At 29.7% G+C, this 57,671-nt stretch carries 54 protein-coding genes (1 of these 54 running past the window's edge); 32 read left to right on the top strand and 22 right to left on the bottom strand.

The window, feature by feature from the left end; genetic code table 11:
• The 7 genes from ACSHW5_RS11220 to rpsA all read right to left on the bottom strand — a co-directional run.
• Window positions 1-328 carry the 5' end (the start) of a DUF3570 domain-containing protein gene (locus ACSHW5_RS11220; protein ID WP_435676229.1) on the bottom strand. The gene continues 914 nt to the left of window position 1, outside the view, so the window shows 328 of its 1,242 coding nt (coding positions 1-328); the start codon lies at window positions 326-328; its stop codon lies off the left edge, out of view.
• A 116-nt stretch (window positions 329-444) separates the two neighbouring features.
• On the bottom strand, window positions 445-657 hold the full coding sequence (locus tag ACSHW5_RS11215) for a DUF4266 domain-containing protein (protein WP_435676223.1): 213 nt from the start codon (window positions 655-657) through the stop codon (window positions 445-447).
• Window positions 654-1,607 carry an FAD:protein FMN transferase gene (locus ACSHW5_RS11210; protein WP_435676228.1) on the bottom strand — a complete coding sequence of 318 codons (954 nt, stop codon included), beginning with the start codon at window positions 1,605-1,607 and terminating at the stop codon, window positions 654-656. Before ACSHW5_RS11210 ends, ACSHW5_RS11215 begins: the two co-directional genes overlap by 4 nt.
• 29 nt (window positions 1,608-1,636) lie before the next feature.
• Window positions 1,637-2,077 (bottom strand): thioredoxin family protein, encoded by a 441-nt coding sequence (locus ACSHW5_RS11205; RefSeq protein ID WP_435676222.1) that lies wholly within the window; start codon window positions 2,075-2,077, stop codon window positions 1,637-1,639.
• Window positions 2,078-2,148: 71 nt separating this feature from the next.
• A complete protein-coding gene (locus tag ACSHW5_RS11200; RefSeq protein WP_435676221.1) occupies window positions 2,149-3,021 on the bottom strand; it encodes a hypothetical protein in 873 nt (290 codons plus the stop codon).
• Window positions 2,996-4,387, bottom strand: a complete 1,392-nt coding sequence (gene glmM / locus ACSHW5_RS11195; RefSeq protein ID WP_435676220.1) for a phosphoglucosamine mutase — start codon at window positions 4,385-4,387, stop codon at window positions 2,996-2,998. The genes ACSHW5_RS11200 and glmM overlap by 26 nt, the downstream gene beginning before the upstream one ends.
• A 352-nt stretch (window positions 4,388-4,739) precedes the next feature.
• Window positions 4,740-6,563, bottom strand: coding sequence for a 30S ribosomal protein S1 (rpsA, locus tag ACSHW5_RS11190; protein WP_435676219.1), 1,824 nt, complete (start codon window positions 6,561-6,563; stop codon window positions 4,740-4,742).
• Window positions 6,564-6,808: 245 nt separating this feature from the next.
• On the opposite strand from rpsA, the gene ACSHW5_RS11185 reads away from it, so the two are divergent.
• The 3 genes from ACSHW5_RS11185 to ACSHW5_RS11175 all read left to right on the top strand — a co-directional run bounded on the left by ACSHW5_RS11185 (window position 6,809) and on the right by ACSHW5_RS11175 (window position 12,570).
• Complete coding sequence (locus tag ACSHW5_RS11185) at window positions 6,809-7,438, top strand: 7-carboxy-7-deazaguanine synthase QueE (protein WP_435676218.1); 630 nt, start codon at window positions 6,809-6,811, stop codon at window positions 7,436-7,438.
• A gap of 569 nt (window positions 7,439-8,007) precedes the next feature.
• The gene (locus tag ACSHW5_RS11180; protein WP_435676217.1) at window positions 8,008-12,075 is read left to right on the top strand and encodes a choice-of-anchor L domain-containing protein; all 4,068 of its coding nucleotides are present in this window, start codon (window positions 8,008-8,010) and stop codon (window positions 12,073-12,075) included.
• Window positions 12,076-12,201: 126 nt separating this feature from the next.
• Entirely contained in the window at window positions 12,202-12,570 is a 369-nt protein-coding gene (locus ACSHW5_RS11175; protein WP_435676216.1) for a DUF4258 domain-containing protein, read from the top strand.
• A gap of 100 nt (window positions 12,571-12,670) precedes the next feature.
• Here the strand turns inward: ACSHW5_RS11175 and ACSHW5_RS11170 are convergent, their stop codons facing one another.
• The 3 genes from ACSHW5_RS11170 to ACSHW5_RS11160 are packed head-to-tail and all read right to left on the bottom strand — an operon-like array spanning window position 12,671 to window position 14,381.
• Entirely contained in the window at window positions 12,671-13,264 is a 594-nt protein-coding gene (locus tag ACSHW5_RS11170; protein ID WP_435676215.1) for a YdeI/OmpD-associated family protein, read from the bottom strand.
• Window positions 13,265-13,266: 2 nt separating this feature from the next.
• Window positions 13,267-13,680, bottom strand: a complete 414-nt coding sequence (locus ACSHW5_RS11165) for a VOC family protein (protein ID WP_435676214.1) — start codon at window positions 13,678-13,680, stop codon at window positions 13,267-13,269.
• Window positions 13,681-13,709: 29 nt separating this feature from the next.
• Window positions 13,710-14,381: a TrmH family RNA methyltransferase gene (locus ACSHW5_RS11160; RefSeq protein WP_435676213.1), complete on the bottom strand. Its 672-nt coding sequence runs from the start codon at window positions 14,379-14,381 to the stop codon at window positions 13,710-13,712.
• A gap of 81 nt (window positions 14,382-14,462) precedes the next feature.
• Between ACSHW5_RS11160 and ACSHW5_RS11155 the strand changes: the two genes are divergently transcribed.
• Window positions 14,463-15,143, top strand: a complete 681-nt coding sequence (locus ACSHW5_RS11155) for an SIR2 family NAD-dependent protein deacylase (RefSeq protein ID WP_435676212.1) — start codon at window positions 14,463-14,465, stop codon at window positions 15,141-15,143.
• A gap of 555 nt (window positions 15,144-15,698) precedes the next feature.
• Here ACSHW5_RS11155 and ACSHW5_RS11150 read toward each other — a convergent pair.
• Window positions 15,699-16,898: a THUMP domain-containing class I SAM-dependent RNA methyltransferase gene (locus tag ACSHW5_RS11150; protein ID WP_435676211.1), complete on the bottom strand. Its 1,200-nt coding sequence runs from the start codon at window positions 16,896-16,898 to the stop codon at window positions 15,699-15,701.
• 223 nt (window positions 16,899-17,121) lie between these two features.
• Between ACSHW5_RS11150 and ACSHW5_RS11145 the strand changes: the two genes are divergently transcribed.
• From ACSHW5_RS11145 to ACSHW5_RS11095, 11 genes are all read left to right on the top strand, one after another.
• The gene (locus ACSHW5_RS11145) at window positions 17,122-17,847 is read left to right on the top strand and encodes a class I SAM-dependent DNA methyltransferase (RefSeq protein ID WP_435676210.1); all 726 of its coding nucleotides are present in this window, start codon (window positions 17,122-17,124) and stop codon (window positions 17,845-17,847) included.
• A complete protein-coding gene (locus ACSHW5_RS11140) occupies window positions 17,844-18,521 on the top strand; it encodes a ZIP family metal transporter (RefSeq protein WP_435676209.1) in 678 nt (225 codons plus the stop codon). The genes ACSHW5_RS11145 and ACSHW5_RS11140 overlap by 4 nt, the downstream gene beginning before the upstream one ends.
• A gap of 103 nt (window positions 18,522-18,624) precedes the next feature.
• Entirely contained in the window at window positions 18,625-19,317 is a 693-nt protein-coding gene (locus ACSHW5_RS11135; RefSeq protein WP_435676208.1) for a hypothetical protein, read from the top strand.
• Window positions 19,318-19,326: 9 nt separating this feature from the next.
• Complete coding sequence (locus tag ACSHW5_RS11130) at window positions 19,327-21,024, top strand: ATP-binding protein (RefSeq protein WP_435676207.1); 1,698 nt, start codon at window positions 19,327-19,329, stop codon at window positions 21,022-21,024.
• 380 nt (window positions 21,025-21,404) lie between these two features.
• Window positions 21,405-22,523: a hypothetical protein gene (locus tag ACSHW5_RS11125; protein WP_435676206.1), complete on the top strand. Its 1,119-nt coding sequence runs from the start codon at window positions 21,405-21,407 to the stop codon at window positions 22,521-22,523.
• 2 nt (window positions 22,524-22,525) lie between these two features.
• Window positions 22,526-25,978 carry a T9SS type A sorting domain-containing protein gene (locus ACSHW5_RS11120; protein WP_435676205.1) on the top strand — a complete coding sequence of 1,151 codons (3,453 nt, stop codon included), beginning with the start codon at window positions 22,526-22,528 and terminating at the stop codon, window positions 25,976-25,978.
• A gap of 605 nt (window positions 25,979-26,583) precedes the next feature.
• Entirely contained in the window at window positions 26,584-26,913 is a 330-nt protein-coding gene (locus ACSHW5_RS11115; RefSeq protein ID WP_435676204.1) for a hypothetical protein, read from the top strand.
• Between the two features lie 97 nt (window positions 26,914-27,010).
• Window positions 27,011-27,961 carry a hypothetical protein gene (locus ACSHW5_RS11110; protein ID WP_435676203.1) on the top strand — a complete coding sequence of 317 codons (951 nt, stop codon included), beginning with the start codon at window positions 27,011-27,013 and terminating at the stop codon, window positions 27,959-27,961.
• Between the two features lie 10 nt (window positions 27,962-27,971).
• A complete protein-coding gene (locus ACSHW5_RS11105; RefSeq protein ID WP_435676202.1) occupies window positions 27,972-28,409 on the top strand; it encodes a hypothetical protein in 438 nt (145 codons plus the stop codon).
• A 37-nt stretch (window positions 28,410-28,446) separates the two neighbouring features.
• On the top strand, window positions 28,447-30,210 hold the full coding sequence (locus tag ACSHW5_RS11100) for an ATP-binding protein (RefSeq protein WP_435676201.1): 1,764 nt from the start codon (window positions 28,447-28,449) through the stop codon (window positions 30,208-30,210).
• 64 nt (window positions 30,211-30,274) lie between these two features.
• A complete protein-coding gene (locus tag ACSHW5_RS11095) occupies window positions 30,275-30,916 on the top strand; it encodes a response regulator (protein WP_435676200.1) in 642 nt (213 codons plus the stop codon).
• 165 nt (window positions 30,917-31,081) lie between these two features.
• Here the strand turns inward: ACSHW5_RS11095 and ACSHW5_RS11090 are convergent, their stop codons facing one another.
• Window positions 31,082-33,265 (bottom strand): RecQ family ATP-dependent DNA helicase, encoded by a 2,184-nt coding sequence (locus ACSHW5_RS11090; protein ID WP_435676199.1) that lies wholly within the window; start codon window positions 33,263-33,265, stop codon window positions 31,082-31,084.
• 142 nt (window positions 33,266-33,407) lie between these two features.
• Between ACSHW5_RS11090 and ACSHW5_RS11085 the strand changes: the two genes are divergently transcribed.
• The 3 genes from ACSHW5_RS11085 (at window position 33,408) to lptB (ending at window position 36,142) form a co-directional block, all read left to right on the top strand.
• Window positions 33,408-34,376, top strand: a complete 969-nt coding sequence (locus ACSHW5_RS11085; RefSeq protein WP_435676198.1) for a KpsF/GutQ family sugar-phosphate isomerase — start codon at window positions 33,408-33,410, stop codon at window positions 34,374-34,376.
• Window positions 34,376-35,212: a twin-arginine translocase subunit TatC gene (tatC, locus tag ACSHW5_RS11080; protein ID WP_435676197.1), complete on the top strand. Its 837-nt coding sequence runs from the start codon at window positions 34,376-34,378 to the stop codon at window positions 35,210-35,212. The genes ACSHW5_RS11085 and tatC overlap by 1 nt, the downstream gene beginning before the upstream one ends.
• A gap of 192 nt (window positions 35,213-35,404) precedes the next feature.
• Window positions 35,405-36,142, top strand: a complete 738-nt coding sequence (gene lptB / locus ACSHW5_RS11075) for an LPS export ABC transporter ATP-binding protein (protein ID WP_435676196.1) — start codon at window positions 35,405-35,407, stop codon at window positions 36,140-36,142.
• Here the strand turns inward: lptB and ACSHW5_RS11070 are convergent.
• Window positions 36,139-36,513 (bottom strand): glyoxalase, encoded by a 375-nt coding sequence (locus tag ACSHW5_RS11070; RefSeq protein WP_435676195.1) that lies wholly within the window; start codon window positions 36,511-36,513, stop codon window positions 36,139-36,141. The two genes, lptB and ACSHW5_RS11070, sit on opposite strands and share 4 nt — an antisense overlap.
• 70 nt (window positions 36,514-36,583) lie before the next feature.
• Entirely contained in the window at window positions 36,584-37,348 is a 765-nt protein-coding gene (locus tag ACSHW5_RS11065) for a CDP-alcohol phosphatidyltransferase family protein (RefSeq protein ID WP_435676194.1), read from the bottom strand.
• Window positions 37,349-37,501: 153 nt separating this feature from the next.
• On the opposite strand from ACSHW5_RS11065, the gene ACSHW5_RS11060 reads away from it, so the two are divergent.
• The 4 genes from ACSHW5_RS11060 to ACSHW5_RS11045 all read left to right on the top strand — a co-directional run bounded on the left by ACSHW5_RS11060 (window position 37,502) and on the right by ACSHW5_RS11045 (window position 41,423).
• Window positions 37,502-38,485, top strand: a complete 984-nt coding sequence (locus ACSHW5_RS11060) for a YheT family hydrolase (protein WP_435676193.1) — start codon at window positions 37,502-37,504, stop codon at window positions 38,483-38,485.
• A 70-nt stretch (window positions 38,486-38,555) separates the two neighbouring features.
• A complete protein-coding gene (locus ACSHW5_RS11055) occupies window positions 38,556-39,626 on the top strand; it encodes a PorV/PorQ family protein (protein WP_435676192.1) in 1,071 nt (356 codons plus the stop codon).
• Window positions 39,627-39,632: 6 nt separating this feature from the next.
• Window positions 39,633-40,802 carry a DUF4105 domain-containing protein gene (locus tag ACSHW5_RS11050; RefSeq protein WP_435676191.1) on the top strand — a complete coding sequence of 390 codons (1,170 nt, stop codon included), beginning with the start codon at window positions 39,633-39,635 and terminating at the stop codon, window positions 40,800-40,802.
• A 153-nt stretch (window positions 40,803-40,955) separates the two neighbouring features.
• Complete coding sequence (locus ACSHW5_RS11045) at window positions 40,956-41,423, top strand: GNAT family N-acetyltransferase (RefSeq protein WP_435676190.1); 468 nt, start codon at window positions 40,956-40,958, stop codon at window positions 41,421-41,423.
• A gap of 54 nt (window positions 41,424-41,477) precedes the next feature.
• Here the strand turns inward: ACSHW5_RS11045 and aroQ are convergent, their stop codons facing one another.
• Window positions 41,478-41,891 (bottom strand): type II 3-dehydroquinate dehydratase, encoded by a 414-nt coding sequence (gene aroQ, locus ACSHW5_RS11040; RefSeq protein ID WP_435676189.1) that lies wholly within the window; start codon window positions 41,889-41,891, stop codon window positions 41,478-41,480.
• A 112-nt stretch (window positions 41,892-42,003) separates the two neighbouring features.
• Here aroQ and xerD point away from each other — a divergent pair, with 112 nt between their 5' ends.
• Window positions 42,004-42,900, top strand: coding sequence for a site-specific tyrosine recombinase XerD (gene xerD / locus ACSHW5_RS11035; protein ID WP_435676188.1), 897 nt, complete (start codon window positions 42,004-42,006; stop codon window positions 42,898-42,900).
• A 146-nt stretch (window positions 42,901-43,046) separates the two neighbouring features.
• Here xerD and rny read toward each other — a convergent pair whose 3' ends face one another.
• The 3 genes from rny to ACSHW5_RS11020 all read right to left on the bottom strand — a co-directional run bounded on the left by rny (window position 43,047) and on the right by ACSHW5_RS11020 (window position 45,447).
• Complete coding sequence (rny, locus tag ACSHW5_RS11030) at window positions 43,047-44,606, bottom strand: ribonuclease Y (RefSeq protein WP_435676187.1); 1,560 nt, start codon at window positions 44,604-44,606, stop codon at window positions 43,047-43,049.
• 240 nt (window positions 44,607-44,846) lie between these two features.
• Window positions 44,847-45,137, bottom strand: a complete 291-nt coding sequence (locus ACSHW5_RS11025) for a cell division protein ZapA (protein WP_435676186.1) — start codon at window positions 45,135-45,137, stop codon at window positions 44,847-44,849.
• A gap of 19 nt (window positions 45,138-45,156) precedes the next feature.
• Window positions 45,157-45,447 (bottom strand): hypothetical protein, encoded by a 291-nt coding sequence (locus ACSHW5_RS11020; RefSeq protein WP_435676185.1) that lies wholly within the window; start codon window positions 45,445-45,447, stop codon window positions 45,157-45,159.
• Window positions 45,448-45,595: 148 nt separating this feature from the next.
• Here ACSHW5_RS11020 and ACSHW5_RS11015 point away from each other — a divergent pair, with 148 nt between their 5' ends.
• Genes ACSHW5_RS11015 through ACSHW5_RS11005 form a run of 3 tightly spaced genes read left to right on the top strand, consistent with a single transcriptional unit; the run spans window position 45,596 to window position 49,943 of the window.
• The gene (locus ACSHW5_RS11015) at window positions 45,596-47,299 is read left to right on the top strand and encodes a M23 family metallopeptidase (RefSeq protein ID WP_435676184.1); all 1,704 of its coding nucleotides are present in this window, start codon (window positions 45,596-45,598) and stop codon (window positions 47,297-47,299) included.
• A 4-nt stretch (window positions 47,300-47,303) separates the two neighbouring features.
• Window positions 47,304-49,751, top strand: coding sequence for a TonB-dependent receptor (locus ACSHW5_RS11010; protein WP_435676183.1), 2,448 nt, complete (start codon window positions 47,304-47,306; stop codon window positions 49,749-49,751).
• A 36-nt stretch (window positions 49,752-49,787) separates the two neighbouring features.
• A complete protein-coding gene (locus ACSHW5_RS11005; protein ID WP_435676182.1) occupies window positions 49,788-49,943 on the top strand; it encodes a hypothetical protein in 156 nt (51 codons plus the stop codon).
• On the opposite strand, the gene bcp is transcribed toward ACSHW5_RS11005, so the two are convergent.
• A complete protein-coding gene (gene bcp / locus ACSHW5_RS11000) occupies window positions 49,940-50,392 on the bottom strand; it encodes a thioredoxin-dependent thiol peroxidase (RefSeq protein WP_435676181.1) in 453 nt (150 codons plus the stop codon). The two genes, ACSHW5_RS11005 and bcp, sit on opposite strands and share 4 nt — an antisense overlap.
• A gap of 127 nt (window positions 50,393-50,519) precedes the next feature.
• Here bcp and ACSHW5_RS10995 point away from each other — a divergent pair, with 127 nt between their 5' ends.
• Complete coding sequence (locus ACSHW5_RS10995) at window positions 50,520-51,170, top strand: endonuclease III domain-containing protein (protein WP_435676227.1); 651 nt, start codon at window positions 50,520-50,522, stop codon at window positions 51,168-51,170.
• Between the two features lie 150 nt (window positions 51,171-51,320).
• Here ACSHW5_RS10995 and ACSHW5_RS10990 read toward each other — a convergent pair whose 3' ends face one another.
• On the bottom strand, window positions 51,321-51,818 hold the full coding sequence (locus tag ACSHW5_RS10990) for a GNAT family N-acetyltransferase (protein ID WP_435676180.1): 498 nt from the start codon (window positions 51,816-51,818) through the stop codon (window positions 51,321-51,323).
• 171 nt (window positions 51,819-51,989) lie between these two features.
• Here ACSHW5_RS10990 and ACSHW5_RS10985 point away from each other — a divergent pair, with 171 nt between their 5' ends.
• From ACSHW5_RS10985 to ACSHW5_RS10965, 5 genes are all read left to right on the top strand, one after another.
• Window positions 51,990-53,135: a geranylgeranyl reductase family protein gene (locus tag ACSHW5_RS10985; protein ID WP_435676179.1), complete on the top strand. Its 1,146-nt coding sequence runs from the start codon at window positions 51,990-51,992 to the stop codon at window positions 53,133-53,135.
• 139 nt (window positions 53,136-53,274) lie between these two features.
• Window positions 53,275-54,609, top strand: coding sequence for a tRNA (N(6)-L-threonylcarbamoyladenosine(37)-C(2))-methylthiotransferase MtaB (gene mtaB, locus ACSHW5_RS10980; RefSeq protein ID WP_435676178.1), 1,335 nt, complete (start codon window positions 53,275-53,277; stop codon window positions 54,607-54,609).
• Window positions 54,610-54,620: 11 nt separating this feature from the next.
• Window positions 54,621-55,358, top strand: a complete 738-nt coding sequence (locus ACSHW5_RS10975) for a DUF6438 domain-containing protein (RefSeq protein ID WP_435676177.1) — start codon at window positions 54,621-54,623, stop codon at window positions 55,356-55,358.
• Window positions 55,359-56,018, top strand: coding sequence for an alpha/beta hydrolase (locus ACSHW5_RS10970; RefSeq protein ID WP_435676176.1), 660 nt, complete (start codon window positions 55,359-55,361; stop codon window positions 56,016-56,018).
• A 248-nt stretch (window positions 56,019-56,266) separates the two neighbouring features.
• A complete protein-coding gene (locus tag ACSHW5_RS10965; RefSeq protein WP_435676175.1) occupies window positions 56,267-57,196 on the top strand; it encodes a lytic transglycosylase domain-containing protein in 930 nt (309 codons plus the stop codon).
• Between the two features lie 11 nt (window positions 57,197-57,207).
• Here ACSHW5_RS10965 and ACSHW5_RS10960 read toward each other — a convergent pair whose 3' ends face one another.
• Both ACSHW5_RS10960 and ACSHW5_RS10955 read right to left on the bottom strand, forming a co-directional pair.
• Window positions 57,208-57,405: a YwbE family protein gene (locus tag ACSHW5_RS10960; RefSeq protein WP_435676174.1), complete on the bottom strand. Its 198-nt coding sequence runs from the start codon at window positions 57,403-57,405 to the stop codon at window positions 57,208-57,210.
• Window positions 57,406-57,494: 89 nt separating this feature from the next.
• Window positions 57,495-57,671 (bottom strand): cold-shock protein (locus ACSHW5_RS10955; protein WP_435676226.1); only part of this gene is annotated, 177 nt, incomplete at its 5' end.

Raw genomic sequence — 57,671 nt, 5'->3', positions numbered from 1 at the left:
CCGAACTATGGCTATAATTACCAGTTAAATTCACCCATAAATCACCACTAGAAGCACCTGAAGAAGCCTGAAAAGGATCTGCTACTCCATCATCAAATGGATTTATATTACTAGAAGATGCAGATGTATATGCAGATATTCCTGCGTCTATTGTTAAAACATCATCATCATTTAAAGGCATTGAAACCACAAAAGTACTTGTAATATCTGATAGTTTTTCTGTTCCAACTCCGCCACTTACCGCTGCATTATCCCCATCTTGACTGTAATAACTTGTTAAAAAATCTACTTCTGTTGTTTCTAAAACACGTTTTTTATAAACCTGAATAGTATCTTTCGTTTGTTACGCAAAGCTGGAAAGTGATGCGAATACAAAGCTAAATGTTAGAAAAAATTTTATGTTGTTCATTTTTTAATTCAAAACTTATTTTAATTTATGAATACTTAATTACAACCGCAGCCACCACCGGTTTTTCCTCCATTTGCTCCAACAGCCGCTTCTCTATAAGAATGTGCTGTAGTTAAATTACGATCACAATTCTTTTCTGAAAGTGCCATATCCGGGTCATTAATATTTACTTTTTCGTATTCTTTTACCACCACACAGTTGCTAAAAAAACAGACGAAACTTACTAAAACTATAATTTTTTTTATCATAATTTATCTATTTCAATATTTTTAGATTTTGTAATATTCCCTTGATCATCAATAATTATACACTCAATTTTAGGCAGTTGATTTATACGGTCTACCCCTGTTTCTTTACCCATTACAAAAATGGAAGTTGCCAATGCATCCGCCAGTTCTGCTTTAGGTGCAAAAACAGTTACACTTATAATTCCACTAGAAGGGTAGCCTGTTCTGGGATCTATAATATGCGTGTACCTTTTACCATTAAAATTAACATATTTCTCATAATTTCCAGAAGTAACCACTGCCCCATTTGTTATTGGCAATAAAGCAAAAACTTTATTTTTATTTAACGGATTGGTAATTGCAATTTTCCATTCATTTCCATTCGGCTGTTTTCCCCATGTATTCATGTCACCAGAAGCATTTATAATTCCTGAGGAAACGCCTTTAGAAATTAATAACTCTTTTGCCTTGTCAGCAGCATATCCTTTTCCGATTGCACCAAAACCAATCTTCATTCCTTTTAATTTTAAAAAAACTGTATGTTTGGTTTTATCTAATACAATATTTTTATACCCTACTTTATCTACAGAAGCAGAAATTTCTTTTTCCGATGGCATTTTTTTCATACTGCTATCAAATTTCCAGATTTTATCCATAGATGCATAACTAATATCAAAAGCACCATCTGTTAATTTAGAAATACCAATAGCCCTTTCTATGAAGTTATAAAGTTCTACATCAACTTTTACAGGTTTAATTCCTGCATATTTATTTATTTCCGAAGTCTGAGAATTTACATCCCAAGAAGAAATTAATTTTTCTATTCTTTTTATCTCTGTAGTAGCAGTATTTATATAAGTAGCTGCTGTAATAGAATCTTTAGCAACCACTGTAATTTCAAAACCACTTCCCATTAAAATAAGTGATTTTTTGTAAGACTGTTGGGTAAAACATATTGTTGTAAACAACATAATCCCCACAAAAAGTAACTGTTTCAAATTTATTTGATAAAACTATTTATCTCTTTAATATATGCTTCTGGTGAGATTTTTTTGTAACCTGTTTTCCCTAACACATTTCCATTTTTATCTAAGACAACAACAAAAGGAAATCCGCCACTTTTATTATACATTTCTGCCAATTTAGCATTTGCATTGGTTTGCTTTTCTGATAAAGCATTTTTCTTTCTTCTAGGAAAATCTGCCTGTAACATTACAAAATGTTCTTTGGCAAAAGTTTTAAAAACGTCTGTACTCCAAATTTCTCTATCTAATTTAATACAAGGCGCACACCAATCAGATCCTTGAAATACCAAAACTATGGTCTTATTTTCTTGTGTAGCAATTTCTTTAGCTTTCGTAAAATCCGTTTGCCAATCTTGCGCTAATACCACACTTACATTTAAAAGAAGTACTATAAATAATACTATATTTTTTCTCATTATATGTTTTATTACATTATAACGACAATAATAATTTTATGGTATTATTAGGAACAACTTTTTTCTAAAAATTATTTTTTTCTTTTAGAAAGATAAAACCTTGCACCAATAACAATTGATTTCTGGAAAAAAGTAAAACTTTGTGAAGCCTTATCGGCAGGATTAAAAGTAGTTCTAATATCTGGCATATTTACATAACCATATTTTAGATCTGATTGAATAAAAAAGTGTTTAAAGAAGGTTAAGTTTAAACCTACACCTGCTGAAACACCCCAACCAGACAAATGAAATTCATCCCATCTTTCTTGGTTAAAAAGTGTTGAATTTGTTCTAGGATAAATAATTCCTGCGCCAAAACCTTCTGTAATATTTAATTGAAAATCTTTATGATTCATGCCTATAAGATGGCTAATTTCATCAAATCTATAAAACTCTACGCTAATATAGTTTAGACCGTCTGTGTGTTCAAATTGTAAAAAATCATGTGAAAGTAAAATATCATCATTATTATAAACACCATCAAACTGAGTACCGGCATTTATTTCTCCATCAATTTTTACGGTTTGGTAAGAAGCCATTACATATTTCATGTGGTCTACACCAATAGAAATAGTATAATTATCCGACAGAAAATAACCAAATCTGTAGTTGTTTTGAGGAATGGTAACTCTACCAGGGTTTAAATAATCATTATAACTAAAGGAAGTTACTTTGTCTTTTGCAACTACATTTTTCAAGGTAAAATCGTAATTTTCTCCCGTTAAATGGATATCAGAATCTGAAAAACTTGCTCTGTTCCATCCCCAATAAAAAAACATTTTCCCTTTATTAGATACTTTTTCTACTTTCTTTTCTTGTGAAAAAAGAAAATTACTAAATAGTAATAAAAGGAAAAATAGTTGTTTTGTTTTCAAAATATTAGCCAATAATTTCTTTAATTTCATTGATAAAACGCACAGCTAAATCATCTGCGGCTTGCTGAGATTTTGCTTCTGTATAAATTCTAATAATTGGCTCTGTATTCGATTTTCTTAAATGAATCCATTCATCTGCAAAATCAATTTTTACGCCATCTATAGTATTCACTTCTTCATTGGCATATTTTGTAGCCATGGTTTCTAAAATCTTGTCAACATCAATTTCTGGTGTTAATTGAATTTTATTTTTACTCATAAAGTAACTAGGATATGAATCTCTAAGTTCTTTACAAGACATTTTTTTATGTGCTAAGTGCGATAAAAACAATGCAACACCTACTAGAGAATCTCTACCGTAATGAGAAGCAGGATAAATGATTCCTCCATTTCCTTCTCCACCAATAACCGTATTGGTTTCTTTCATTTTAATAACCACATTCACTTCACCAACTGCAGAAGCTGTATAGGTTCCGCCATGTTTTTGAGTAACATCTCTTAAGGCTCTAGAAGACGATAAATTAGAAACCGTGTTTCCGCCACCTAAACGTCCTAAAACATAATCTGCACAAGCTACTAAAGTATATTCTTCACCAAACATAGAACCGTCTTCAGAAATCAATGCCAATCTATCTACATCAGGATCTACAACAATTCCGAAATCTGCTTTTTCTTTTACCACCAATTCAGAAATATCTGTTAAGTGTTCTTTTAAAGGTTCTGGATTGTGAGGAAATTGCCCATTAGGAGTACAATATAATTCGACACATTTTACGCCTAATTTTTTTAATAAAGCAGGAATAAAAATTCCACCAGTAGAATTTACACCATCTACAACCACTTTAAATTTTGCTTTTTTAATGGCTTTTACATCCACTAAATCTAAATTTAAAACTTCTTTAATGTGCTTTTTTAAATACTTTGTATTTTTTTTATAACTTCCTAAATCATCTACTTCTGCAAATGAGAAATCTTCACTTTCTGCTAAGGTTAAAATTTCTTCTCCTTCTGCTCCGTTTAAAAATTCTCCTTTTTCATTTAACAATTTTAAAGCATTCCATTGTTTTGGATTGTGAGAAGCTGTAAGAATAATTCCACCATCTGCTTTTTCTAAAGGTACTGCAACTTCTACTGTTGGTGTTGTTGATAACCCTAAATCTATAACATCTATGCCTAAACCTACTAAAGTATTGGCTACTAAACTTGATATCATTTTACCAGAAATACGAGCGTCTCTACCAATTACTACTTTTATCTTTTTCTTATCTGCATTTCTTGTTTTGATAAAAGCACCATAAGCTGATGCAAATTTTACGGCATCTATTGGCGTTAAATTGTCAGCAGTTTTTCCACCGATGGTTCCTCTAATTCCTGAAATTGATTTTATTAATGTCATAGTTAATTTTGTTGTTTCTTTAGCTTTGCAAATATAAATTATTCTGATTTAGTTCTTTGTTAAATGCATAAAAAAAAGCAATTATAGCATGGTAACAGCTTGCTTAAAAACTATCAAAAAGTCTGCGTTAGGGATTGCAGTGAAAATCCTTTTTTTGAGGTACGATAAAAAAGATTGTAGCGTAAAGCCCGACCACGCTTTTTTGCGTGGGAACGCCCAAATTAGCATCAAAGTATTTTTGATTTTTATATTCCTACAACATTTTTAAAAAGATATAGAAAATAAAAAACCCGATGCAAATTGCATCGGGTTTTAAGATATTATAAATATCATCTAACTACTGAATAAGAAATTATTTTTTCTTTTTTGCGCTAGATTCCATTTTCTCTTTTAATGCTGCAAGACCTCCAATATCACCAAAAGTAGTTTTTTCTGCTTCTGCAGCTTTCTTATTTGCTACTTTGATATTTTTCTTCTCTTGTGCTTTAAATAATGAAGTATGAGAAACTACAACTCTTCTATATTCTTTAGAAAATTCTAAAACAATAAATTCTGCTGTATCTCCTTTTTCTAATTTAGAACCGTCTTCTTTTTCTAAGAAACGAGTTGGTGCAAATCCTTCTACGCCATCGGCAAAAGTTACAACTGCTCCTTTATCGTTCTTTTCTTTAATAGTTCCTTCATGTTTAGAATCTATAGTATACGTAGCTTCATGTGCATCCCAAGGATTGTCTTGAGTTTGCTTATGACCTAAGTTTAACTTTCTATTCTCTACATCTAATTCTAAAACTTGAACTTCTAATTTATCACCAACAGTTACAAAATCTGATGGATGTTTAATTTTCTTAGTCCAAGATAAATCAGAAATATATACTAAACCATCTATTCCTTCTTCTAACTCAACAAATACACCAAAGTTTGTGTAATTTCTTACTGTACCAGTATGAGTAGAACCTACAGGATATTTAGTTGTAATATCTGTCCAAGGATCTGGATGTAATTGTTTAATACCTAAAGACATTTTACGGTCTTCTCTGTCTAAAGTTAAGATTTGAGCTTCTACCTTATCTCCAACTTTTACAAAATCTTGTGCAGAACGTAAATGTGTAGACCAAGACATTTCAGAAACGTGAATTAACCCTTCTACTCCTTGTTCTACTTCTACGAATGCTCCGTAATCTGCTAAAACAACAACTTCACCTGTTACTTTATCACCAATTTTTAAATCAGTATTTAAAGCTTCCCAAGGATGCGCAGATAATTGTTTTAAACCTAATTGTATTCTAGATTTGTTATCATCAAAATCTAAAATTACAACGTTTAATTTTTGATCTAATTCTACAACTTCATTAGGATGATTGATACGAGACCAAGATAAATCAGTAATATGTACTAATCCGTCTACACCACCTAAATCTACAAAGACACCATAAGAAGTAATGTTTTTAACAACACCTTCTAATACTTGTCCTTTTTCTAATTGACCAATAATTTCTTTTTTCTGTAATTCAATATCAGCTTCAATAAGAGCTTTATGAGATACAACAACGTTTTTAAATTCGTGGTTGATTTTCACAACTTTGAATTCCATTGTTTTCTCTACGTATTGATCGTAATCTCTAATTGGCTTCACGTCAATTTGAGATCCTGGTAAGAATGCTTCGATTCCGAAAACATCTACAATCATACCACCTCTTGTTCTACATTTAACAAAACCGTTAACAACTTCACCAGTTTCATGTGCATTGTTAACACGCTCCCAAGCTTTAATTACTCTTGCTTTTTTGTGAGATAATACTAATTGACCAGAAGAATCTTCTCTTTTATCAACCAATACTTCTACAGTATCTCCTTCTTTTAATCCAGAATTGTAACGGAATTCATTTAAAGAAATAACTCCTTCAGATTTAGAATTGATGTCAATAATAGCATCTCTATCCGTAATTCTGATTACAGTTCCTTCAATTACATCACGCTCATTTACAAAACCTACAGTTCCTTCTAACGCTTTTTCAAACTCAACCAATTTGTCTTCATCAACTGCTTCAATACCTTGTTCGTATTTGTGCCAGTTAAAATCAGCTAAAAATTGTGTTGGATCTACAGCTGGAGTCGCTGTTTCTTGTACTTCTGCAGCAACTACTTGCTCTTCAGTGTTTTTTGTTTCTTCAGACATGTGTCTAAAATAATTTTGTATCTTGTTGTTTTTCAGATTTTTAACGATAAAAACGCCAAGAGTTGTTTTTATAAATTGTTTTATATAGTTCCTTTTATAAATCTGTTCTCGTAAAAAGGAGTGCAAATTTACAAAAATCATTTGATTTTAAACACTTTAGAATTAAATTATTATTCTTTTTATTCTTGGTAGACAAAAAACTACCTTTGCAGCCTTAAAACCTTTTTGGTTAGATTTTAATGAAGATGGATAAAAAAACAAAAGATTTAGTAGATAAAGGAATTATGCTTCCCTTAATGGAAGAATTCTATACAATACAAGGTGAAGGTGCTCACACAGGTACCGCCGCTTATTTTATTAGAGTTGGTGGTTGTGATGTGGGTTGCCATTGGTGCGATGTTAAAGAGAGCTGGAATGCAGATTTACACCCACCTACATTGGCAGACACCATTGTACATAATGTAAAAATGCATGCTAAAACCGTTGTTATTACTGGTGGAGAGCCTCTAATGTGGTCCATGGATTATATTACCAATTTATTGCAAGAAAACAATATTAAAACCCATATAGAAACTTCTGGAGCCTATTCTTTTTCAGGAAAATGGGATTGGTTTTGTTTATCGCCAAAGAAAACAAAATTACCATTAGACGAAGTTTATAGAGAAGCAGATGAGTTAAAAATGATTATTCATAACAAATCTGATTTTGATTTTGCAGAACAAGAAGCCGCTAAAGTAGGTAAGAAATGTCAACTTTATTTACAACCAGAATGGAGTAAAAAAGAAAAAATGACGGCTGAAATTGTAGATTATGTTATGAAAAATCCAAAATGGAAAATTTCTTTGCAAACACATAAATATCTGAATATTCCTTAATATTCAGATAGTTACTTTTTTTATGAAAAGCTATTTCCTGCTTTCAACTACATCTTTTTATAGCTGTTATTACAAAGTTTACTTTTTTATAAACAGTGGCAATCTCTCTATTTTAAATTAGTAGCTACTGTTTTCTCACCAGATTCAAAATTATATATTTTTCTATAATACTACTTTTTACTTTTTTATTCATTGAATATCTCAAAACAAGAAAAGTAAAAATATTGTTCCGTTTGACAAAAAATTGCAAAAAATCTTATTTTTTTAATTCGGTAATAGTTTCAACAGAACTTTATCCAAATCGGATAATTTCATTTTTATAAAATTTATTACGCGGTGATATTTAGTCTTTAAAAACATTTTAGGTTTAAATAATAAATAAGGAGAACCCTTATTTATTTTATGGTAAAATACGGATCAACACCTTATAAAAACCATAATTTTGTTCATTGAACATATATAAATTTTAAAACCAATTAAGTAAAAATAATTTTTTTTAATTAAAATCCCCCAAAAAGATGCCCCCTACATCTACATTACACACCTCAAAGAGGTGTTTGATAAGAATTATGTATATATTAATTTTTTATTCAACACCTCTATTTTCCCAGACTATTAAAATAGACGACAGCTCTAATTCTGCCGAGGAACTTGTTAATATATTAATTAACAATTCATGTATACCTTTGTCTAATTACAATTTATCTAGTAGTAAATCTGTTGCATATTTTAATAACAACAACGGAGCGTTTCCTATTTCTGAAGGAATTATTATTAGAAACGGAATTGCAAAATATTCTGAAGGTGCCTTTACAAACGCTAACTTAAGTAGCGAAATATCTACCAATGGAGATGATCAGCTACAAGCAATTAGTGATGAAAACGGTCAAAATGCTACCATAACAGATGTGGCTTTTTTAGAATTTGATTTCATTCCAATTGGTAACGATTTTAATTTTAATTTCTTATTTGCTTCCAATGAATATGGAGAATGGCAATGTAGTTTTAGTGATGTTTTTGCAATATTATTAACTAATATTGAGACCAATGAAACCACTAATCTTGCTGTACTTCCGGGTACAGATACCAATATTTCTGTTCAAAATATTAGAGACCAACAATACAACAGTAGCTGTAATTCTATCAATGCAGATTTATTTGACACCTATCACGTAGATAACGCTACAAACTCTACTGTTAATATGAGGGGTTATACAAAAGTAATGAACGCTTCATCTACTGTAATCCCAAATAATCGTTATAAAATAAAATTTGTTTTAGGAGATACCAATGATGCTGATTTTGATTCAGCAGTTTTTATTCAAGCAGGTAGTTTTACTTCAAATTTTGATTTAGATGCAATTACAGCCGTTTGTGATGGTGAAGAAGTATTTATTGACTCTGGTTATGATAATACAAATGACTTTGAATACAAATGGGAAAAAGACGGAATTACGATACAAGGAGCTACTAATCCTACTTTAACTACAACAGATAAAGGCGTATTTAAGTTAACAATTACCAGTTTAATAACACACTGTTCATATTCAGATGAAATTGAAATAGAAGACCTTCAAATTGCATCCCCAATTGATTTATTTGAATGTAGTACAGATACTTCTGCCATATTTAATTTAACTCAAAATAACCAAGATGTATTGGCTATAGATGAAAGCATTTATGATATTGTCTATTATGATTCTGTAGAAAATGCTATAAATGATATCGCTATTGAAGAAACTCTTTTAACAAATTATCCATCAGAATCTGGAAAAACCATTTATATTAAAGTAAAAAATAAAACTTCAGAACAACTTTGTACTTCTTATTTAGAATTCCAATTAACAGTTGAAAACATTGTTGCAACTACACCAGATAATCTTCTGGTTTGTGAAGACGAAATATCTGTGGATATTTTAACACCTACAAAGCCTCAAATTTTAAACAGACTTCTAGCCTCAAATTACATACTTTCTTATTATACTTCTGAAGTAGATGCAAATACAGGTACAAATGAAATTGAAGACCCTTTAAATTTTTCTTTACCAAATAGTACAAATAGTATAGCTATTTGGGCAAGATTAGATGGTGTTAACAATACAGCTTGTTTCGATGTCATCAATTTTAACATTAATTACAGTAATTTACCTGAAATAGATGACTTTGAGAATATTTATGTATGTAATTCTTATACATTACCTGCATTAGATAATGGTGAATATTTTACATCTGGCAATGGCACAGGAACACAATTATTTGCAGGAGATGTTATTTTATATTTTACAAAAATTTATATTTATAATGTAAATTCAAACGGTTGTACAAACGAATCTAGTTTTTTAGTGTTTATTGGAGATGATACTTCTATACCACCTGTACATTGTGGTGAATATATAATACCATACACTAAATTTGGAAATTTTTATACGGCACCAGATGGTCCAATGGGAACTGGAACAATAATACCTACAGGAACAAGTATTACAGAAAGTACAAGTATCTACTTTTACTATGATATTAATGGTGAGTTTTGTTCAGAAAAAAAATACTCTTTAACTATTCTTAAATTGCCCCCCGTAGATTCTTTTACAGATGTTATTGTATGTAATTCATACACTTTACCAGAAATAACCAACGGTAATTTTTATACAGAATCTAATGGTAAAGGAACAAAACTACAAACAGGAGACCAAATAACTTCTAGTAAAACCATCTATGTTTTTAATAAAGATACAACTACCGAATGTTCCGATTCAAGTACTTTTAAAATTACCATTATAGACACTGAAGATTTTCAAAATGTTTCTGCTTGTGGTAGCTATGCAATTCCAAGTTTAGACATTGGAAATTATTACACAGACATGAATGGTACAGGAACTATTATCCCTGCTGGAACATTAATTACAAGTTCTAAATCTATATATTATTATGCATCAGAAGTAACTTCTGTACCCAATTGTACTGGTTTCGAAACATTTATAACCATTAATCCGCTGCCACTTGTAGACAGTTTAGAAGATATTACAAAGTGTGAAGATGATTTACCTGTGCTGCCTTCTTTATCAAATGGTTATTATTATACGCAATCTGGTGGAAAAGGAAACAAACTAACTGAAGGAGAAACTATTACAAGTTCACAAACCATTTTCATCTATAATAAAAATGTTTTTTGTGATGCTGAAACCAGTTTTAAAGTTACTTTAAAACCAGTGCCATTAGTAAGTAATTTTACAGATGTATTTAACTGTGAAGCATATACATTACCAGAATTAAAAAATGGAAATTATTTTACAGCACCTAACGGACAAGGAACCCAATTATTTGCAGGTGAAAAAATAGAAACAACACAAGATATTTTCATTTACAATCAAGACAGTGAATTAGCTACTTGTAATAATGAAAATGTATTTAGAGTAAACATTTTAGGTTTAGAAGTAGATGAATTGGAAAATGTTTCTTCTTGTGAAAACTATATATTACAAGAACTAAATGTTGGAAATTATTATACCGAAAAAAATGGAAAGGGTACAAAATTAAATGCTGGAGACATCATAACCGCTTCTCAAGAAATTTATATTTATGCAGAAAATGGAAACAGATTTTTTTGTAAAGATGAAAAAACATTTAGTATCACCATTTTTAAGCAACCTTCTTTAGGCACTATAAATACAATAGCAGCTTGTGGAAGTGTAACATTACCTTCATTTGAATTACCAGGTATAAAGGTAGAACTATATAAAAACTCAAATAGAGAAAATGCCATAAACCCAGTGGACTACGAATTTTCTGAAATCGGAGCAAGAACCATCTATTATAAAGCTTTTCATGAAAAATTTCCAACATGTTTTACGGAAGGCTCCTTTTCTATAATGGTATATCCACTTTTAGATCATGAAATAGAAAGCGGTGTTATTTGTGCCAATCCAGAAACTGGTGAAACTACAAATCCTGTTTTATTAGATTCAAAATTAGATGAAACAAAATTTACCATAAACTGGTATTTTGAAGACAACTTAGTAGGTGCTGGCAGAACTTATAAAGCCTTTAAAGCAGGAACTTACACTGTAAAAACTATAAAAATAGATACTTCTACGGTTGGCGATTGCTCTTACAAACCTATAGAAGTTGTCGTAGAAAGTTCTAGTCCTATATTTGAAGTAGAATATATAACAGAAAATTTTGTAGATTCTTATACACTAGAAATCAATGAAATAAATAATGCTTTGGGTAATTATGTGTATTCAATAGACGGCATTAATTTTCAGAGAGATAATCGTTTTTATAATCTTGCTCCTGGAAATTACAAAATTATTGCAAGAGATCTTTTAGCAATTTGTGATGATACAATCTTAGATTTTGTTGCTTTAAAATACCCAAAATTCTTTACCCCAAATTATGACGGTGTTAAAGATACATGGAACATTTCTGACCTTAAAAATGATCCAAAGGCCACCATACAAATTTTTAATAGATATGGAAATCTAGTATCTGTTATTAAACCTAGCGGTATTGGTTGGAATGGTATAAATAACAATGGAGAAAGAATGCCTTCTACAGATTATTGGTTTCTATTAGAATATACAAAAGGAACAGAAATGATGAGGTTTAAAGCAAATTTCTCTTTAATAAGAAGATAACAAACGGCTATTTTTTTTTGCAAAAGAGCTATAAATACCTCGATAACTATAAAAAAATTATAATAATGTAATTTTACAAAGATTTAGTTTGACTATTTACATAAATTTGCAAGACAAAATTTTAGCATGTTAGTAAAAAGAATTTTTTATTATTTAATTGGTTTATCTATTGGTTCTGTTGGTGTTTATTTCTTTTGGCAAAAGAAAAATGCTACGTTCGATTATGGAATGGATGCAAGAACATTAAAAACCATTAGAATTAGAGATCGTGTTTATTCTGATGAAGCAAAGAATGCGATGAAAAAATTTGATATTGATTCGCTTAAAATAGCCACTATTTTACACAATGGTGATGTTGATTTTGGTGAAAGTAAACCAAGGCAAAAACCTTGTCCTGAATATTTTATTACCGGTAAAAAAGAGTTAGAAAAAATTAGTTTGCTGGTAAAACGTTGCGATTCTACCGCTACTATTGAGAAAATAATTGTAAAGTAGACAGACGTTCTATAGTTCAAAAAAAAAGCATGAAAAATAGGTTTCTATTTTTCATGCTTTTTTTATTGATGCTTATTTTATAAGGTGAAAATAGTACTTTTTAACATTTTTTGTACTGATCATGCAAGCCTATTTTTTCTAAAATCATCGGAATTATTTTCTCCATTCTTCGTAAACGAGTTTCTGCTTTTTTAGCTTCAGCAATATAATTTGCAAATTCTATTTTACGACTGTTAGAAAATGAATCAAAATTTTCTTTAAGTTTTTTATTTTTTGACAATTCACTTGCCAATTCTATGGGAACAACTAGTTCTTTTTTACTCCTATCTGGTTTTATTTCTTTACCCTTTTTACTATTTTCAATACTTTCTAAAACATATTCTTTAATAAGATTTATATCAATTTCTTCGGAAGAATAAAAACGCCATTGCAACATGGCTTTTGTTTTATTTTCTTGTGCATTTATAAAAACCTTGCTCTTGTCTTTTAATAAGGCTCCTTGAAAAAACCACAAACCGCAATAACTTTTAAAAGCTGCCAAACTAACAATATTTTTTCCATTAAAAGTGTAAGTTGGCGCTCCCCATTTTATGGTTTCTTCCACAGGTAAATCATTAAAAACGGAACGTAAAAGTAGTAACTCTTTCCTCCATTTTTCTTTTTTTGAGATGTATTCTTCAATTTTAAGATTCATAATTAACTGTTTTCTGCTTCAAAACTAATCATCCATTGTACACCAAATTTATCGATGCAACTACCAAATTTTCCTCCCCAAAAAACATCATCAAAAGGCATTGTTACTTGTCCGTTTTTAGCCAATCCTTTAAAATAAGAAAGTGCACTTTCTTCATCATCAGCTAAAATAGATATATGAAAATTATTTCCTTTATTTAATGGCTCATGAAAACTATCTGAAGCTTTTAACTCACAATTAGTACCAAAAACCATTGTTTGATGCATAATTTTATCTGCTATTTTAGGATTAGAATATTCTGGAGGACCTTCTGAATAGCGCATTGTTACCGTAAATTCTCCATCAAAAACATCTTTATAAAACAACATAGCTTCCTTACAATTTCCATCAAAAGATAAATACATATCGCATTTCATAATTCTAAATTTTAAGTTTACAGCTAAAGTTACTCAATATTCTTATAATAGTGTTCTTCTATTTTATCAACATTTTTAATGGTTTTCTTTATCCATTCAAAATACAAAACTTCTTTTTCTTTGTCAGACAACTGCCACTTTACAGAAGAATCTCTTAATTTAGTTGTAACATCTTGCAAAATTATAGCAGCCGCAACAGAAATATTTAAACTTTCTGTAAAACCAACCATCGGTATTTTTAAAAATCCGTCTGCCTGCTCTATAACCGTTTCTGAAACGCCTTCTTTTTCTACACCAAATACAAAAGCTGATTTTTTTGAAATATCAAAATCTTGTAACAAACAAGAACTGTTATGTGGCGTGGTTGCAATAATTTGATATCCTTCTGATTTTAAGCGCTCTAAACACATTTTTGTATTGTCACCATCTTTTCTATACCTGTATTGACTTAACCATTTTTGAGAGCCTTTGGCAACATGTCTAGACACTTTATTGGTGTACTTATTTTCTATAGCATGCACATCTTGAACGCCAAAAATATCACAAGTTCTAACCACAGCACTCGCATTATGCGCCTGATAAATATCTTCTAAAACAACCGTAAAATGACGTGTTCTATTTTCTAAAACCTTTGTAAATGTCTCTTTTCTGTTCGCTGTTAAATAACTTTCAAAATAAGTTAGCAATTTTTTATCCATCATAAATCATAATTTGTACTGCTATTTCTTCAAATTTACACTTTTTTATTCGTGATTTCAGGCCAAAAAAACTATTTTTAGTTGATGAAAAAAATAGTAGTTTTAACAGGCGCAGGAATTTCTGCAGAAAGTGGAATTCAAACTTTTAGAGATTCTGATGGTTTATGGGAAGGACATAATGTACAGGAAGTTGCCACTCCAGAAGGTTTTAAAGCGAATCCTAAATTGGTTTTAGATTTTTATAATGCACGTAGAAAACAATTATTAGAAGTTTCTCCTAACAAAGCGCATTTAAATTTAGTTGCTTTAGAAAATGATTTTGACGTTGAAATAATAACACAAAATGTTGATGATTTACATGAACGTGCAGGAAGTACAAAGGTTGTGCATTTACATGGCGAGCTTTTAAAAGTACGAAGTTCTTTAGATGGAAATATTGTTTTAGATTGGAAAAAGGACCTTGTTTTAGGTGATTTATGCGCTAAAAAAAGTCAATTGAGACCACATATTGTTTGGTTTGGAGAAATGGTACCAATGTTAGAAAAAGCCATAGAAATTACAAAAAAAGCTGATATTTTAGTAATCATTGGTACTTCTATGCAAGTGTATCCTGCGGCGGGTTTAATAGATTATATTCAACCCAAAACACCAATTTATTTTATAGATCCAAAACCTGCTGTTTCTGAACATACTTTTTCTAATTTAAAAATTATTAAAGATGTTGCTAGTGAAGGAACTGATAAATTGATTGCTTTATTGCGTTAGTTTGTCATAACAAAACCAAATTGTACGTCTTACTTTATAATGTTGTAAAAACAATTAAAATTAAAAATGTACTTCTGAACTTATCGAAGGATATTTAATAATTCAAGAAACGTCTTTGAAAAACCTGTATCATTCCTATTTTCAGAACTTAACCTAAAGTAATTTCTATTTTTTTCAAGAAACAAAAAAACTGAGTATTGTATTATTTCAACTTTAGGAGAAATCTAAAACTATGCTATTTTTAAACAATTGCCAGATTGATTCCGTAAAAAAGTTTTGCAATAACTTTAGTAAAAACTATAAGAAAATTTAGCTAATACTAAAGTTAGCAAACAAGTCTAGCCTAGACTGAAGCAATTGTTTGAGCTCTTTTTTAGTGTCTGTTCGAGTGATTTTTCTGACGAAAAGGAAGGAAAATTGTATCGAGAACACACTAAAAAAAGCGAGTGCCTTTCGACCTCGCTCAAGATAAACTACAAGTGGGAAATAGCTTCAAAAAAAACTATATAAATTATGTACAGATTGCTTGGTAAACTGACAATGGCAATTTACAAACTAATCTTCCAAATCTGTATCTAATTCTGTATCAGAATTTTCTTTACGTTCTTTTATTTTACGGGTTCCTTCGTACAATTCATACTTTACAAACTTACAGTCTAAATCTCCGTTTTTAAGAGCAATTCTTTTTGAAGTTCGTAAACCAACGGCTTTTAAAGCATCTGTATCTGAAGTAATTAACCACGCGGTAGAACCTGGATAATTGTGTTTTAAAGTATCGCCAATTTTCTTATAAAATTCTTCTGTATCTATGTTTAAACGTTCGCCGTAAGGTGGATTAAACAAAATGGTTGTGTTTCCAAAAACTTCTTTTTTAGAGTTAAAAAAGTTCACGTGATGCACGCCAATAAATTCATCTAAATTAGCATTTTTAACATTGTCAATGGCTTTTTGTACCGCAGATGGCGCTTTATCAAAGCCCATAATTTTAAAATGCGATGAACGAATTTTCTTTAATAAAGATTCTTGAATTATAAAATACAAATCTTCATCATAATCTTTCCAATGCTCAAAGGCAAACAATTTTCTGTTGATATTTGCCGGAATATTATTCGCAATCATGGCGGCTTCAATTAAAATAGTACCAGAACCACACATAGGATCTATAAAGTTTTCATCGCCGGTATAACCAGACAATAAAACCATACCAGCTGCCAATACTTCGTTTATTGGTGCAATATTTGTTGCTGTTCTATATCCTCTTTTATGCAAAGAATCTCCGGAGGAATCTAAAGAAACTGTAAGCCAATCTTTCTGAATATGCACATGAATTTTAACATCCGGATATTTTAAATCTACATTGGGCCTTTTACTATATTTATGTCTAAAATAATCTGCAACGGCATCTTTAGATTTTAAAGAAATATAATGAGAATTGCTGGTAAAATTCTTAGAATTTACAACGGCGCCAATAGCAAAAGTACCGTCTACTTCTAAATAATTTTCCCATTTTATTTTCTGAATAGCTTCGTATAAATCTTCTTCATCATAGATTTTACACGTTTTTATAGGTTTTAAAATTCTAACAGCGGTTCTTAAAGCAATATTGGCTTTGTACATAAAACCTTTATCACCTCTAAAAGTAACACTTCTTACCCCTTCTTTAATATCTTGCGCGCCTAATTGCTTTAACTCTTCTGCCAATACACCTTCTAATCCAAAAAGTGTGGTTGCCGTCATTTTAAAATCTTTATCCATGGTTGCAAAGTTAAATATTCAAAGTTAGATATTAGTTATTAATAGTTAGAAGTTATAGATGTTTTAAACTTTAAAAAAGGTATTCTATAAATTCATTCTACAAAAGGTAAGATTTGGTTACTTTTACAGACTGAATCTGACAAAAGTAATTGATAAAGTAATAACCAAATATTGTTTACATTATTATCTTACTGAATGCTAGATTATTGCAAATTATATAGAAATGAAACAAAAAGATTGGTTTAAAGATTGGTTTAATTCACCATATTATCATATTCTTTACAAAGAGAGAAATGATGATGAAGCACAGTTGTTTATGAAGAATATTACTTCTTTTTTAAACTTACCTAAAACAACTCATATTCTAGATTTGCCTTGCGGAAAAGGAAGACATTCTGTATTCTTAAACTCTTTAGGTTACAAGGTTACTGGTGGCGATTTGGCTGATAACAGCATAAAATTTGCTAAAGAATTTGAAAATGACACCTTAAAATTTAAGGTACATGATATGCGCCAACCGTTTAACCACAGCTATGATGCTATTTTTAACTTGTTTACCAGTTTTGGCTATTTTGAAGATGACAAAGAAGACATTCAGATTTTACAAAATATAAAAAACGGCTTGCACAAAAATGGTTTTTTTGTGTTTGATTTTTTAAATGCTGAAAAAGTAAAAATTAATTTGGTTGCTACCGAAACAAAAATTGTTGATGGAATTACTTTTAACATTACAAGAGAAATTAAAAACAACTTTATTCTTAAGCATATTTCATTTTTTGCTGATGGCGAACATCATTCTTATAGAGAACAAGTAAAATATTTAGATTTACAAAAAATGACTTCCTTCTTTGAAAAAGTAGGTTTTACCATTACCAATATTTTTGGAAATTATAATTTAGACACCTACAAAGCTCCAACTTCTGATCGATTAATTATTATTGCAAAATGAGTTACATTCTTTTAATAGCTTCTGTTTTTATTGGTACTTTGTTGGTTTTTATTTTAAAACCGTCTAATAAAGTGGTTCGTTTATTACTGGCCTTTAGTGGCGCATACCTGCTATCTGTAACAATTTTACATTTATTACCAGAGGTATATTCTGAATCTACAAATCATAAAAAAACAGGTATTTTTATTCTGGCAGGAATCATAATTCAGTCTGTTTTAGAATCGTTTTCTAAAGGCGCAGAACATGGTCATATTCATATTCATTCTAATGGAAAAGAGTTTCCTACTTTGCTGTTTGCAAGTTTGTGTTTGCATGCTTTTTCTGAAGGAATTCCTATTCATAATACTGGCGATAACCTAATCTGGGCCATTTTAGTGCATAAAATACCTATTGCTGTGGTATTAACTACTTTTTTAATAAAAACAAAATACTCTAAAAAAATAACTTTTATTTTTTTAACTGCATTTGCATTCATGAGTCCGTTGGGGGTTTTAATTGGTCATAAAATTTCATTTTTCACAACCTATGCTACAGAAATTACGGCTTTAATTATTGGTGTATTTTTACACATTTCTACTATCATTCTTTTTGAAGGATCTGAAAATCATAAATTTAACCTACAGAAATTTACTGCCATTATTTTAGGAGTGCTGCTTACTGTTTTAACGTTATAATTATTATACCTATATTTAAGGAACAGAATATACCTATTTGTAGGTATGTTTTTGCGTTTTAAATTTTGGATATTTGGAGGGTACAACCTCAAAAAAAAAAGCTATGAAATTTTTAAATAAATTGCTATTATCCTTATTTACTCTGTTTTTGATTGTTATTTCTTGTAAGAACAAAGAAAAAGAAAAGACGAGTACACAACAAGATATTAAAAAGGACAGTATAATTGAAATTAAAGCAAGAACTACTAATAGTTTAAAACAAAAAATAGCCATAGATATAAAAGACCCAAGAGCAATATTACAATCAGAAAGACACAGATACACAGGAACCTTCAAAATTTACTCTAGCAAAGATGGTCATGACAGTTATTTTGATTCAGAAGATAAAAATACAATCAAAGTTAAAATTGGAGTACCAAATATAAATTTCAGAATTTATGGTGTTTATAACATCAGCCAAGGTAATAAAAAAGGCATTGTTATACTGGTAACTGATGGCACAACTGCAAGTGCATGTGGTTCTGCCAATAATTTTATTTTAGAAGAAACATTTTTAGCAAATACTATTTTAGATGTCCATGGTAATTCTCCACTAAGTTTAGAAAATACTACAAACTTAAATGTTATTGTTTTTAATGAAGATAAAAATTCATTTAAAAAGGAATATATAAATGTCATTAAAAAACGTTTTTTACGACCAGGAAAATTTGATTATACATGCCGAGATTACCGCATTAACAAAGCAATAGTTCAACCCAAGCAAGGTGGCGGAGGCATCATTGTGGGCATCCCTTAGACTTTAAAAATGTTAAAAATAAAAATATTTGTAGTCTTGGGTTTTATTCTTTTACTCCCTATTTTTAGTTTTGCTAAAACTACTAGTGCCTTTTCTCAAAAAAAAGATTCGGCATTTTATTATTATAAAAAAGGTTTAGAGCATAGTTACAACAACCATGCAGATTTGGCATACATACATTTTTTAAAATCTTTAGAATTATATAAAAATACGGGAAATAATGACAGTGTTTCTAAATGCAATCTTCAAATATTTACACTGTTAGACGCACAAGAAAACAATAAAATAAAAGCGATTCCTTTTTTAAAAGAATATGAATTGTATAACAAAAAAATTAATGACACAATTGGTTTATTAATTACAGATGCATATTATGCCTCACACTATTTTAATTACAACTTTTCAAAATCAGAATTTTATTATAAGAAAGGGCTTCATCAAGCTAGAAAACTAGGTTTAGACATTTTTGAAGCTGGGTTTTCAACCAATTTAGGCACTTTATATAACCATTATGACACCTTATTACATGCCAAATATCATGTAAATGCTATTACTATTTATAAAAAAAATAATTTAAATAATAAACTTTTTTCTTCTTACTTAAATTTTGCAGAATACTTTTATAAGAAAAATGATTTTTCTAAAGCAATTGCGCAATTAAAAAATGCAGAAGGTATAAATCCAGATAAATACAATGCCAAAATGTTATCCATATTATATGGTAGACTTTCTGTGAACTATCAAAAAAATAATCAATACAAAAAAGCCAATGAATATTATTTGAAATCAGATTCTTTAGAGAAAATTTTAAATAATACACAACAAAACATAGCCATTTCAGATATTAAAGAAAAATATGATAATCAAAAATTAAGAGCGGATAACTTAGAAATAGAGCAACAAAGACAACAAAACAGAAATTTCTTAATAGGTGCACTCCTATTCATCCTACTAGCAGGAACTATTGCTATTTTATCACTAAAAAACTCTAAAAGAAAAAGAAAACTTGCAGAACAAGAAACGGCATTAGAAACACAAAAAAATCTTACCATTTTAAAAGAACAAGAACTAACCACCATTAATGCTATGGTAGATGGTCAAGAGAAAGAACGAAAACGAATTGCCGAAGATTTACACGATAATTTAGGTTCTGTGTTAGCTACTTTAAAAATGCATTTCGAAAACCTAAAAATTAACAATGAAAAGAAAAAAATAAGTCAGGAAATTTTGTTTGATAAAACGGAAGGCTTAATAGACGAAGCCTATTTAAAAGTACGCAGCATTGCACATGCTAAAAATGCCGGTGTAATTGCCAATCAAGGTTTGTTAGTTGCTGTTAAAATGATGGCCGAAAAAATATCATCCGCAGATAAAATTACTATTGAAGTAATCCATTTTGGGTTGAATAAAAGACTAGAAAACAGTTTAGAAATAAGTGTTTTTAGAATTATTCAAGAGTTAATTACCAATATTATAAAACATGCGGATGCTAAAAACGCAACCATTAACCTTTCTTTATTTGATAAAAACCTAAATATTATAATTGAAGATGATGGCAAAGGTTTCGATATTAAAAAAGTGAATCTTAAAAACGGCATGGGAATTAGCTCTATAAAAACAAGGGTTTCTCATTTAAAAGGCACTTTTAAAGTAGATGCTACTTTGGGTAAAGGTAGTTCTATCATTATTAATGTTCCGGTAAGTTAAATTAATATAATTACAAATTTTTTCTTTTTTAACTTTAAAAACATTCCTAAATTCTATCATTTTACTTCTCACATTCTTAACAATCTCTTAAATAATAGTTGAGACCATTGTTAAAAACAATCTACAGAATTAAAAATACAACTCAAAACACAATCCGTTTAAGTACTTTATTTTAAGACACTTACAAGAGAACAATAGATTATAAAAATTGTTTTCTATAAAATTATATTGAAACAATTATCAGCAAAACAGATTTACCAAAAATTCTATTCATTGAATTTGTAAAATCCACTTTTTCTAAGAATACCTATTTGTAGGTATATTGTTCAATCAACATAATATATACTTTGCTAACTTATTAATCTAAAATATATTATGTCATGAAAAATTTTACAAAATCAATTAAAAACGCTCTAATCTTATGCTGCATTCTTACATCATCAAGTTTGCTAGCACAAACCACTATTACAATAGACAACAATCCAGGCTCTACCACTACCTACAAAACCATACAAGACGCGCATGATAATGCTACAGCCGGAGATATTATTTATGTACAACCTTCTGGCACATCCTATGGTGCTCTTACCATAGACCAATCCTTAACCATTGTTGGCCGCTCTCATAGCGAGACAGGTAAAGTTTCGGAACTGGGTTCTGTAAAAATCCGTTCTTCGGCTGTAACATTAAAAGGTTTAAAGATTTCTAATTTAAACCCACAAAGTTCTGGAGCACTTACACCGCCACCTTTTGTAGGGCTTAATATTTTTGAGTGTGAAGTTAATTCTTTACAATTAGGAGCAGGTAATTCGGCTTCAAATATTATTACGGAAGATGTTACTATTAGAGGTTGCTATTTAACAAGTTCAAATTACATTTATGAAGATACTAAAGATGTACTTTATTCTAACAATATTTTTACAACTAGTTCAATATCCATATATAACACTACCAGTGCCATTATTGCCAATAATATTTTTAAGTTTACCTCTGCTCTTAACATTTACAACTATAACAGTACAGGAACCGCCATATTATACAACAATATGTTTATTTCTAATTATAGTGGGGCTGCAGTTGTGAATTTAAATTATGGTCCTTTTAACCTTTCTAATAATCTAACATATAATTACGACACCTCTTTCTCGGCAAGTATCGCATTTGCTGAAGTATCAGGTGGTACATTAACAGAAGGAAATACACTTGCAGAAACGGACCCATTATTTACAAATGTAGATAGTAGTGTTAGCAGTAGTTTTGCAGGAACAAGTTCTTTTAAACCAGAAACTCGTTTAGAAGATGATCTTACCTTGCAAGCAACTTCACCTGCACTTACTGGTGGTGGTGGTGGTACCGAAATGGGTATTTACAACAACGGTTTTTTATATAACATGTTAGGCAACCCACGCGGTATACCTACACTAGATGTGGTAACCTATGATGGTGCTGTGCCAAAAAACAGTAATATTAATGTAACCATAACAGCTAAAGCACATTAATTATGAAAGCGCTATACAAAAATGTGCGCTTACCAATAAACCATACACACCTATTTGGATTTTTACTGTTATTCTTTTTAAGTTTTGCCACTACAAAGGCGCAAAGCATACAACAATTAGAATATTATTTTGGTAACGATCCTGGGTTTGGCAATGGTACTATGGTAACCACAACCGCAAATACAGGCTCACTTACACAAGCCTTAACACTACCTACTACAGGTTTAAATGAAGGCTTTCATAAACTTACCATACGTGCCCAAGATAATGTAGGTACATGGGGTTTATATAAAGATGTAACCTTTTATATTTCTGAAGATTTTAGCAGTAGCGATCCTATTTCTAACTTAGCCGGCGCAGAATATTGGTTTGATGCAGACCCTGGGCAGGGTAACGGAAATGCTTTAACAATAACAGGAAGTCCGAGTGAAACTACTGAAAACTTTGTAATTCCGCTAGGTACGTTAACCGTTGGTTTTCATACTATTGGTTTACGAACACAAAATTTAGATGGTGCATGGAGTTTTTTTAGTAATAAAGCGTTTTATGTTTCTGAAGAATTTAGCAGTAGCGATCCTGTTTCTAACTTAGCTGGCGCAGAATATTGGTTTGATACTGATCCTGGGCAAGGCAATGCTAATGCAATAGCAATAACAAGTAGCCCAAGCCAAACTACAGAAAACTTTGTAATACCATTAGGCACACTAGATTCTGGTTTTCATAATGTAAGCTTACGTACACAAAATCTAGATGGTACTTGGGGAATGTATGATAAAAAAATATTTTATGTTTCTGAAGAAATAAATGGAAGCGATCCTGTTTCTAATTTAGCAGGAGCTGAATATTGGTTTGGTACAGATCCAGGACAGGGTAATGCAACTGCTCTTGCAATTACAGGAAGCCCAAGTGAAACATCGCAAAACTTTGTGCTGCCTTTAGGTACTTTAGAGACTGGTTTTCATAAAGTGGGTTTGCGTACACAAAACCTAGATGGAACTTGGGGAATGTACGATAAAAAAATATTTTATGTTTTTAAAGAACAAGATAACGCACCCGCAGCTGCAATTACTGAAGCCGAATTTTTATATGATGCCGAATTAGGTTTTGGAACAGGAACCGCTGCAGCCATTACGGCAACAGCAAATCCGGACGAGTATGTCATAGAAATACCTACCGATTTGGTTACTTGTGATATGCACGATATTTGGTTAAGTGTTAAAAACGCCGATGGCAATTATGCCTTATACCAAATTGCGTTAGATGTAGATGTTTTTGATAACTTACCTCCTACTATTGTGGTGTTTCCAAACATCACAGCAGAATTAGATGCAAACGGACAAGCTTCTATTACCATTGCAGATGTAGATAATGGTACTTTTGATGATTGCCAATTAGTTTCGGTAGTATTAAATGAAACACAATTTAATTATACTTGTGCTAATCTTGGTACAAATACGGTTACAATAACTGCAACAGATGCTAAAGCAAAAGTAAGCACAAAAGATGTTACAATTACCGTGTTAGATGTAATAAATCCTGTAGCAAAAGCTCAGAATATAACTGTACAATTAGGTGCCAACGGAACAATAGTTGTAGACCCTTCTGAAGTAGATAATGGTTCTACAGATAATTGTGGTATTGCTAGTAGCAGTTTAGATGTTGCGTCTTTTACCTGTGCTAATTTAGGTGCAAATACGGTTACCTTTACCGTAAAAGATTCATCAGGAAACAGTAATAATGCCACAGCTACTATTACAGTAGAAGACACGGTTAAACCTACCGTAATTACACAAAACATTACTGTACAATTAGATGCTTATGGTAATGCATCAATAACTGCAAATGAAATAGATAACAATTCTACTGACAATTGCACAATAATTAGTTCAAGTATTGATATGACAACTTTTACTTGTGCTAACTTAGGAGACAATACAGTTACCTTATCAGTTACAGACCAAAGTAATAATACAGGAACTGCAACCGCAATTGTTACGGTAGAAGACACAATAAAACCTACAGTGATTACGCAAAACATTACTGTACAATTAGATGCTTCTGGTAATGCTACTATTGCAGCATCACAAATAGAAAATGGTTCTACTGATAATTGTTCAATTGCAAGCAGTAGTTTAGACATTACTAGTTTTTCTTGTGATAATATTGGAGCAAATACAGTGACTCTTTCTGTAAAAGATCAAAGTAATAATACAGGAACAGCAACAGCTATTGTAACAGTGGTAGATAGTATAAAACCAACTGCAATTACGCAGAATATAACGGTACAATTAGATGCCAATGGCGCTGCAACCATAACTGCTGATGAAATAGATAACAGTTCTACTGATAATTGTTCAATTGCAACAAAATCCATAGACATTACCAATTTTACCTGTGCTAATTTAGGAGCAAATACCGTTACATTAACCGTTGCAGACGCTAGTAATAATAGCGATGCTAAAACAGCCATTGTAACAGTTGAGGATACTATAAAACCTACGGTGATTACGCAAAACATTACTGTACAATTAGATGCTTCTGGAAATGCTACAATTACAGCTTCACAAATAGAAAATGGTTCTACTGATAATTGTTCAATTGCAAGCAGTAGTTTAGACATTACTAGTTTTTCTTGTGATAATATTGGAGAAAATACGGTGACTCTTTCTGTAAAAGATCAAAGTAATAATACAGGAACAGCAACAGCTATTGTAACAGTGGTAGATAATATAAAACCAACTGCAATTACGCAGAATATAACGGTACAATTAGATGCCAATGGCGCTGCAACCATTACTGCGGATGAAATAGATAACAGCTCTACTGATAATTGCTCAATTGCAACAAAAACCTTAGATATCACCAATTTTACCTGTGCTAATTTAGGAGCAAATACAGTTACATTAACAGTTGCAGACGCAAGTAATAACAGCGATGCTAAAACAGCCATTGTAACTGTAGAAGACACTGTAAAACCTACTGCAATTGGTAAAGATATTACGGTAGATTTAGACGGAAATGCTTCTGTTACAATTACCGCTAATGATGTTGATAATGGATCATCAGACAATTGTAACTTTACATTAAGCATTGATGTTGATACTTTTACTTTAGAAGGAGTTTATCCCGTAGTATTAACTGTTACCGATAGCGATTTAAATACAAACTCAGCTACAATTATGGTAACTGTAACGGACAAAAGTTTAAGTATAAAAGTTGCCGATACGCCGTTTGAATTTAATATTTATCCTGTGCCAACAAAAGAAATTTTACACATTTCTTCTGATAAAACTATAAACACCATCACAGTTTTTGATCTTAATGGTAAACTAGTTTTAAATATTAAAAAACCGAAACAAAATCAAATTCAAGTTTCAGATTTATCAAATGGAGTTTATATGATAAAAATAAACACAGAAAACGAATCTTCTGTAAAATACTTTATAAAGGAGTAATTGAACATTTAAATTTAATAAGTCTATTAAAAATCCCCTTTTTAGGGGATTTTTTTATGCCAAGTGATTGGTAAAAACATCCTGATGATTGCAAATCATTGCTCTTTAATTCAATCACGGAAAACTATTTAGAAATCATAATTTATAACACAATTATTAAATTAAACTACTAATCTACAACCTACATTAGTAACTATCTTTAAAAGAAATAATACAAGCTCTTTATCCTATTAAAAATTAGTTTCAACCTTGTTAATGACACGTTTCTATTGCTCTTTAATTTTAATATTTTTATTCCAATTAAAAATATATTAAGAACAATTTTCAAGCATAAAACATACACTTATCAATACCTGAGTTTCTAATATTAATTATTTAAGATGTAGTACTATTTACATGTTTTTACAATAATTTTTTGAAAGTTCTGAAAATCATAAATTTAACCTACAGAAATTTACTGCCATTATTTTAGGAGTCCTGCTTACTATTTTTACTTTATAGTTATTTTACCTATATTTAAGGAACAGAATATACCTATATGTAGGTATGTTTTTGCGTTTTAAATTTTGGATATTTGGAGGGTATTAATCAGCTAAAAAAAAATTATGAAAAATTCTCCGAAACTTATGTTCTTTTTTGGAATCCTAGCTTTTACAATTATTATGTTAATAGTTAGTAGAAAAGAACTTACCATGGAATCCGCCGAATTTTGGTTTTATAGAGTATTAACCGCATTGGCATCCGCTTCAATTAGTATTTCTATTCCAGGAATGTTACATATTAATTATGATTCTAAAGGAATTAGAGTTGGCAAAATGTCTGACGATGATAACGATACTGAACCAATGACTTTTGCTGAAAAAGAACCTACTATTACTGCTTCTGGTGCTATTGCTGTTTTTGTTTTGGTGTATTTATTTAATCCTTTGATGTAAATAGTATATTATTAGATTGTAATACTAGTTATAAGCTATTGGGCTTTTTTATTGTAAAACATGTACTAACCTAAAAAATATTAAAATAAGTTTAAAAATGGATAAAATAAATTTTTTTAATCTTTTTGACAATATTACTGAAGATTTTGTAAATAAATTTGGAGATTTAGACGGAATCAACTATTTAGCGATTAAACAAAGTTTTATTGGTAATTATAAAATTGAGTTAGGGTATGAAAAAGCGAAAGTAGAAAAGGAAACTTTAAAAAAAATTAAGATTTATATGGTTTCTAAATTACCAAAAAGCAGTAATTACTTTAGTATACCTAGAATATTAAACACAAAAATTAGACAAATATTTAATTACACTACCAAAACATTAAAAAGTGGTTTTGATTATAATGACACACAAGATAATGATGAATTAATATCTGATTATTTAATTTATAATGTAGATAACCCTTTAAAAAAAGGATCACTTGGAGGCATTTTTAGCATTCAAGATAATAATGATTTTTACCTAATATCAAATCACCACGTTATAAATGGAGAATTAGGATCAAAAATTAAGAATACTCAAAAAAAAAATAATATTATTGGCACACTATATTGGCAAAAATTTGATTCAAGAATAAATTCTAACCGAGTAATTGGTAAATATGATGTAGCGATTGCTAAAATTACCAATAAAACATATTTTCCAAACAATTTTGAATATAAATTTAATCATAAAAATTTAATCGAAACAACTTTTAAAATAAAAAACATTAAAGCTAATGGTGCAAAATCGGGTGTAGAGCCGGGTAAACTATATTCAATAAAAGCATTAGTAAAAGTGGAAAATGACTGGTATAATAATCAAATTTTAATTACGGACTGTGATCTTTACAAAGGAGATTCTGGAGCATTAATTACAGATGTAGATAACAATGTACTGGGCTTATACATAGGAGGTTCATCGCAAATAAAAGTAGCAAATAACCTTTTTAATCTTTTTAAAGAAACAGTAAATAGTAACCCAAAAATTAGTTTAAAAAATTTTTATTAATTAAAAAATTATGAAATTTAAAGAAATTAACAAAGACACTAATAATCCTCAAACAATTAGAGTTTACAATACCGAGCACTTAGATATTAATGCAACTTATACTTTAGATCATAAAAAAATTGATGCTATTAGTTTAGAAGTTGTACAACAAGATAACTTTAATAAATATAAAATGGTAAGTGCACACTTGTGTAGCAATTTTTTAAAAAACAAGGGCATACATCACTTACTAATAAATATGATTAAAGATAAATCCGAACCTAATCAATCTATCATTCATCCTACAATTAATGGAAATCCAAAAATTGATTCTCATACATTTATTATGACCACAGTTTACTTATATGACCATGAAGATGAAGAAATTAATAGTTGTAAATATGACCCATTGGGTTTTCATCAAAACCCAGAATCTAAAGATGGTACTATTATTATAGGAAGACCATAATTACATTTTGTATACATTGGCAAATAAAATATTTAATATGATCTTAATATCTGTAGCTTTTTTAGTTACAGATATTAGCTTTTCTCAAAATGTAAATTTTGAGAAAGTACTGGTTGCATTTAAAAAAAATGACTTTAAAAGAATTGATAATTGTTTAAAATTAATAGACACTTCCAATATTTCTAAATATGACAAAGCTACATGGTTATTTTATAATGCAGATTATCATTTTAGAATAGATAAACAAGATATTGCATTTGAACACATTATAAAGTCTAAAAATATTTTTTATTCATTACAGAAAATTGATGACGCCATTGATTGTAATATTTTATTGTTAGCTATTTTAAGTCATCAAATAAATTTAAAATTAGATACAGAAACTATTATTAAAGAAACCGAAAAATATGCAAAAGAAAAAAAAGACTCTTCTGCAATAATAACTGTTTATAATAGAATTGGTGCAAAATTTATTCATTTAGAAGAAGGAGAAAAAGCTATAAAGTATTTTAAAAAAATAATACCCATAGCAACACGACAAAAAGAATATATAAGAATAGGAGATAGTTATGAGAATATAGCTACAGCATTTGAATACTGTACCCCAAAAAGATTAGATTCTACTATCTTATACAGAAAAAAGGCTACCCCTTATTATATAAAATACAAAGATTATTTAACATTAGCATATAATTATAATAATCAGGGCCAGTATTATAAAAAAATTAAAAATTATAACCTTGCACTTAAATACTATAAAAAAGCAGATTCTATTTCTTTAAAAAAACATAAATATAAAAGCAAACTAATTTTCTACCAAAACTTAGCGGACACTTATAATTTAATTAAAGATTATCAAAATGAAACCTTCTATTTAAAAAAAGTTGCTACTTTAAAGGATAGTATTAATAATACAACACAAAACATAGCCATTTCAGATATTAAAGAAAAATATGATAATCAAAAATTAAGAGCGGATAACTTAGAAATAGAACAACAAAGACAACAAAACAGAAATTTCTTAATAGGTGCACTCCTATTCATCCTGCTAGCAGGAAGTATTGCAATTTTATCACTAAAAAACTCTAAAAGAAAAAGAAAACTTGCAGAACAAGAAGCGGCTTTAGAAACACAAAAAAATCTTACCATTTTAAAAGAACAAGAACTAACCACCATTAATGCTATGGTAGATGGTCAAGAGAAAGAACGAAAACGAATTGCCGAAGATTTACACGATAATTTAGGTTCTGTGTTAGCTACTTTAAAAATGCATTTCGAAAACCTAAAAATTAACAATGAAAAGAAAAAAATAAGTCAGGAAATTTTGTTTGATAAAACGGAAGGCTTAATAGACGAAGCCTATTTAAAAGTACGCAGCATTGCACATGCTAAAAATGCCGGTGTAATTGCCAATCAAGGTTTGTTAGTTGCTGTTAAAATGATGGCAGAAAAAATATCATCCGCAGATAAAATTACTATTGAAGTAGTCCATTTTGGGTTGAATAAAAGACTAGAAAACAGTTTAGAAATAAGTATTTTTAGAATTATTCAAGAGTTAATTACCAATATTATAAAACATGCAGATGCTAAAAATGCAACCATTAACCTTTCTTTATTTGATAAAAACCTAAATATTATTATTGAAGATGATGGCAAAGGTTTCGATATTAAAAAAGTGAATCTTAAAAACGGTATGGGAATTAGCTCTATAAAAACAAGGGTTTCTCATTTAAAAGGCTCTTTTAAAGTAGATGCTACTTTTGGTAAAGGTAGTTCTATCATTATTAATGTTCCGGTATAGGAACTCCTTATTTATAGGTACTTTTTCTAATTTCTAAAACCGTATTTTTATAAAAAAATAAACTATGATTACTATAATAATGGCAGAAGATCATCAAATGTTAATAGACGGAGTAAAATCTTTTTTTGAATATGATGATGAAATTAACATTATTGGCACTGTAAATGACGGAGAAGAATTGGTGAAATTAGTTTCATTAAAACAACCAAAACTAATAATTACGGATATTAGAATGCCCAGAATGGATGGCATAGAAGCTACAAAAATTATTAAGAAAAAGTTTCCGCATATTTATGTTTTAGCCATGACTATGTTTGATCAACCAGAAGCAATAAAACAAATGTTAGATGTTGGTGCAACGGGTTATATTCTTAAAAATTCTGGCATTAAAATGCTATTAAAAGCCATAGTTTCAGTGGCTAACGGAGAAACATTTTTTGACCCAAACGTAGCTTTTAACTTTATGAATAATTATATTGATGAGAATATAACTATTGGCAATTCTGATAAAATTATTTTATCGAACAGAGAAAAAGAAATTTTACAGCTTATTGCCAAAGGAAATTCTTCTAAAGAAATTGCTGAAGCACTTTTTATTGCAAAATCTACAGTAGATACGCATAGAAAAAACATGATAAGAAAGCTTGATTTATCTTCTGGAAGCGAATTGGTAAAATATGCTATTGATTCTAAATATCAATTTTAGTTCTTTTTCTACACAGTTTTTATATACTGTTTATACCTTCTGAAAATAAAAAAGTTACCAAAAGCATCATTTAGTTGTAATAGAAAAGTAGTTTAGACAAAAAAAAGAGGTTGAAATTACCTTTCAACCTCTTTTTAATATTTGTACTATTAAATACTACTAGCTTTAATTTGCTACTTCGTTTATAAATTTAATTCTCATTAAACGTAATTCTTCTTCGTCGTAATCACCATCAAACTCATCTAAAGCTTCTTGTATACCATCTGTTTCTGCTTCCATAAAATAATCATGAATTTCTTCCTGTTGGTCTTCATCTAATAAATCATCCAAAGAATAATCGATATTTAATTTTGTTCCAGAAAATATAATTACTTCCATTTCCTTAATGAGTTCATTCATCTCTAAACCTTTAGATTTAGCAATATCAATTAGAGGAAGTTTTTTATCTGTATTCTGAATAATAAATAATTTTAAACTAGATTTAATTCCAGTACTTTTTACAATTAAATCATCTGGTCTTAATATGTCATTATCCTGAACATAACTCGAAATTAATTTTACAAAATCTTTACCAAACTTACGTGCTTTACCTTCTCCTACACCATGTACCGTAGAAAGTTCTTCTAAGGTTATTGGATATTTTAAAGCCATATCATCTAAAGAGGGGTCTTGAAAAACAGCAAATGGCGGAACACCTTGTCTTGTTGCTACTTTTTTACGCAAATCTTTTAATAGTTTTATTAATTTTACATCTGCAGCACCTAAAGAAGCTTTCGCATTGGTTACAATGGCATTATCATTTTCTTCACTATAAGAATGATCTTCCGTCATCATAAAAGAAGTAGGTTTTTTCAAAAATGCCTCACCTACTTTTGTAAGTTTTACAACGCCATATTGTTCTATTTCTTTTCTAATATAATGTACTACTAAAATTTGACGAATTAAAGCCATCCAATAAGCAGCAGGTCTATCTTTCCCAATTCCAAAATGTTCTTGTAAGTGAGTTTTATGAGAAGTTAAAAGTGCATTTTCTTTCCCAATAATGGTATTTACTACTTCTTTAGATTTGTATTGCTGTAAGGTATTTTTAATCACCGTTAGTAATTTTACCACGTCATCTTTGGCTTCGTGCTTTTTCTTCGGATTTCTAGAATTATCATCCATATCTGCACCATCACCATTTACTTCATCAAAATCTTCACCAAAATAATGCAGCAAATATTTTCTTCTATTCATAGAAGTTTCTGCATATCCTACTACTTCTTGCAACAATGCATGTCCTATTTCTTGTTCTGCAACAGGCTTACTTGCCATAAATTTCTCTAACTTTTCTATGTCTTTGTAAGCATAAAAAGCCAAACAATATCCTTCGCCATCATCTCTACCAGCTCTACCTGTTTCTTGATAATAACTTTCTAAACTTTTAGGAATATCATGATGAATTACAAAACGTACATCTGGTTTGTCTATTCCCATACCAAAAGCAATAGTTGCCACAACAACATCACAATCTTCCATAAGAAACATATCTTGATGTTTTACACGGGTTTTAGCATCTAAACCGGCATGATATGGCACAGCTTTTATACCGTTTACTTGTAAAATTTGTGCTATTTCTTCTACTTTTTTACGACTTAAACAGTATATAATACCAGACTTACCTTCGCGTTGTTTTACAAAACGAATAATATCTTTTTCTACATCTTTTGTTTTTGGTCTCACTTCATAAAATAAATTAGCTCTATTAAAAGAAGCTTTAAATCTATTTGCATCTGTAATACCTAATGTTTTTAAGATATCTTCTTGTACTTTTTCTGTTGCAGTTGCCGTTAAACAAATTACAGGAACATTATCTATTGCTTTAATAATATGTTTTAAATTTCTGTATTCTGGTCTAAAATCATGCCCCCACTCAGAAATACAATGTGCTTCATCAATAGCCACAAAAGAAATTTTTTGAGTTCTTAAAAAAGTTACATACTCTTCTTTAATTAAAGATTCTGGGGCAACATATAAAAGTTTTGTAATTCCATTAGCAATATCTTCTTTTACTTGCGCAACATCCGTTTTATTTAAAGAAGAGTTTAAAACATGAGCAACACCATTATGTTCAGAAATACCTCTAATGGCATCTACTTGATTCTTCATTAATGCTATTAATGGCGAAACTACAATTGCAGTACCTTCTGTCATTAATGCAGGTAATTGATAACATAAAGATTTGCCGCCTCCTGTAGGCATTATTACAAAAGTATTCTCATTATTAACAATACTTTTAATTACCTGCTCTTGTAATCCTTTAAATTTATTGAATCCAAAGAATTTTTTTAGCGGTTTATGTAAATCCATTTATTTATAAATATTCGTTTAATTTTTAAAAACTATTACAAACCCAATATTAAGTTTGCTGTAACTATTTTTTATAGTAAATTTGCTTGTTTATATATATAAAGATATAACTTTTTTTTATTCTGATAAAATTGCAACCACTTTGAAAAATAATAACTCAATTATTCATACAGCAAAAAAAACTATTTTAACTGAGAGTAATGCTATTGCTAATTTAGCAAAATTAATTGATGCAAATTTTGAAAATGCTGTTAAATTTATTTTAGCCTCTAAAGGACGTGTAATTATTACCGGAATTGGCAAAAGCGCAAATATTGCTACTAAAATTGTAGCCACTTTTAATTCTACAGGAACGCCCGCTATTTTTATGCATGCGGCAGACGCTATTCATGGAGATTTAGGTAATGTGCAAGAAGACGATGTTGTAATTTGTATTTCTAAAAGTGGTAACACTCCAGAAATAAAAGTGCTAATTCCTCTTATTAGAAATTATGGTAATAAAATTATTGCCATTACAGGAAATATAGATTCTTTCTTAGGCAAAAATGCCGATTTTACACTAAATACTTTTGTAGAAAAAGAAGCGTGTCCTAATAACTTAGCACCAACTTCTAGCACTACTGCACAATTAGTTATGGGAGATGCCTTAGCAATGTGTTTATTAGAATTGAATAACTTTTCTAGTAAAGATTTTGCAAAATACCATCCAGGTGGCGCATTGGGTAAACGTTTGTATTTAAGAGTTTCAGATTTAGTCAAAGAAAATCAAATTCCTAAAGTTGCAGAAAACGATACTATTGCAAAAGTAATTGTAGAAATTTCTGAAAAAAGATTAGGAGTAACAGCAGTACTTAAAGAAGATACTATTGTTGGAATTATTACGGATGGAGACATCAGAAGAATGTTAAGTAAATCTACAGATATACAAAGCTTTACCGCAAAAGACATTATGGGTAAAAACCCAAAAACAATTGATAAAGATGCCATGGCAATTGAAGCTTTAGAAACTTTAGAAAGCAATAGCATTACTCAAATTTTAGTAGTAGATAAAGCTCATAAATATGTGGGCGTTATTCATTTACACGATTTAATTAAAGAAGGAATTTTCTAATGGGAAAAGAACAAAAAGAAATGTCCTTTTTAGGGCATTTAGAAGTATTAAGATGGCATTTAGTTAGAGGCGCAGCCGCTATTTTTATTATTGCAATCGTATTATTTGTATTTCAAAAAGAAGTATATGAAAACTTTTTATTAGCACATAGAAAACCAGATTTTCTAACCTACCGCCTTTTCTGCGATTTCTTTACTTTTTTAGGTATGGATAGTGGCTTTTGTAATGTTGTTTTTAAAGATAATTTAATAAGTTTAAAACCAACCCAACAATTAATGAACTCTATATGGGTGTCTTTTATTTTAGGAATAATTTTAGCTTTTCCTTACCTATTATGGGAAATATGGCGCTTTATTGCACCCGGTTTAAGAGAAAATGAAATTAAAAGATCTAGAGGATTTATTTTTGTCGCTTCCTTTTTATTTTTCTGCGGAATTGCATTTAGCTTTTATGTAATAGCTCCTATATCTATTCATTTTTTGTACAACTATCAAATTACAGATTTAATACAAAACAACTTTACCATGGACTCCCATATCGGACTAGTTACCAATATGTTACTAGGAGTCTCTATTCTTTTCGAATTGCCTGTTTTGGTTTACTTTTTAACAAAAATTGGTCTAATAACACCTCAATTTTTAAAAAAATACAGAAAACATGCATTGGTAGTTGTTCTAATATTAGCTGCTATTATTACCCCACCAGATATTGCTAGTCAAGTAATTGTGGCCATTCCTATTTTAATTTTATATGAAGTAAGTATAAAAGTTTCTAAAATGGTTCTTAGAAAGCAAGCTAGAGAAGAAAAAAAGGCACAGAAAACACCAAGAATTTAATATCTATTTTGTGAAATAAACATGTATAATTTATTGAAGAGCGCTAAAATTATTTACATAAACATAATTTTAGCACTGTTTATTTTTTTATTGTCTATTTGTAAAATATTATTTTAGCAACATATTAAGATATAGAAATAATCTAATCACTATTTTTACCCCGATATATTTCAACAATTACCCTTTAAAAACATGATTTTAAGAGCAGACAATATTCAAAAAATATACGGAAGTAGAAAAGTAGTTCAAGGCATTTCTCTAGAAGTAAAACAAGGTGAAATCATAGGGCTTTTAGGTCCAAATGGTGCTGGAAAAACGACTTCTTTTTACATGATTGTTGGTATGGTAAAACCAAATGGCGGTAAAATATTTTTAAATGATGAAGAAATTACCGAAGATCCAATGTATAAACGTGCAGAAAAAGGAATTGGATATTTAGCACAAGAAGCCTCTGTTTTTAGAAAATTATCTGTAGAAGACAATATTATGTCTGTCTTACAATTTACCAAATTGTCTAAAAATGAACAAAAAAAGAAATTAGAATCTTTAATTGAAGAATTTAATATTGGGCATGTTCGTAAAAATATAGGAGATTTATTATCAGGAGGAGAAAGACGTAGAACAGAAATAGCACGTTGTTTAGCCTCTGACCCAAATTTTATTTTATTAGATGAACCTTTTGCAGGTGTAGACCCTATTGCTGTTGAAGACATACAAAGTATTGTTGCTCATTTAAAAGATAGAAATATAGGTATTTTAATTACAGATCATGATGTGCAAGCTACTTTAGCTATTACAGATAAAACGTATTTAATGTACAATGGAAGTATCTTAAAAGAAGGAACTCCAGAAGAATTGGCTGCTGACGAAATGGTACGTAAAGTATATTTAGGAAAGGATTTTGAACTAAAAAAGAAGAAATTTATTTAGTTTTTAAAATTTCCAATGTGCCAAAGAATTCCAGATGGGTCATGTAAAAAAAATTCTTTTCCCCAGTCATTTTCTACAATTTCTGAAAGCTTCACATTTGAAAAATTTTCTGTAAGTTTTTTTGTTTTTAACTCGGCCAAAAATGTTTCTAAATTCTCAACTTCTAAAAACAACATCAAATTATCTACCCAATCTTTTACATAAGCGTTTTGTAGATAAAAGCCAAAGTTATCAACCAACTTAAAATAAGACATATTATCCGAAAGTACTATTTCTGAAAAACCAAAATCCTTATAAAACCTCCTTGATTCTTCAAAATCTTTAGCTCCAATAAAAGCTCTTATCGATTTAAAAGTGTGTTTTTTATCCATAATGATTCAAAATATATTAGAATTTTATTTCATAACTTACATACCGCACAATTTTAAAACCTAGGTATTTCTAAGCTATTTTATTTTTGCTAGAATTTTGTACCACAGATAAAACAACATACAGTATAATAATTAAAGGAATAGCAATATACTGTAAGAAAACAATCATTAATAAAGAGACTAATAAAAACAAATACTTTACAGCGTTATTTTTAAAGGAATACTCTTTAAATTTTAACGAAAATAAGGGTAATTCTGCATTCATTAAATAGGTTAACAATAAAGTTATCCCAATTAAAAAATAACTATTACTCATTAAATTTTGTGCAAACTCAATAGTAGAATATTGCTGAATTAAAGGCAAAGAAATCACAAACAAACTCATTGCAGGTGTTGGCAAACCTATAAAAGAATCAGATTGTCTTGTATCAATATTAAATTTAGCCAATCTGTAACAGGCTCCTAAAGTTAAAAGCAATCCTAGATAAGAAAACCAACTTAAAGAGTAGTCATTTAAAGAAACAATAGCAATAATTTCTTTCTCTATAAGTTCGTTATTAAAATTCTCAAAACCAGATTGATACAATAAATTAAACATTATTATACCCGGTACAACACCACTTGTTACCATATCTGCCAAAGAATCTAATTGTTTTCCTAATTCTCCAGAAACACCTAATAAACGAGCCGCAAAACCATCAAAAAAATCAAAAAAGATGCCAATAACTACCAATAAACCAGCAGCTGCAAAATTTCCTTGTACCGCATAAATGGTTGCAATTGTTCCGCATAATAAATTACCAAGGGTTAATAAATTAGGAATTTGTTTTTTCATAGTTCTTTTAATTAAAAAAGCTAAAATAAGAAATCCTATTTGGGTAGTTTTCTAATTCGTTTAATTTTTATCATATTTGTAAGAATCCTTTTTAATGTACGTATAAATCCATAGATTTTAAACTTTAAAAATCAAACTTCAACCTAAAAAAAAATGCCATTATTTATATCTGACTTCTCTCCTACTTTACCTTTCAAAAATAATCATTTTAATACAATGTACAGACCCATGTTTATGAAAGATACCTGTAGTTTTTTACGCAAAAGAATTACCACTTGGGATAACGATTTTATAGATTTAGATTTTTCTTTGGTAGGCTCTAAAACATTGGCTGTATTAATTCATGGTTTAGAAGGAAGTTCTGCTTCAAAATATATAACATCTAATTCTAATCACCTAAACAAACATAAAATAGATACCGTTTGTTTTAATTTAAGAAGTTGTTCTGGCGAAGACAATTTGTTGTTAGGCACCTATCATAGTGGTAAAAGTGAAGACCTTAATTTTGTTATCAATCATGTATTAGAAAACTATCTCTATGAAAATATTATACTGTTAGGTTTTAGTTTAGGAGGCAATTTAACCTTAAAATATTTAGGCGAATATAAAGATCAAATCTCTACAAAAGTAAAAGGAGCTATCGCGGTTTCTGTACCTGTTGATATCACTACGGCAGAAGCAGAAATGGACAAACTAAAAAACAAATTGTATATGGAAGTGTTTTTTAAAACGATGAAAAACAAAATTTTAGAAAAAGCTTATAAATTTCCCGAATACAATTTAGACAAAGACAAATTGTTTAAAGCCACAAAATTTAAACATTTAGAGCATTTATATACAGTACCTGTTTTTGGTTTTAAGAGTCCGGAAGATTATTGGGAAAAAGCAAGTTCTAAGCCTTATCTTTTAAAAATAGACAAACCTACGTTACTAATTAATGCCAAAGACGACACTTTTTTATCTAAAGAATGTTATCCGCTAGAAGAAGCAAGAGCTTCAAACTATTTTCATTTAGAAATTCCGAATTATGGCGGCCATGTTGGCTTTATGACATCTTTTAAACCACAAGAAAACAAATGGTTAGAACACAGAGTGGTTCGTTTTATCAAAGAAAACATTCAGATAGATATTATCTAAACAATATCTTTAGAAAACAACAGTTATTTTAGTAAGAATTTAGATATTTGTATTTATAAATGTGCCACTATTGAAACACTTTACTTTTCTTTTATTTTGCTTTTTTTCACTATTTTTAAATGCACAGGCATTTAGAAATTATTCCAATGAATTTTTATCTATTGGTGTAGATGCCGCCTCTTTGGGTATGAGCAAGTCTGTAGTTGCAACTACAAATGATGTAAATGCAATTTACTGGAATCCCGCTGGTTTAGTTGGCATAGAAGATTACCAAGGTTCTTTAATGCACGCTTCTTATTTTGCAGGAATTGCAAATTACAATCATGCTGCTTTTGCAATGCCGGTTGATAAAAATAGCGTTTTAGGAGTCTCTATTGTGCGTTTTGGGGTTGATGATATTTTAAATACCACCGAATTAATAAACAGTGAGGGCAATATTGATTTTAATAGAATAAGTTTATTTTCTTCTGTAGATTATGCCTTTAATGTTGCTTATGCAAGAAAATTAATTTTTAAAGACTTAAAATTTGGTGTAAACGCAAAAATTGTAAGAAGAATAATTGGCGATTTTGCAGCTTCATGGGGATTTGGTTTTGATGCCGGAATTCAGTTTGAAAGAAACAATTGGCAATTCGGAATTATGGCAAGAGATATTACCACAACTTTTAACAGTTGGGCAATAGATGAAGAAGAATTTAATAAAATTAAAGATGCCATTCCTGACCAGAATCAAGAATTACCAGAAAAAACAGAAATTACCAAACCAAAAATTCAAATGGGAATTGCCAAAAATTGGGAAATCGGTCGTTTTTTTAACCTTTTAACAGAAGTAGATTTAAATATGAGGTTCTCTAGAACTAATGATATTTTTTCTTCAGACGCAGTAAGTATAGATCCTGCCGCAGGTTTTCAATTAGATTATGACGGAATTGTATATTTAAGAGCAGGTCTTGGTAATTTTCAATACATTACTGAATATGACAATACACTTTCACTATCTGTACAGCCCAATTTTGGTGTTGGCTTTAAGTACAATGGTATTCAAATAGATTATGCTTTAACCAATATTGGTAGTGTTGGCAACGCCTTGTTTTCAAATATTTTTTCTATAACTATAGATTATAGTTTTTTTAGACCTTAATTTTTTATGATTAAAAAATACCTTCTACTACTTTTTACAATTTCATTTTTAAACAATAGTAATGCACAAGCCCAGCTTTCTGTATATGCAGAAGTTAGTGTGGTAACTGCAGGACCAGGAACCGTTTTATATGAAGCTTTTGGGCATTCTGCCATCAGAATTAAAGATCCTGTTTTAAACATAGATCTTGCTTATAATTATGGAATGTTTGATTTTAACGAACCAAATTTTTATTCAAATTTTGCAAAAGGAAACCTCATTTATAGTTTAGCCCGTTATGATTTTAAATACTTTTTAGCAAGTTATAAAAGAGACAAACGTTGGTTAAAACAGCAAGTTTTAAATATAAATCAAGCTCAAAAACAAGCTTTTTTTATGTATTTAGAAAACAACGCAACTCCAGAAAATGCCAAATATAATTATGATCCTTATTTTAATAATTGCGCCACAAAATTAAGAGATATTACAACAACAATTTTAGGCGATAAAGTATCTTTTAAAGAGGTATCAGAACCAGAAAACCTAACCTTCAGACAATTAACAAACAAAGAAATTCATTGGAATTCTTGGGGAACTGTAGGTTTAAATACCATTGCCGGAACAATTTTAGACAAAAAAGCAACATCTGATGAATACATGTATTTGCCAGATTATGTTTACGCATCCTTTAAAGACGCTATTTTATTTGAACGTAATGAACCCCAAAACCTAATTAAAAGAGAAGATGTTTTGTTAAAATTTGATGAAATAAAACAAACATCAGATTTTATTAGTCCTTTTTTAGTCTTTATTTGTTTCGCAATTTTAGTGTTTTTTATCACCTATAAAGATTTAAAAAACAATAAAAGAACCAAAAGTTTAGACTTTACACTGCTTTTTATCACTGGCTTTATAGGAATTCTATTGGTATTTTTATGGTTCTTTTCTACCCACACAACCGCGCCAAATAATTTTAATATTTTATGGGCATTTGCACCAAATCTTATAGTTGCATTTTTTATGTTGAAAAAGACACCACCAAAATGGTGTAATTATTACTTTAAATTTGTGCTTATTTTAATTCTTATTATTCCAATTCTTTGGCTTTCAAAAATTCAATCCTTTCCAATTGCTGCAATTCCATTGTACTTTTTATTGTTGGGTAGGTATTTATTTTTATCAAAAAACAATAGTTAAAGAAAATGAAATAATGCTCATAATTAATTCAAAAAATTAATATACTTTGGGCGTTACCACGCAAAAAAAGCGTGGTCGGGCTTTTCACTATATCTTTTTTAGTGAAAAACTAAAAAAGGATGCCGTTTCAATCCCTAACGCAACGTACTTCATATGGAACTTACGAAACTAGAAATTATAGCATATCAACCAGAATACGCCAAAGACTTTTACAGTTTAAACGTAGCTTGGTTAGAAAAATACTTTTATGTAGAACCTTATGATAAAAAGGTTTTAAGCAATCCTCAAAAATATGTTTTAAATCCTGGAGGCTTTATTTTCTTTGCAAAATACAACCACCAAATAGTTGGCGTTGTATCCATCATCAACCAACAAACTTTTTTTGAATTGAGTAAAATGGCGGTTTCACCAAAATACCAAGGTTTAAAAATAGGACTACAATTAATGCATTATTGCATTTCATTTGCAAAAAAGAAACAGTGGAAAAGCATCTCCTTATATACTCACAGAAAATTAATTCCTGCCTTACACTTATATAAAAAAGTAGGATTTATAGAAATGCCCTTAGAAGAAAACTCGCATTATAAGCGGTCAGACATTAAAATGATTCTAGAACTTTAAATGATCTTAAAAAAACGTTGCTAAAAATTTAGCGTTTTATCGGAAAATTTTCAGTTATAAAAAACTTTCAATCCCTAAATTATAACTTTTTAAACCAAATCCTAAAATAACTCCTTTACAAACCGGAGACAAATAAGAATGATGTCTAAAAGATTCTCTTTTGTGTACATTAGAAATATGCACCTCTACAACCGGAGTAGTAATACCACTAATAGCATCTGCAATAGCCACAGAAGTATGTGTGTAAGCACCGGCATTTAGTACAACACCATCATAAGTAAAACCAATTTGGTGTAATTTATCTATAATTTTTCCTTCGCTATTAGACTGAAAATATTCTAATGAAATGTTATTATATTTTTTTTGTAACGTTTCAAAATAGTCTTCAAAAGTTTCTGAACCATAAATTTCTGGTTCTCTTTTTCCTAATAAATTTAGGTTTGGGCCGTTTAGTATCAGTAATTTCATAAATCAAAAATACATTTTTAAAATAAAATAAAATGCTATTTTAGATATTTTAAACTTATCTTAATTTTTGCGTTCTGCCCATTTGATAAGTAAGATTTAATATCTTTATCCCATGAATTGGCAAAACGCAATTAAAGATTTTCAGCTTTTTTTAAAAATAGAAAGAGGTCTCTCTCAAAATACCATAGATAGTTATGTTAGAGATGTAGAAAAACTTCTAATTTTTCTTCAGGAAAATGACATAAACGTACCTCCTATTGCTATTGATGAAGATACCATTCAACAATTTATTTATGAAGTTGCTAAAACTGTAACCTCTAGAAGTCAAGCCAGAATTATTTCTGGTTTGCGTAGTTTTTTTGAGTATTTAATTTTTGAAGATTATAGAGAAACCAATCCAACAGATTTAATTGAAACTCCAAAAATTGGAATAAAATTACCAGATACTTTGTCTGAAGACGAAATTAATCAATTAATTACTGCCATTGATTTAAGTCATCCGCAAGGAGAAAGAAATAGAACTATTTTAGAAACCATGTACAGTTGTGGTTTGCGAGTAAGTGAACTCATCACCTTAAAAATTTCTGATTTGTTTTTTGAAGAAGGTTTTGTACGCGTTATTGGTAAAGGAAATAAACAACGTTTTGTGCCAATACATTACAGAGCACAGCAATATATTGCTACTTATATAAAAGCCATTAGAGCTCACATAAATCCACAAAAAGGGTTTGAAGATACTGTTTTTTTAAACCGAAGAGGCAAAGGCTTAACCAGACAAATGATTTTTATTATTCTAAAAAATCTAGCTATAGAAATCGACTTGAATAAAAAAATTAGTCCGCATACGTTGCGTCATTCTTTTGCCACTCATTTGTTAAAAAACGGAGCAGATTTAAGAGCTATTCAGCAAATGTTAGGACACGAAAGCATTACTACAACAGAAGTATACGTTCATTTAGATAAAAGTTATTTAAAAGAAGTGGTAGAAACATATCATCCTAGAAAATAAAGAAGACTGTCTAAAAAAGTATTCTCAAATCACCTTGTAAAAAAGATATTAAAAATTTTTGTGGTAACATTAAATTAAGAATTACTGGACATAAAAAAACCTTGAGTACATACCCAAGGTTTATAATATATTAAAAAGAAGTTCTATTACTTAGCTACATTTACAGCTCTAGTTTCTCTAATTACAGTTACTTTTACTTGACCAGGATAGGTCATATCATTTTGTATTTTTTGAGAAATGCTAAATGATAATTCTGCGGCTTTGGTATCATTAACTTTACCACTTTCTACCATTACACGTAATTCACGTCCTGCTTGAATTGCATAGGCTTTTTGTACCCCTGAAAATCCAAAAGCAATTTCTTCTAAATCTTTTAAACGTTGAATATACGAATCTAAAACTTGACGTCTTGCACCAGGTCTTGCGCCAGAAATAGCATCACAAACTTGTACAATAGGTGATAATAAACTCAACATTTCTATTTCATCATGGTGCGCACCAATAGCGTTACACACCTCTCCTTTTTCTCCGTATTTTTCTGCCCATTGCATTCCTAAAAGAGCATGTGGTAATTCGCTTTCAGCATCTGGTACTTTACCAATATCATGTAATAAACCTGCACGTTTGGCCATTTTAGCATTCAATCCCATTTCTGCAGCCATAATACCACAAAGGTTGGCAACTTCACGCGAGTGCTGTAATAAGTTTTGACCATAAGAAGAACGGTATTTCATACGCCCCACTATTTTTATTAATTCTGGATGCAATCCATGAATACCCAAATCTATAACAGTTCTTTTACCAACTTCTATAATTTCTTGAGTAATTTGTTTCTCTGTCTTTTTAACAACTTCTTCAATTCTTGCTGGGTGAATTCTACCATCTGTAACCAATTTGTGCATAGACAAACGTGCAATCTCTCTACGAACAGGATCAAAACAAGAAAGAATAATTGCTTCTGGCGTATCATCAACAATAATTTCTACACCTGTTGCAGCTTCTAATGCTCTAATATTACGTCCTTCTCTACCAATAATTCTACCTTTAACATCATCAGATTCTAGGTTAAATACAGATACGCAATTTTCTACAGCTTGTTCTACTCCCACTCTTTGAATGGTACCTAAAACTACTTTTCTAGCTTCTTGTTCTGCTGTTAATTTTGCTTCTTCTATAGATGTTTGTACAAAAGCCATGGCTTCTGTTTTGGCTTCATCTTTTAAAGAAGTTACCAATTCTTTTTTAGCTTCTTCTGCAGACAAACCAGATATTTGCTCTAACATATCTACATGACGTTTGTGCATTTTATCTAATTCAGATTCCCTTTTATCTAAAACATCTAATTTTTTATTAAAAGACGCTTCTTTTTGGGCCAAAGAATTGTTAAGTTTTTTATTTTTATCTACCTCAGAAGCAACTTGAGACTCTCTATCTCTTATTCTTTTTTCAACATCTGAAATCTTTTTTTCTCTTGATAAAATTACTTTTTCGTGTTCAGATTTTAATTCAATAAATTTTTCTTTTGCTTGTAATATTTTTTCTTTTTTAATTGATTCAGCATCAATATTTGCTTCCTTTATAATTGAGGCAGCTTCTTTTCTTGTACCGCTAATTATTTTCTTCCCTTTTGATTTTTCCATTGCTTTTGCAATTAAAAAACCTCCAACAATCCCTATTAAAACCCCCAATAAAATGGGAACTATCATTCCATCCATAATTTAAATTTAGTATATAAAAAAAGCCTACATCAGTTGGGTTTTTAAACTCCAGTTATGGTACTTATAGGATTAACTAACTGTTCAAGGATCCACCTAAAATACTGAAACGAGTTCAGCACTAGTGGCTTGCTTTAGTAGTTAAGACTCATCCTTCATAATTGAATCGTGTTGAGTTTAATAAACAAATTACTAACGTAGGCAGTGTGTTGTTAATGTATTTTAAAGAACTTATTCTAAATGTGTATTTATTAAATTTGTTAACTCATTTAATTTTTCTATTTCATCTTTGCGAGAACTTTCTTTTTCTATAGCTGCAATTTCCATTTTAGAAGCAAATTGTAATGCACACATAGCTAAAACATCTTGTTTATCACTAACGGCATAATTTTGCTCAAATTTAGAAATTAACGTATTTATAGCATTAGCAGCTTTACGCATACCTTCTTCTTCTTTGGTGTTTCGTACATTTAACGGATACGTTCTGCCTGCTATAATGATATTAACTTTTAAATTTCCCACAATTTAATGAACTTTCACTTTATTCTTGTAATTGAATGATACATTTATCAATTTCTCTGATTAAAGTATTTATTTTGAGTTTTGTGTCTCTTGTATTTGTACTACTGCCATCTATAGTTTTTGCAATTTTTAGCAAATCATACTCTTCATTCTTTTTTGCTAATAATTGTTCTTTTTCTAAAAGCTTTTCTTGCAATTGAGTGCTATTTTGAAGCAATATTTCATTTTCTTTTTTTAAAAATTCATAATTAGAAAGTAAGTTTTGTAACCTAATCTCAAGTAAATGAATTGCTTCTAATGTATTACTCATATAACTTTTCAGAATAAAACTATATCTACAAAGTTAACATTCTGTTTTAAACTTTACAACATTTTATCACTTTTTTAATAATAGATTGATTTTTAGTAGATTATAGAAAGAATGATTTTTACTATTTTTACATCAAAAATAACAGCTTTTGAAAACAATAATTGCATTCCTTTTTATTTTAATTACTTCATTAAATTACGCGCAAGAGAAATATCCCACAAATTATTTTAGAAGTCCGTTAGACATTCCTATTGTGCTATCTGGCACATTTGGCGAGCTGCGTAGCAATCATTTTCATTCTGGAATGGATATTAAAACACAAGGTAGACAAGGCTTAAAAGTATATGCAGCGGCAGATGGATATGTTTCTCGTATTAAAGTCTCTCAATATGGTTACGGAAAAGCACTGTATGTTACGCATCCAAACGGATTTACAACTGTATATGGACATTTAAGCAACTATGCAGACAAAATTCAAGAATATGTAAAAGCAATTCAATATAAAAAAGAAAATTATGAAACCGGTAATTTATTTTTTAAGAAGGATAAATTTCCGGTAAAAAAAGGAGAGATTATTGCTTTTTCTGGAGACACTGGTGGTTCTGGTGGTCCACATTTACATTTTGAGGTAAGAGATACATCAACAGAAAATGTTATTAACCCAATGTTTTTTGGTTTGCTTGTAGAAGATACAAAAACACCTACTATTCAAAAATTAAAAGTTTACCCGCTAAGTGTTGATGCAAGAATAAATAAGCAAAATAATATTTTATCAATTCCTTTTAAAAATAATGGAAATGGAAATTATATTGCTGATAGAATAACTGCACATAGTGCCATTGGCTTTGGTGTAAGTGTATTTGATCAATTAAACAAAGCGCCTAATAAAAACGGAATTTACAGCCTAGAAATGCTGGTTAATGGTAAACGTCATTATTATCATGATTTAGAAACTTTTTCTTTTGCTGAAAGTAAATTTATTAATTTGCTAATAGACTATCGTTATTTTAAAAAATATAAAAGTAGAATACAGAAAACGTTTGTATCACCTGGCAATAAACTTTCCATTTACGAGAAATTAATAAATAATGGTAAAATTAATATTGAAAACGGATTAAATTACAACATACAAATTATTGCAAAAGATTTTAATGGCAACACAAGTTCTATTAAAATTCCTGTAGTTGGTAAAGAGAACAATGCATTATTTTCTTCTCAAAAAGATACCACTGACTATAAAATTATTGCTCAAAACTTTCATAAATTTCATAATAAGAATGTCACTATTGCTTTTCCTAAAAACACTTTTTATGAAAATGTTTTTCTAGATTTTAAAGTAGATAATAACATTGCTAAAATCCATACACCCACGATTCCATTGCACAAAAGTTATACAATTACCTTTAATGTCTCTAAGTATACAGAAGCAGAAAAAAAACAGTTGTATATTGCCAATGTAGACAATGTAAAGTACCCATATTACCAATATACCAGAAAAAAAGACAGCACTTTTTATACTACAACAAAAGCTTTAGGCAAATATAGTTTACTGTCTGATAAGCAAAAACCTAAAATTAAACTACTTTACATTAAAGATAACCAATGGATTTCTAAAGCAACAACGCTTAAAGTAAAAATAACAGATGTTGGTTCTGGTATTAAAGACTATAGCGCCAGCATAGACGGAGAATGGATATTAATGGAGTACAATCATAAAAAAGCCCTATTAACTTATAATTTTAAGGATAAAAAATTGGTTGGTAGCAAACATATCTTTAAAATTGTAGTCTCGGACAATGTAGGGAATACCAAAGAACTTTCTACAACGTTTTATAAAAAACAAGTAAACTAAACACGTGAAAAAAATTTTATACTTTTTGTTACTAATTCCAAGTTTTTTAGTAGCTCAAAAAACCACTATTCTTAAAGGTATTGTTAAAAACAAACAAAAAGAACCTATAGAAAATGTTTCTGTAAAGTACAATAATGTGGGTACTACAACCGATGAAGATGGTAGGTATCAAATTAGAGTGCCTTTTAAAGAAGAAATTACTATTGTTTTTAGACATATTTCTTACAGAACACTTTCTAAAAAATATATTGCAAGCAGCAGAAACGGAGTTCGATACTCTCCCACCTTAACTGCAAAAACAGAAAATTTAGACGAAATAATTGTAAAAGACAATCACAAAAAAGCAGAAGGTCTTACAAAAATTGATGCAAAAATAGTACAGAATGTTATTGGTGCAAATGCCGGTGTAGAAAACATTTTAATGACCTTGCCTGGAGTAAATAATAATAATGAACTAAGTACGCAATACAATGTTAGAGGTGGTAATTTTGATGAAAACCTAGTGTATGTAAACGGAATTGAAATTTACAGACCTTTTTTAATTCGGTCTGGGCAACAAGAAGGTTTGAGTTTTATCAATTCTAATATGGTACAGAATATTAATTTTTCAGCTGGAGGATTTCAAGCAAAATATGGCGATAAATTATCATCAGTATTAGATATTACATATAGAAAACCTGTAGAAATGGCAACCACTATAGATGCTAGTTTGTTAGGTGGTGGTGTTACTTTTGAAAATCAATTTTTAAATAAAAAACTAAGCACCATAACAGGTATTAGATACAGAGACAACAGTCTTTTTGTAAATAGTAAACAAATTGAAACCAATTTTAAACCGAAGTTTACAGATGTACAAACCTTTTTATCATACGAATTTTCAGAAAAATTTACGCTTAATTTTTTAGGAAACTTTTCTTTAAACAACTACAATTATACACCTATTTCTAGAAGTACTCGTTTTGGTACTGTTGCTGATCCGTTAGAGTTAACCGTTTTTTATGACGGACAAGAAGAAGATAATTATTTAACCCTTTTTGGTGCTTTGTCTGCGGATGTAAAAGCAACAGAAAATTTATCTTTTACAGGAACCGTTTCTAGATACAATACGCAAGAAGAAGAACATTTTGATATTGCAGCAGCATACCGTTTGGGTGAAGTTGACACCAATATTGGCTCAGAAAATTTTGGTGATGTAGAGTTTTCTCAAGGAATTGGTTCACAATTAAATCATGCTAGAAATGATTTAGATGCTTTAATTACCAATGCACAAATTAGAGGAACCTTAAAAATAGAAAAACAGCAAATTAATTTTGGTATAAAATATCAACAAGAAGATATTAGAGATAGAATTAGAGAATGGGAAGTAATAGATTCTTTAGGGTTTTCTATTAGACCACCGGGCTCTTTGGGTAATAATCAACCTTACCAACCTTTTACAGGGCCAATTACTCCTTATCAAAACATACAGGCAGACAATAATGTTCGCATTAACAGACTTTCCGGATTTGTACAATACAACAAACGTGTATTCTTAAACGATCATGAAATTTGGTATAATGTTGGTGTTAGAGCCCAAAATTGGAATGTAAACTCTGATGGAAATTCTTCTAAAAATCAAACAATAATTAGTCCAAGAGCACAATTTGCCATCAAACCTAATTGGGAAAAAGACATGTTGTTTAGAGTTTCTGGTGGATGGTATTCTCAACCGCCTTCTTACAGAGAATTAAAAGATTTTAACGGAAATATTAATGTGGATGTTAAAGCACAAAAATCAATTCACCTAGTTGGTGGTATGGATTATAGTTTTAATATGTGGGAAAGACCTTTTAAATTAACTTCTGAAGCTTATTTTAAAGATTTGTCTGATGTAAACTCTTATACCGTAGATAATGTAAGAATTAGATACAGAGCAGATAATGTAACTACAGCATATGCTTATGGTTTAGATTTGCGCTTAAATGGTGAGTTTGTGCCTGGCAGCGAAAGCTGGATAAGTTTAGGGTTCTTAAAAACGGAAGAAAATATAGACAATCAAGGATATATTGCAAGACCGTCTGATCAACGGGTAAAATTGGGAATTCTTTTTCAAGATTATGTACCTAATTTACCAAAGTTAAAAGCCTATCTAAATTTAGTATATAATACAGGAGTTCCTGGCGGATCTCCTTCGTATGCAGATGTGTATCAGTTTCAAGAAAGATTACGAGATTATAAACGTGCAGACTTAGGTATTTCTTATGTTTTAACAGATGCAAATAACCGCGTTACTGAAGGTTGGTTGTCTAAATTTAAAGAATTAACTGCAGGTTTAGAGCTTTTTAATATGTTTGACATTCAAAACTCAATTACCAATACTTGGGTGAGAGACGTTTATTCTAAAACCCAATTTGGAATTCCGAATTACATGACTGGCAGAGTTTTAAACTTTAAAGTTGCCATGAAGTTTTAAAAACAGAATACGTTAAAAATCAACAACCAGTATTGAGTGCATTACAAAAAAGAAAAAGAACTTTCAAAAACATTACATATTTCTGAAAGCTCTTTAAAATCTCATAAAAGAGATTTGTTTGAAATAACAAATACCAAAAACACTCCTGAATTAATTAAATTTGGCATTCAACAGGGTATCATTATTTCTTAACCCAAAATCTGAGCCGCATGTGCTTTGGTTTTTACTTTTAAAATAATGTCTTCAATAACACCATTTTCATCAATAACAAAAGTAGTTCTGTGAATACCATCATATTCTTTCCCCATAAATTTCTTTGGTCCCCAAACATTAAAAGCCTCAATTACAGCTTTATCTTCATCCGCTAAAAGCGGAAAAGGCAACTCGTTTTTATTAATAAAATTTTGTTGTCTTTTAGCAGAATCTGCACTTACTCCTAAAATAGCATATCCTTTTGCTAAAAAAGATTGATAATTGTCTCGTAAATCACAAGCTTCATTAGTACAACCAGGTGTACTTGCCTTCGGATAAAAAAATAATACTAATTTTTTTCCAACATAATCAGATAATTTAATCGTATTTCCTAAATTGTCTTTTGCTTCAAATTGTGGAGCATTATCTCCTATTTTTAGTGATGTCATTTTTTTTTATTTAAGTTACAAAGATACAAAGTAACAACGTTTTTTTTAAGCCTAAATACATACAGGTTTCAATTTTAACTTTGTAACTTTGAAATCTAGAAACCTTGAAACTTTGCCACTAAAAGAAATGACCAAACAAGAAAAAGTACAATTTGTAATTGATACACTTCAAGAAAAATATCCAGAAATCCCTATTCCTTTAGATCATAAAGATCCTTATACCTTATTAATTGCTGTTTTGTTATCTGCACAATGTACAGATGTTAGGGTGAATAAAATTACGCCATTATTGTTCGCTAAAGCGGATAATCCTTTTGATATGGTAAAAATGTCTGTAGAAGAAATTAAGGAAATTATTAGACCTTGTGGTTTATCTCCAATGAAAAGTAAAGGAATTTACGGTTTGTCTAAAATTTTGATAGAAAAATACAATGGCGAAGTTCCGCAAAGTTTTGAAGGTTTAGAAGAATTACCAGCCGTTGGTCATAAAACAGCAAGTGTGGTTATGAGTCAGGCTTTTGGTGTTCCTGCTTTTCCGGTAGACACACACATTTTAAGATTAATGTTTCGTTGGAATTTAAGCAACGGAAAAAGTGTTGCTCAAACAGAAAAAGATGCAAAAAGACTTTTTCCTAGAGAACTATGGAACGATTTACATTTGCAAATTATTTGGTACGGAAGAGAATATTCTCCGGCGCGTGGTTGGAATTTAGAACAGGATATTATCACCAAAACAATTGGTAGAAAATCAGTTTTAAACGATTATTTTAAAAAATAATTAATGGGCATTAAACCCATATTCTCGTTGAAACTTACAAATTCTAAATCGATATTTTTGATACCGTTTTTAAAGATCCTTCTTCATCAATATTTGTTAAAATAGCAGAGAACATTACGGCATACTACGGTGAATTTAAAGATGCTGCTTTCATAAATAAAGTTCATATTTTGTTTCAGGTAAATTCATATCATCACTTATAAATTTCTTAACAATTTTAAAATTCAATTTTTCTAAAATTTTAGTTGAGGCCCTGTTTTCATCAGCAACATAAGCAACTAACTTGTTAATTTTTAAAGTTTTACAATACATAATTAAACCTTCACAAATTTCTGTACCATAACCATTTTTCCAAAACTTTTCTAAAAGTCTATACCCAATTTCATCATCAATATTGTCTTTAACCAAAGCCACGGTTCCTATAAATTGATGGTCTTGTTTTCTTAAAATAGCATAAATCCAAAAATCATTCTTTGAAACTTTATATCTAGAAATTAACTCCTTTAATTCTTGTTCATTTTCTTGTAAACTCTTTACTTCTCCTGTTGCATATTTTAAAACCAACGGATTACTTTCTAGCTCATGAAAAGGGACTAAATCTTCAAGAATAAGTTTTCTAACAAATAACCTATGGGTTTTAAAAATCATCAACAGAAATTATAAATTTAGATACTCAAATATACAAGAATGTATTTAGTAAAAAAGTAGTTTTTTAAACCATTAAAAAAAACAACCTTTTACTTTTTATAAAAAAAATGCTAAAGACTACTCTATTGTTTAGTTTCTTTATATTCGCATATAATTTTTTTCTTTAAGACTATGAAACATTTTGATGTTGCAATTATTGGCAGCGGCCCTTCTGGCGCTTCTACCGCTTTTTATTTAGGAAAACAGGGTATTTCTACAGTAATTATAGAAAAAGAAACTTTGCCACGCTATAAAACTTGTGGTGGTGGTTTTGTAAATAGAGGTAGAAAAATGATGCCTTTTGACATTTCTGAAGTAATAGAACGTGAGTTTTTTACCGTTGATAGTTACTTTAATAATAACAACAATATTTGTTATAAATCTAGTAAAAACAAACCCATTATAAGCATGATTATGAGAGATGCTTTTGATAATTTAATTGTTAAAAAAGCAAAAGAATTTGGCGTAACTTTATTAGAAAATCATACCTTAAAAAGCTTAAGTTTTGTTGATAAAAAAACTATTTTAACCACTTCTGAAGGAGCTATTTCTACCAACTTTGTAATTGCTGCCGATGGCGTTTTAAGTCCAACTGCTAAAATGGCCGGTTGGCAAAAGGACACCAGAAAATTAATACCTGCTTTAGAATATGAAGTTCAAGTTTCTGAAGAAGATTTTATCCGTTTGTCTAAAAATGTACGTTTTGATATTGATGCTGTTCCGTATGGGTACGCCTGGTGTTTTCCTAAAAAAAACCATTTATCTTTAGGTGTTTTAACTACAAAAAAAGGTAAAATAAACCTGAAAGAATATTATAGAAAATACCTACAAATGCTAGGTATTAAAGAAGTTATAAAAGAAGAAGCACATGGTTTTCAAATACCTGTGGCACCAAGAACAGATGGTTTTGTAAAAAACAATGTTTTTTTAATTGGCGATGCGGCTGGCTTTGCAGAACCCATAACAGCAGAAGGAATTTCTAATGCCATTTTAAGCGGAAAATATGTGGCAGAAGCAATTATTGAAAGTAATTTTGAAACAAAATTAGCAGAAAAAATATACTTAGATAAACTTCAAATAAAACTATTGCCCGAATTACACTCTGGCGTAAAACTCGCAAAATTTTTCTATCATAAAAATCCGCTTAGAAACTATCTATTAAAAAAAGAAGGTCAGCGTTTTAGTGATATGATGGTAGATATTTTACATGGCGACAAACCTTTTCCTGTAAATGTTTCTGAAAAACTAAAAACTAAAATTAAAGAGAAACTCTTTTAGTTTTATCACTGATAAACAATACTTAAAGTAGTAATTTTTATTTTACTAAATAACTTACAATCAATTTTCTAAGTATTGCAGGTTCTGCTTCAAAAATTATCAATTAAATTGTAAATTTGCAATCCTTAATTATACATACATGAATGCAGATAAAAAAGTTGCTTTTTATACTTTAGGATGCAAATTAAACTTTTCGGAAACTTCTACAATTGCTCGTAATTTTGTGAGCGAAGGTTTTAAACGTATAGAATTTGAAGAAGCGGCAGACGTTTACGTTATCAACACTTGTTCTGTTACAGACAATGCAGACAAACGTTTTAAATCTATTGTAAAAAATGCATTGAAAAAAAATGAAGATGCTTTTTTAATTGCTGTAGGTTGTTATGCGCAATTAAAACCAGAAGAATTAGCAGCTGTAGATGGCGTAGATTTGGTTTTAGGTGCAACAGAAAAATTTAATGTAACTAGTTATATTAACGATTTAACAAAAAATAACATTGGTGAAATTCATTCTTGTGAAATTGCCGATGCAGATTTTTATATTGGCTCCTACTCTATTGGAGACAGAACTCGTGCCTTTTTAAAAGTGCAAGATGGTTGCGACTATAAATGTACCTATTGTACAATTCCGTTAGCAAGAGGAATTTCTAGAAGTGATACTTTAGAAAATGTGTTGCAAAATGCCAAAGAAATTTCATCTAAAGGAATTAAAGAAATTGTTTTAACTGGTGTTAATATTGGCGATTATGGAAAAGGAGAATTTGGAAATAAAAAGCACGAACATACTTTTTTAGAACTGGTAAAAGAACTAGATACAATAGAAGGCATTCATCGTTTGCGAATCTCATCTATAGAACCTAATTTACTAAAAGATGAAACCATAGATTTTGTCTCAAAATCAAATTCATTTGTACCTCATTTTCACATTCCGTTACAATCTGGTAGCGATGAATTATTGAAAAAAATGAAACGTAGATATTTAACAAATACCTATACAAATAGAGTTTCTAAAATTAAAGAAGTAATGCCAAACGCGTGTATTGGTGTAGATGTTATTGTTGGTTTTCCTGGAGAAACAGATGAATTATTTCTAGAAACCTGCAACTATTTAAATGAAATGGATATTTCGTATTTACATGTATTTACCTATTCTGAAAGACCAAACACAGAAGCTGTAAATTTAGATGGCGTTGTTCCTAAAAAAGTACGTGCAAAACGCAGTAAAATGTTGCGCGGTTTATCTGCAAAAAAAAGACGTTCGTTTTATGAAGCGCAACTTGGCAATACGTTAACCGTATTATTCGAAAATGAAAATAAAGAAGGTTTTATACAAGGATTTACAGAGAATTATGTAAAAGTAAAAACCCCTTGGAATCCGGCATTGGTAAATACCTTACACAGCATTACCTTAACAGAAATTGATGAAGATGGTTTGGTAAGGTTTAATTTTGTGAATGAAGTTGTAACTTTATAAAAAAATCTCTCATGAGAATACTTTTATGTTTTTTTTTCTTTTTGATGTTCAGTTGTAATACAAAAACACAAAAAAAAGAAGAAATCTTACCTCCAGATAACAGTGAGTTAAAAGATGTAGAAGTTGTAAAAAAAACAGCTTATCAAGAAGTTATCGTAGTTCTAAAAAACGCAAACAACCTCGAAAATGCGAAAGCATTTATTAGCTCAAAGAACCTAAATTGGGAAGAATTGGTCATAAACACTCAATCTCTAAAAGCCGTATTACTAAAAGTTCCGTTAGAAAAAAGATACTATTGGATTGATACTTTAAATGCTTCTGGCCTATTTTATTCCATAGATTTTAATGACAAAAAAACAATTAAACAACTAAAAAAAGAAATAGAAAACACCTTTGTAAAGTTAATTAAAACTCCATGTAATGGAGATTGCCCTGTGTATGATGTACTTTTTTTAAATGACGGAAAAGTACTTTTTAATGGCATTGCAAATGTACTTTTTGAAGGAAAAAAAGAACTCACACTTACGGAAAAAGAGTTAGAGAAAATAAAATATTTATTTAAACAAACTATTTTTAAAGACTATAAAACTTCTTATTTAGACAAGACTATAAAAGGACTTCCGGGAGTTATTATTACACATAAAAACAAGCAAGTTGAAATAAATCTTTGGAAAAATGTACCTATTCGTTTGGCCATTGCTCATGAGTCTTTAGAAGATGTTTTACTAAAAAATAATTTAATAGAATAAATGGAAAAAATTCATATTTATTTTATGCCAGGTTTAGCAGCTAGCCCTGATATTTTTGAAAATTTAAAATTTTCTTCTGAAATGTATGAACTTCATTATTTAACCTGGAAAATACCACTAAATCTAGAAGAAACTATTAGCAATTACGCCAAGAGAATGTGCGAAGATGTTAAAGTTAAAAACCCCGTGTTAGTTGGTGTTTCTTTTGGAGGAATACTAGTGCAAGAAATGAGTAAATTTTTAAAGCCAAAAAAAATTATTATTATTTCTAGTGTAAAATCTAGAGATGAAATGCCTAAAAAATTTAAACTAGCAAACTACACCAAAATATATAAAATTTTTCCGACCAAATTGGTGGCTAATTTTGAAGATTATGCAGCCTTTTTCTTTGGTGAATCGCTTAAAAAAAGAGCAGATATGTATAAAAAATACCTTTCTGTTAGAGACACCACATATCTAGATTGGTCTATTTCTAATGTATTAAAATGGAATCCTGAAAAACCATTGACAAATCTTGTTCATATTCATGGTACTAAAGATCCTGTTTTTCCTATAAAACATATAAAAGACGTTATTAAAATAAACGGAGGAACACATATTATCATATTATCTAAAGCGAAGAAGATCTCAAAAATTATTGACGAAATCTTAACAAATTAATCCTTTAGTTTTTATATCTTTATAATTCGTTACAGAAATCCAATAAAATTGATTCTGAAATGAAAATTCTTGTACTATTTTGATATAAATTCTATCGAAAACTAATTTAGAAACAAAAAACCAATTCTTAACGCTTTGCTATTTCGGTTATTTAAAAGCGCACTTTTCATTGATAAATTATCTTGATTTTACCTGAAATTCATTAAAACACACAATAAAACCTTCTATTATATAAACTATAAAATATCATGAAAAAGCCAGTACGTATTTTATCACTTCTAAGCATTACAATTGTAACTTTACTCTTTTTAAATGGAATAAATAAAACAGCAGTAGACAAAAAGCAGAGTTCAGAACTTGAAAAAGAAAATGAGTTTAATACTCACATTAATTACAAAATTAAAGCGCTAAAACTACCAGAAGATTTAAATCTTGCCGGAGAAAGAGTTCCTTTAGAAAAAGGAGATATAAGAGAACGAATGGATAGAGAACTTTTAGTAAATACCTATTGGCAATCTAACGGTTTATTATTGTTAAAAAGAGCCCATAAATACTTTCCTATTTTAGAACCTTTACTTAAAAAATACGGTTTACCAGACGATTTTAAATATTTGGCAATGGCAGAAAGTGCTTTTATTGATGAAACTTCTTCCGTTGGCGCTGCGGGTATGTGGCATTTTATGAAAGCCACCGGAAAAGAGTATGGTTTAGAAATAAATAGTAATGTAGATGAACGTTACAATATTGAAAAATCTACCAAAGTAGCTGCAGAGTATTTAAAGAAATCTAGAGATCGTTTTAATTCTTGGACCTTAGCGGCCGCTGCATATAATGCCGGTAACTATGGTGTTTCTAAAAGATTGAAAGCGCAAGAAGTAGATAGTTATTATGATGTTAAACTTGCCAATGAAACAGAAAGATATGTATTTAGAATTATTGCCTTAAAAGAGGTTATTTCTAATCCAAAAAAATATGGTTTTGTTTATGAACAAGAAGATTTATATACATTACCAAAAACTAGAACTATTAAGGTTGATACAGAAATTCCGAATATTACAACTTTTGCTAAAAAATATGGAATGACGTATAAAGAATTTAAAATTCACAATCCTTGGTTAAGAGAAAATAAATTGAATAATAAAAGCAGAAAAGTTTACGAAATTAAAATACCTATTTAATAAGCAATTCCTTATTCTATAATATTTTTAATTCTGCCAACAATACCAGATTCTAATTGAACTTTTATTCCGTAGGGATGATTTGGAGATTTTGTTAAAATTTTAGCAATTATCCCTTCGGTTAATTCACCCGTTCTTTGATGTGATTTTTGTATAACTTCTACAAACAATCCTATTTTAACGTTTTTTCTTTGTCTTCCGTCTTTCATAATTTTAGCTGTTTAAAATACAAACATAAAAAAAAGCCTATCAAAATTGATAGGCTTTAAATAAAAATTTAACTAGTAATAAATATATATTATAATACTCTTACGTTTACTGCGTTTAATCCTTTTTTTCCATCTTGTAAGTCAAATTCAACTTCATCGTTTTCACGAATTTCGTCAACTAATCCTGACACATGTACAAAATGTTCTTTGTTTGATCCTTCTTCAGTGATAAATCCAAATCCTTTAGATTCATTGAAAAATTTTAC

Origin of the sequence: Polaribacter sp., assembly GCF_051251875.1 — a bacterium.
Classification (GTDB): domain Bacteria; phylum Bacteroidota; class Bacteroidia; order Flavobacteriales; family Flavobacteriaceae; genus Polaribacter.
The sequence above is the reverse complement of the archived record's forward strand: the minus strand, read 5'-3'. Positions and strand labels throughout refer to the sequence as shown.

What these genes read in the sequence shown, in the direction of transcription:
- mtaB (WP_435676178.1), top strand. Translation starts at nt 53,275, where the DNA reads ATGAATGCAGATAAAAAAGTTGCTTTTTATACTTTAGGATGCAAATTA.
- ACSHW5_RS10990 (WP_435676180.1), bottom strand. Translation starts at nt 51,818, where the DNA reads ATGATTTTTAAAACCCATAGGTTATTTGTTAGAAAACTTATTCTTGAA.
- ACSHW5_RS11020 (WP_435676185.1), bottom strand. Translation starts at nt 45,447, where the DNA reads ATGAGTAATACATTAGAAGCAATTCATTTACTTGAGATTAGGTTACAA.
- ACSHW5_RS11165 (WP_435676214.1), bottom strand. Translation starts at nt 13,680, where the DNA reads ATGAAATGCGATATGTATTTATCTTTTGATGGAAATTGTAAGGAAGCT.
- ACSHW5_RS11060 (WP_435676193.1), top strand. Translation starts at nt 37,502, where the DNA reads ATGCCATTATTTATATCTGACTTCTCTCCTACTTTACCTTTCAAAAAT.
- ACSHW5_RS11155 (WP_435676212.1), top strand. Translation starts at nt 14,463, where the DNA reads ATGAAAAAAATAGTAGTTTTAACAGGCGCAGGAATTTCTGCAGAAAGT.
- ACSHW5_RS11100 (WP_435676201.1), top strand. Translation starts at nt 28,447, where the DNA reads ATGATCTTAATATCTGTAGCTTTTTTAGTTACAGATATTAGCTTTTCT.
- ACSHW5_RS11065 (WP_435676194.1), bottom strand. Translation starts at nt 37,348, where the DNA reads ATGAAAAAACAAATTCCTAATTTATTAACCCTTGGTAATTTATTATGC.
- ACSHW5_RS11215 (WP_435676223.1), bottom strand. Translation starts at nt 657, where the DNA reads ATGATAAAAAAAATTATAGTTTTAGTAAGTTTCGTCTGTTTTTTTAGC.
- lptB (WP_435676196.1), top strand. Translation starts at nt 35,405, where the DNA reads ATGATTTTAAGAGCAGACAATATTCAAAAAATATACGGAAGTAGAAAA.
- ACSHW5_RS11170 (WP_435676215.1), bottom strand. Translation starts at nt 13,264, where the DNA reads ATGAATCTTAAAATTGAAGAATACATCTCAAAAAAAGAAAAATGGAGG.
- ACSHW5_RS11095 (WP_435676200.1), top strand. Translation starts at nt 30,275, where the DNA reads ATGATTACTATAATAATGGCAGAAGATCATCAAATGTTAATAGACGGA.
- ACSHW5_RS11135 (WP_435676208.1), top strand. Translation starts at nt 18,625, where the DNA reads ATGAAATTTTTAAATAAATTGCTATTATCCTTATTTACTCTGTTTTTG.
- ACSHW5_RS10975 (WP_435676177.1), top strand. Translation starts at nt 54,621, where the DNA reads ATGAGAATACTTTTATGTTTTTTTTTCTTTTTGATGTTCAGTTGTAAT.
- ACSHW5_RS11140 (WP_435676209.1), top strand. Translation starts at nt 17,844, where the DNA reads ATGAGTTACATTCTTTTAATAGCTTCTGTTTTTATTGGTACTTTGTTG.
- glmM (WP_435676220.1), bottom strand. Translation starts at nt 4,387, where the DNA reads ATGACATTAATAAAATCAATTTCAGGAATTAGAGGAACCATCGGTGGA.
- ACSHW5_RS10995 (WP_435676227.1), top strand. Translation starts at nt 50,520, where the DNA reads ATGACCAAACAAGAAAAAGTACAATTTGTAATTGATACACTTCAAGAA.
- ACSHW5_RS10965 (WP_435676175.1), top strand. Translation starts at nt 56,267, where the DNA reads ATGAAAAAGCCAGTACGTATTTTATCACTTCTAAGCATTACAATTGTA.
- ACSHW5_RS11210 (WP_435676228.1), bottom strand. Translation starts at nt 1,607, where the DNA reads ATGTTGTTTACAACAATATGTTTTACCCAACAGTCTTACAAAAAATCA.
- xerD (WP_435676188.1), top strand. Translation starts at nt 42,004, where the DNA reads ATGAATTGGCAAAACGCAATTAAAGATTTTCAGCTTTTTTTAAAAATA.
- aroQ (WP_435676189.1), bottom strand. Translation starts at nt 41,891, where the DNA reads ATGAAATTACTGATACTAAACGGCCCAAACCTAAATTTATTAGGAAAA.
- bcp (WP_435676181.1), bottom strand. Translation starts at nt 50,392, where the DNA reads ATGACATCACTAAAAATAGGAGATAATGCTCCACAATTTGAAGCAAAA.
- ACSHW5_RS11110 (WP_435676203.1), top strand. Translation starts at nt 27,011, where the DNA reads ATGGATAAAATAAATTTTTTTAATCTTTTTGACAATATTACTGAAGAT.
- ACSHW5_RS11205 (WP_435676222.1), bottom strand. Translation starts at nt 2,077, where the DNA reads ATGAGAAAAAATATAGTATTATTTATAGTACTTCTTTTAAATGTAAGT.
- rny (WP_435676187.1), bottom strand. Translation starts at nt 44,606, where the DNA reads ATGATAGTTCCCATTTTATTGGGGGTTTTAATAGGGATTGTTGGAGGT.
- ACSHW5_RS10960 (WP_435676174.1), bottom strand. Translation starts at nt 57,405, where the DNA reads ATGAAAGACGGAAGACAAAGAAAAAACGTTAAAATAGGATTGTTTGTA.
- ACSHW5_RS11045 (WP_435676190.1), top strand. Translation starts at nt 40,956, where the DNA reads ATGGAACTTACGAAACTAGAAATTATAGCATATCAACCAGAATACGCC.
- tatC (WP_435676197.1), top strand. Translation starts at nt 34,376, where the DNA reads ATGGGAAAAGAACAAAAAGAAATGTCCTTTTTAGGGCATTTAGAAGTA.
- ACSHW5_RS11115 (WP_435676204.1), top strand. Translation starts at nt 26,584, where the DNA reads ATGAAAAATTCTCCGAAACTTATGTTCTTTTTTGGAATCCTAGCTTTT.
- ACSHW5_RS11090 (WP_435676199.1), bottom strand. Translation starts at nt 33,265, where the DNA reads ATGGATTTACATAAACCGCTAAAAAAATTCTTTGGATTCAATAAATTT.
- ACSHW5_RS10985 (WP_435676179.1), top strand. Translation starts at nt 51,990, where the DNA reads ATGAAACATTTTGATGTTGCAATTATTGGCAGCGGCCCTTCTGGCGCT.
- ACSHW5_RS11105 (WP_435676202.1), top strand. Translation starts at nt 27,972, where the DNA reads ATGAAATTTAAAGAAATTAACAAAGACACTAATAATCCTCAAACAATT.
- ACSHW5_RS11050 (WP_435676191.1), top strand. Translation starts at nt 39,633, where the DNA reads ATGATTAAAAAATACCTTCTACTACTTTTTACAATTTCATTTTTAAAC.
- ACSHW5_RS10970 (WP_435676176.1), top strand. Translation starts at nt 55,359, where the DNA reads ATGGAAAAAATTCATATTTATTTTATGCCAGGTTTAGCAGCTAGCCCT.
- ACSHW5_RS11185 (WP_435676218.1), top strand. Translation starts at nt 6,809, where the DNA reads ATGGATAAAAAAACAAAAGATTTAGTAGATAAAGGAATTATGCTTCCC.
- ACSHW5_RS11070 (WP_435676195.1), bottom strand. Translation starts at nt 36,513, where the DNA reads ATGGATAAAAAACACACTTTTAAATCGATAAGAGCTTTTATTGGAGCT.
- ACSHW5_RS11160 (WP_435676213.1), bottom strand. Translation starts at nt 14,381, where the DNA reads ATGATGGATAAAAAATTGCTAACTTATTTTGAAAGTTATTTAACAGCG.
- rpsA (WP_435676219.1), bottom strand. Translation starts at nt 6,563, where the DNA reads ATGTCTGAAGAAACAAAAAACACTGAAGAGCAAGTAGTTGCTGCAGAA.
- ACSHW5_RS11125 (WP_435676206.1), top strand. Translation starts at nt 21,405, where the DNA reads ATGAAAAATTTTACAAAATCAATTAAAAACGCTCTAATCTTATGCTGC.
- ACSHW5_RS11180 (WP_435676217.1), top strand. Translation starts at nt 8,008, where the DNA reads ATGTATATATTAATTTTTTATTCAACACCTCTATTTTCCCAGACTATT.
- ACSHW5_RS11120 (WP_435676205.1), top strand. Translation starts at nt 22,526, where the DNA reads ATGAAAGCGCTATACAAAAATGTGCGCTTACCAATAAACCATACACAC.
- ACSHW5_RS11150 (WP_435676211.1), bottom strand. Translation starts at nt 16,898, where the DNA reads ATGGATAAAGATTTTAAAATGACGGCAACCACACTTTTTGGATTAGAA.
- ACSHW5_RS11200 (WP_435676221.1), bottom strand. Translation starts at nt 3,021, where the DNA reads ATGAAATTAAAGAAATTATTGGCTAATATTTTGAAAACAAAACAACTA.
- ACSHW5_RS11130 (WP_435676207.1), top strand. Translation starts at nt 19,327, where the DNA reads ATGTTAAAAATAAAAATATTTGTAGTCTTGGGTTTTATTCTTTTACTC.
- ACSHW5_RS11145 (WP_435676210.1), top strand. Translation starts at nt 17,122, where the DNA reads ATGAAACAAAAAGATTGGTTTAAAGATTGGTTTAATTCACCATATTAT.
- ACSHW5_RS11175 (WP_435676216.1), top strand. Translation starts at nt 12,202, where the DNA reads ATGTTAGTAAAAAGAATTTTTTATTATTTAATTGGTTTATCTATTGGT.